This is a genomic window from Agrobacterium sp. 22-226-1 (assembly GCF_053522345.1).
The window spans coordinates 1-56,986 of record NZ_JBNWCP010000004.1 but is presented as its reverse complement, the minus strand read 5'-3'; the positions used below and the strand labels follow the sequence as shown (position 1 = coordinate 56,986).

At 59.4% G+C, this 56,986-nt stretch carries 50 protein-coding genes and 1 tRNA gene (1 of these 51 cut by a window edge); 29 read left to right on the top strand and 22 right to left on the bottom strand.

Translation table 11 applies throughout. The features are described from left to right. A protein-coding gene (gene metH / locus ACQZ5K_RS08310) for a methionine synthase (RefSeq protein ID WP_448740106.1) crosses the window boundary here: on the bottom strand, positions 1-3,618 show its 5' portion. Its footprint begins 156 nt before the window's first position; the window shows 3,618 of its 3,774 coding nt (coding positions 1-3,618); the start codon lies at positions 3,616-3,618; its stop codon lies beyond the left edge, outside the window. Positions 3,619-3,810: 192 nt separating this feature from the next. On the opposite strand from metH, the gene ACQZ5K_RS08305 reads away from it, so the two are divergent. Beyond that, positions 3,811-5,058 carry an AGE family epimerase/isomerase gene (locus ACQZ5K_RS08305; protein ID WP_448740105.1) on the top strand — a complete coding sequence of 416 codons (1,248 nt, stop codon included), beginning with the start codon at positions 3,811-3,813 and terminating at the stop codon, positions 5,056-5,058. A gap of 146 nt (positions 5,059-5,204) precedes the next feature. On the opposite strand, the gene ACQZ5K_RS08300 is transcribed toward ACQZ5K_RS08305, so the two are convergent. Then, positions 5,205-5,765 carry a dual specificity protein phosphatase family protein gene (locus tag ACQZ5K_RS08300; protein ID WP_003522823.1) on the bottom strand — a complete coding sequence of 187 codons (561 nt, stop codon included), beginning with the start codon at positions 5,763-5,765 and terminating at the stop codon, positions 5,205-5,207. A 211-nt stretch (positions 5,766-5,976) separates the two neighbouring features. Then, entirely contained in the window at positions 5,977-6,429 is a 453-nt protein-coding gene (locus ACQZ5K_RS08295; RefSeq protein ID WP_003522824.1) for a hypothetical protein, read from the bottom strand. A gap of 444 nt (positions 6,430-6,873) precedes the next feature. Here ACQZ5K_RS08295 and ACQZ5K_RS08290 point away from each other — a divergent pair, with 444 nt between their 5' ends. Both ACQZ5K_RS08290 and ACQZ5K_RS08285 read left to right on the top strand, forming a co-directional pair. Further along, positions 6,874-7,506 (top strand): outer membrane protein, encoded by a 633-nt coding sequence (locus tag ACQZ5K_RS08290; RefSeq protein WP_003522825.1) that lies wholly within the window; start codon positions 6,874-6,876, stop codon positions 7,504-7,506. Positions 7,507-7,717: 211 nt separating this feature from the next. After that, on the top strand, positions 7,718-8,089 hold the full coding sequence (locus ACQZ5K_RS08285) for a hypothetical protein (RefSeq protein WP_035261012.1): 372 nt from the start codon (positions 7,718-7,720) through the stop codon (positions 8,087-8,089). Positions 8,090-8,262: 173 nt separating this feature from the next. Here the strand turns inward: ACQZ5K_RS08285 and ACQZ5K_RS08280 are convergent. Next, positions 8,263-8,338, bottom strand: a tRNA-Ile gene (locus tag ACQZ5K_RS08280). A 180-nt stretch (positions 8,339-8,518) separates the two neighbouring features. Between ACQZ5K_RS08280 and ACQZ5K_RS08275 the strand changes: the two genes are divergently transcribed. Continuing rightward, the gene (locus ACQZ5K_RS08275; RefSeq protein ID WP_196379172.1) at positions 8,519-9,262 is read left to right on the top strand and encodes an SIMPL domain-containing protein; all 744 of its coding nucleotides are present in this window, start codon (positions 8,519-8,521) and stop codon (positions 9,260-9,262) included. Between the two features lie 158 nt (positions 9,263-9,420). Here the strand turns inward: ACQZ5K_RS08275 and ACQZ5K_RS08270 are convergent, their stop codons facing one another. Both ACQZ5K_RS08270 and ACQZ5K_RS08265 read right to left on the bottom strand, forming a co-directional pair. Further along, positions 9,421-9,756 carry a hypothetical protein gene (locus ACQZ5K_RS08270; protein ID WP_065655756.1) on the bottom strand — a complete coding sequence of 112 codons (336 nt, stop codon included), beginning with the start codon at positions 9,754-9,756 and terminating at the stop codon, positions 9,421-9,423. Between the two features lie 150 nt (positions 9,757-9,906). Continuing rightward, complete coding sequence (locus ACQZ5K_RS08265; RefSeq protein WP_003522829.1) at positions 9,907-10,329, bottom strand: secondary thiamine-phosphate synthase enzyme YjbQ; 423 nt, start codon at positions 10,327-10,329, stop codon at positions 9,907-9,909. Between the two features lie 253 nt (positions 10,330-10,582). On the opposite strand from ACQZ5K_RS08265, the gene ACQZ5K_RS08260 reads away from it, so the two are divergent. Further along, a complete protein-coding gene (locus ACQZ5K_RS08260; RefSeq protein ID WP_448740104.1) occupies positions 10,583-13,135 on the top strand; it encodes an HWE histidine kinase domain-containing protein in 2,553 nt (850 codons plus the stop codon). 43 nt (positions 13,136-13,178) lie between these two features. Here the strand turns inward: ACQZ5K_RS08260 and ACQZ5K_RS08255 are convergent, their stop codons facing one another. The 3 genes from ACQZ5K_RS08255 to dnaG all read right to left on the bottom strand — a co-directional run bounded on the left by ACQZ5K_RS08255 (position 13,179) and on the right by dnaG (position 18,732). After that, entirely contained in the window at positions 13,179-14,096 is a 918-nt protein-coding gene (locus ACQZ5K_RS08255; protein ID WP_448740103.1) for a DUF930 domain-containing protein, read from the bottom strand. 196 nt (positions 14,097-14,292) lie between these two features. After that, complete coding sequence (gene rpoD, locus ACQZ5K_RS08250) at positions 14,293-16,347, bottom strand: RNA polymerase sigma factor RpoD (RefSeq protein WP_035260974.1); 2,055 nt, start codon at positions 16,345-16,347, stop codon at positions 14,293-14,295. Between the two features lie 393 nt (positions 16,348-16,740). Continuing rightward, on the bottom strand, positions 16,741-18,732 hold the full coding sequence (gene dnaG / locus ACQZ5K_RS08245; RefSeq protein ID WP_448740102.1) for a DNA primase: 1,992 nt from the start codon (positions 18,730-18,732) through the stop codon (positions 16,741-16,743). 174 nt (positions 18,733-18,906) lie between these two features. On the opposite strand from dnaG, the gene ACQZ5K_RS08240 reads away from it, so the two are divergent. Then, entirely contained in the window at positions 18,907-19,200 is a 294-nt protein-coding gene (locus ACQZ5K_RS08240; protein ID WP_080707245.1) for a BrnT family toxin, read from the top strand. Then, positions 19,163-19,492 (top strand): BrnA antitoxin family protein, encoded by a 330-nt coding sequence (locus ACQZ5K_RS08235; protein WP_035260970.1) that lies wholly within the window; start codon positions 19,163-19,165, stop codon positions 19,490-19,492. Before ACQZ5K_RS08240 ends, ACQZ5K_RS08235 begins: the two co-directional genes overlap by 38 nt. 282 nt (positions 19,493-19,774) lie before the next feature. Here ACQZ5K_RS08235 and ACQZ5K_RS08230 read toward each other — a convergent pair whose 3' ends face one another. Beyond that, positions 19,775-20,227 carry a GatB/YqeY domain-containing protein gene (locus ACQZ5K_RS08230; protein ID WP_004430448.1) on the bottom strand — a complete coding sequence of 151 codons (453 nt, stop codon included), beginning with the start codon at positions 20,225-20,227 and terminating at the stop codon, positions 19,775-19,777. Between the two features lie 335 nt (positions 20,228-20,562). Between ACQZ5K_RS08230 and carA the strand changes: the two genes are divergently transcribed. Continuing rightward, complete coding sequence (carA, locus tag ACQZ5K_RS08225) at positions 20,563-21,768, top strand: glutamine-hydrolyzing carbamoyl-phosphate synthase small subunit (protein WP_448740101.1); 1,206 nt, start codon at positions 20,563-20,565, stop codon at positions 21,766-21,768. Between the two features lie 38 nt (positions 21,769-21,806). Here the strand turns inward: carA and ACQZ5K_RS08220 are convergent, their stop codons facing one another. Then, positions 21,807-23,204 (bottom strand): MATE family efflux transporter, encoded by a 1,398-nt coding sequence (locus tag ACQZ5K_RS08220; protein WP_448740100.1) that lies wholly within the window; start codon positions 23,202-23,204, stop codon positions 21,807-21,809. A gap of 329 nt (positions 23,205-23,533) precedes the next feature. On the opposite strand from ACQZ5K_RS08220, the gene mcpU reads away from it, so the two are divergent. Together mcpU and ACQZ5K_RS08210 are read left to right on the top strand one after the other, a co-directional pair. After that, positions 23,534-25,624, top strand: a complete 2,091-nt coding sequence (gene mcpU, locus ACQZ5K_RS08215) for a methyl-accepting chemotaxis protein McpU (protein ID WP_448740099.1) — start codon at positions 23,534-23,536, stop codon at positions 25,622-25,624. A 123-nt stretch (positions 25,625-25,747) separates the two neighbouring features. After that, a complete protein-coding gene (locus ACQZ5K_RS08210) occupies positions 25,748-26,227 on the top strand; it encodes a DUF2938 domain-containing protein (protein ID WP_448740098.1) in 480 nt (159 codons plus the stop codon). Positions 26,228-26,267: 40 nt separating this feature from the next. On the opposite strand, the gene ypfJ is transcribed toward ACQZ5K_RS08210, so the two are convergent. After that, on the bottom strand, positions 26,268-27,200 hold the full coding sequence (gene ypfJ / locus ACQZ5K_RS08205; protein WP_137003815.1) for a KPN_02809 family neutral zinc metallopeptidase: 933 nt from the start codon (positions 27,198-27,200) through the stop codon (positions 26,268-26,270). A 98-nt stretch (positions 27,201-27,298) separates the two neighbouring features. Further along, positions 27,299-27,787, bottom strand: coding sequence for a DUF2306 domain-containing protein (locus ACQZ5K_RS08200; RefSeq protein WP_448740097.1), 489 nt, complete (start codon positions 27,785-27,787; stop codon positions 27,299-27,301). A gap of 47 nt (positions 27,788-27,834) precedes the next feature. Between ACQZ5K_RS08200 and ACQZ5K_RS08195 the strand changes: the two genes are divergently transcribed. The 3 genes from ACQZ5K_RS08195 (at position 27,835) to ACQZ5K_RS08185 (ending at position 32,836) form a co-directional block, all read left to right on the top strand. Further along, positions 27,835-28,701, top strand: coding sequence for a LytTR family DNA-binding domain-containing protein (locus tag ACQZ5K_RS08195; RefSeq protein ID WP_448740096.1), 867 nt, complete (start codon positions 27,835-27,837; stop codon positions 28,699-28,701). Between the two features lie 157 nt (positions 28,702-28,858). After that, complete coding sequence (gene carB, locus ACQZ5K_RS08190) at positions 28,859-32,347, top strand: carbamoyl-phosphate synthase large subunit (protein WP_448740095.1); 3,489 nt, start codon at positions 28,859-28,861, stop codon at positions 32,345-32,347. Between the two features lie 300 nt (positions 32,348-32,647). Further along, complete coding sequence (locus tag ACQZ5K_RS08185) at positions 32,648-32,836, top strand: type II toxin-antitoxin system antitoxin (protein ID WP_031233516.1); 189 nt, start codon at positions 32,648-32,650, stop codon at positions 32,834-32,836. Positions 32,837-32,914: 78 nt separating this feature from the next. Here ACQZ5K_RS08185 and ACQZ5K_RS08180 read toward each other — a convergent pair whose 3' ends face one another. The 3 genes from ACQZ5K_RS08180 to ACQZ5K_RS08170 all read right to left on the bottom strand — a co-directional run bounded on the left by ACQZ5K_RS08180 (position 32,915) and on the right by ACQZ5K_RS08170 (position 36,886). Next, entirely contained in the window at positions 32,915-34,054 is a 1,140-nt protein-coding gene (locus ACQZ5K_RS08180; RefSeq protein ID WP_448740094.1) for a GGDEF domain-containing protein, read from the bottom strand. A 151-nt stretch (positions 34,055-34,205) separates the two neighbouring features. Further along, complete coding sequence (locus tag ACQZ5K_RS08175; RefSeq protein ID WP_448740093.1) at positions 34,206-35,654, bottom strand: UdgX family uracil-DNA binding protein; 1,449 nt, start codon at positions 35,652-35,654, stop codon at positions 34,206-34,208. After that, the gene (locus ACQZ5K_RS08170; protein WP_448740271.1) at positions 35,654-36,886 is read right to left on the bottom strand and encodes a putative DNA modification/repair radical SAM protein; all 1,233 of its coding nucleotides are present in this window, start codon (positions 36,884-36,886) and stop codon (positions 35,654-35,656) included. The genes ACQZ5K_RS08175 and ACQZ5K_RS08170 overlap by 1 nt, the downstream gene beginning before the upstream one ends. Before the next feature lie 221 nt (positions 36,887-37,107). Between ACQZ5K_RS08170 and greA the strand changes: the two genes are divergently transcribed. Next, positions 37,108-37,584, top strand: a complete 477-nt coding sequence (greA, locus tag ACQZ5K_RS08165) for a transcription elongation factor GreA (protein ID WP_003522847.1) — start codon at positions 37,108-37,110, stop codon at positions 37,582-37,584. 89 nt (positions 37,585-37,673) lie between these two features. Beyond that, positions 37,674-38,729 carry a glycosyltransferase family 4 protein gene (locus ACQZ5K_RS08160; protein WP_448740092.1) on the top strand — a complete coding sequence of 352 codons (1,056 nt, stop codon included), beginning with the start codon at positions 37,674-37,676 and terminating at the stop codon, positions 38,727-38,729. 31 nt (positions 38,730-38,760) lie between these two features. Here the strand turns inward: ACQZ5K_RS08160 and ACQZ5K_RS08155 are convergent, their stop codons facing one another. Beyond that, positions 38,761-39,228: an Lrp/AsnC family transcriptional regulator gene (locus ACQZ5K_RS08155; RefSeq protein WP_020811379.1), complete on the bottom strand. Its 468-nt coding sequence runs from the start codon at positions 39,226-39,228 to the stop codon at positions 38,761-38,763. Positions 39,229-39,494: 266 nt separating this feature from the next. Between ACQZ5K_RS08155 and trxB the strand changes: the two genes are divergently transcribed. The 4 genes from trxB (at position 39,495) to ACQZ5K_RS08135 (ending at position 43,533) form a co-directional block, all read left to right on the top strand. Then, entirely contained in the window at positions 39,495-40,469 is a 975-nt protein-coding gene (trxB, locus tag ACQZ5K_RS08150) for a thioredoxin-disulfide reductase (RefSeq protein WP_448740091.1), read from the top strand. A 24-nt stretch (positions 40,470-40,493) separates the two neighbouring features. Beyond that, the gene (locus ACQZ5K_RS08145; protein WP_020011327.1) at positions 40,494-41,390 is read left to right on the top strand and encodes a LysR family transcriptional regulator VtlR; all 897 of its coding nucleotides are present in this window, start codon (positions 40,494-40,496) and stop codon (positions 41,388-41,390) included. Between the two features lie 612 nt (positions 41,391-42,002). Beyond that, positions 42,003-42,293, top strand: a complete 291-nt coding sequence (locus tag ACQZ5K_RS08140; protein ID WP_003522852.1) for an ArsR/SmtB family transcription factor — start codon at positions 42,003-42,005, stop codon at positions 42,291-42,293. Between the two features lie 127 nt (positions 42,294-42,420). Beyond that, on the top strand, positions 42,421-43,533 hold the full coding sequence (locus ACQZ5K_RS08135) for an alkene reductase (protein WP_003522853.1): 1,113 nt from the start codon (positions 42,421-42,423) through the stop codon (positions 43,531-43,533). 53 nt (positions 43,534-43,586) lie between these two features. On the opposite strand, the gene ACQZ5K_RS08130 is transcribed toward ACQZ5K_RS08135, so the two are convergent. Continuing rightward, complete coding sequence (locus ACQZ5K_RS08130) at positions 43,587-43,976, bottom strand: DUF6220 domain-containing protein (RefSeq protein WP_448740090.1); 390 nt, start codon at positions 43,974-43,976, stop codon at positions 43,587-43,589. Next, positions 43,976-45,013, bottom strand: coding sequence for an NAD-dependent epimerase/dehydratase family protein (locus tag ACQZ5K_RS08125; protein WP_448740089.1), 1,038 nt, complete (start codon positions 45,011-45,013; stop codon positions 43,976-43,978). Before ACQZ5K_RS08125 ends, ACQZ5K_RS08130 begins: the two co-directional genes overlap by 1 nt. Before the next feature lie 89 nt (positions 45,014-45,102). On the opposite strand from ACQZ5K_RS08125, the gene ACQZ5K_RS08120 reads away from it, so the two are divergent. Beyond that, on the top strand, positions 45,103-46,047 hold the full coding sequence (locus tag ACQZ5K_RS08120; protein ID WP_003522856.1) for a LysR family transcriptional regulator: 945 nt from the start codon (positions 45,103-45,105) through the stop codon (positions 46,045-46,047). 109 nt (positions 46,048-46,156) lie between these two features. Here the strand turns inward: ACQZ5K_RS08120 and ACQZ5K_RS08115 are convergent, their stop codons facing one another. After that, positions 46,157-46,423 (bottom strand): DUF2188 domain-containing protein, encoded by a 267-nt coding sequence (locus ACQZ5K_RS08115; protein WP_003522857.1) that lies wholly within the window; start codon positions 46,421-46,423, stop codon positions 46,157-46,159. 194 nt (positions 46,424-46,617) lie between these two features. Here ACQZ5K_RS08115 and ACQZ5K_RS08110 point away from each other — a divergent pair, with 194 nt between their 5' ends. Continuing rightward, positions 46,618-47,724: a calcium:proton antiporter gene (locus ACQZ5K_RS08110; RefSeq protein WP_448740088.1), complete on the top strand. Its 1,107-nt coding sequence runs from the start codon at positions 46,618-46,620 to the stop codon at positions 47,722-47,724. A gap of 58 nt (positions 47,725-47,782) precedes the next feature. On the opposite strand, the gene ACQZ5K_RS08105 is transcribed toward ACQZ5K_RS08110, so the two are convergent. Further along, complete coding sequence (locus ACQZ5K_RS08105; RefSeq protein ID WP_003522859.1) at positions 47,783-48,985, bottom strand: pyridoxal phosphate-dependent aminotransferase; 1,203 nt, start codon at positions 48,983-48,985, stop codon at positions 47,783-47,785. 209 nt (positions 48,986-49,194) lie between these two features. Here ACQZ5K_RS08105 and ACQZ5K_RS08100 point away from each other — a divergent pair, with 209 nt between their 5' ends. The 4 genes from ACQZ5K_RS08100 (at position 49,195) to ACQZ5K_RS08085 (ending at position 52,293) form a co-directional block, all read left to right on the top strand. After that, positions 49,195-50,121, top strand: coding sequence for an EAL domain-containing protein (locus ACQZ5K_RS08100; protein WP_003522860.1), 927 nt, complete (start codon positions 49,195-49,197; stop codon positions 50,119-50,121). Between the two features lie 146 nt (positions 50,122-50,267). Continuing rightward, a complete protein-coding gene (locus tag ACQZ5K_RS08095; protein ID WP_448740087.1) occupies positions 50,268-50,579 on the top strand; it encodes a hypothetical protein in 312 nt (103 codons plus the stop codon). A 151-nt stretch (positions 50,580-50,730) separates the two neighbouring features. Then, positions 50,731-51,633, top strand: a complete 903-nt coding sequence (locus ACQZ5K_RS08090; protein WP_448740086.1) for a DMT family transporter — start codon at positions 50,731-50,733, stop codon at positions 51,631-51,633. A gap of 444 nt (positions 51,634-52,077) precedes the next feature. Further along, positions 52,078-52,293 carry a cold-shock protein gene (locus tag ACQZ5K_RS08085; protein WP_003494703.1) on the top strand — a complete coding sequence of 72 codons (216 nt, stop codon included), beginning with the start codon at positions 52,078-52,080 and terminating at the stop codon, positions 52,291-52,293. A gap of 145 nt (positions 52,294-52,438) precedes the next feature. Here ACQZ5K_RS08085 and ACQZ5K_RS08080 read toward each other — a convergent pair whose 3' ends face one another. Then, entirely contained in the window at positions 52,439-53,083 is a 645-nt protein-coding gene (locus ACQZ5K_RS08080) for an MBL fold metallo-hydrolase (RefSeq protein WP_003522863.1), read from the bottom strand. A 231-nt stretch (positions 53,084-53,314) separates the two neighbouring features. Here ACQZ5K_RS08080 and ACQZ5K_RS08075 point away from each other — a divergent pair, with 231 nt between their 5' ends. The 4 genes from ACQZ5K_RS08075 (at position 53,315) to ACQZ5K_RS08060 (ending at position 56,789) form a co-directional block, all read left to right on the top strand. Beyond that, positions 53,315-53,914 carry a DUF1236 domain-containing protein gene (locus ACQZ5K_RS08075; protein ID WP_003522864.1) on the top strand — a complete coding sequence of 200 codons (600 nt, stop codon included), beginning with the start codon at positions 53,315-53,317 and terminating at the stop codon, positions 53,912-53,914. A gap of 241 nt (positions 53,915-54,155) precedes the next feature. After that, entirely contained in the window at positions 54,156-54,662 is a 507-nt protein-coding gene (locus tag ACQZ5K_RS08070) for a MarR family winged helix-turn-helix transcriptional regulator (RefSeq protein ID WP_031234081.1), read from the top strand. A 2-nt stretch (positions 54,663-54,664) separates the two neighbouring features. Beyond that, positions 54,665-55,378 carry a response regulator gene (locus tag ACQZ5K_RS08065; RefSeq protein ID WP_448740085.1) on the top strand — a complete coding sequence of 238 codons (714 nt, stop codon included), beginning with the start codon at positions 54,665-54,667 and terminating at the stop codon, positions 55,376-55,378. A 31-nt stretch (positions 55,379-55,409) separates the two neighbouring features. Continuing rightward, the gene (locus ACQZ5K_RS08060; protein WP_003522867.1) at positions 55,410-56,789 is read left to right on the top strand and encodes an ATP-binding protein; all 1,380 of its coding nucleotides are present in this window, start codon (positions 55,410-55,412) and stop codon (positions 56,787-56,789) included. The last annotated feature ends 197 nt before the right edge of the window (positions 56,790-56,986 follow it).

Genomic DNA, 56,986 nt, shown 5'->3' with positions numbered 1-56,986 from the left:
CTCGGGATGGCCGATATAGATGCCCGAGACGGAGGAGCCAGGCCACATGGCATAGCTTTCCGTCAGTTCCACGCCCGCCGCATTGGTGGCGTCGAGCAGGGCGAACAGCGTCTTCTTTTCAGTATGATCGGGCTGGGCCGGATAGCCGGGCGCCGGGCGAATACCGGCATAGGCTTCGCCAATCAGCTCATCGCCGTTGAAGTTTTCCTGCGGTGCATAACCCCAGAACTCCTTGCGTACCCGCTCATGCATGCGCTCGGCAAAGGCTTCCGCGAAACGGTCGGCCAGCGCCTTGACGAGGATGGACGAATAATCGTCATTCGCCCGCTCGAACCGCTCGGCAATCGCCACTTCCTCGATGCCCGCCGTCACCACGAAACCACCGACATAATCGGCAACGCCGCTATCGACGGGCGCGACGAAATCCGACAGCGCCACATTCGGGCGTCCGTCGCGCTTTGAAAGCTGCTGGCGCAGCGTGAAGAAGGTCGCAAGCTCTTCCTTACGGTTTTCATCGGTGAACAGCCGGATATCGTCACCCACGGCGTTGGCCGGCCAGAAGCCGATCACCGCCCGCGGCCGGAACCAGTTTTCCTCGATTATCTTCTTCAGCATCGCCTGCGCATCGCTGTAGAGCTGCCGCGCCGCCTCACCCTGCTTTTCGTCATCGAGAATGGCCGGGAAACGACCCTTCAATTCCCAGGTCTGGAAGAACGGCGTCCAGTCGATGTAACGGGAAAGCTCTTCAAGATCGTAGGTCTCGAACACCCTGGTGCCGAAGAATTGCGGCTTGACGGCGCTATAGGCCGACCAGTCGATCTTGTGCGCATTCTCGCGGGCGCGGGAAAGCGGCAGGCGCTGCTTTTCGCGCTCATTGCGGGCGTGCGCCTCCGCCACCTTGGCATATTCGCTGCGAATACCGTCGATATAAGCGGGCTTCTGCTCGGCAGAGAGAAGCGCCGACACGACGCCCACCGCGCGCGAGGCGTCGGTTACATAGATTGCCTGCCCCGCCTCGTAACGCGGATGGATTTTCACCGCCGTATGCACACGGCTCGTCGTCGCGCCGCCGATCAGGAGCGGAATGTCGAAACCCTGCCGCTCCATTTCGGCCGCCACATGCACCATCTCGTCCAGCGACGGGGTGATGAGGCCGGAAAGGCCGATCACATCCACCTTTTCGGCAATCGCCGTTTCGAGGATTTTCGTCGTCGGCACCATGACGCCGAGATCGATGATCTCGTAATTGTTACAGGCCAGAACGACGCCGACGATGTTCTTGCCGATATCGTGCACATCGCCCTTCACGGTGGCCATCAGCACCTTGCCGGCGGCACTGCGCTCGGAGCCGCCATTCAGGCGCTTTTCCTCTTCCATGTAAGGAAGCAGCACGGCAACCGCCTGCTTCATCACGCGGGCGGATTTCACCACCTGCGGCAGGAACATCTTGCCGGAACCGAAGAGGTCGCCGACCACATTCATGCCGGCCATCAGCGGCCCTTCGATGACGTGCAACGGGCGCTCCGCCTTCTGGCGCGCCTCTTCGGTATCGGCCTCGATATAGTCGGTAATGCCGTTGACCAGCGCATGTTCCAGCCGCTTCTCGACGGGCAGTTCGCGCCAGGAAAGATCCTGAACCTTGGTATCCTTTGCACCCGTGCCACGGAAGCGCTCCGCGACCTCCAGCAAACGCTCGGTCGCGTCGTCGCGGCGGTTCAGCACCACGTCCTCGCAGGCCTCACGCAGTTCCGGATCGATATTGTCGTAAACCGCAAGCTGCCCGGCATTGACGATGCCCATATCCATGCCGACCTGAATGGCATGGTAGAGGAACACGGCATGCATCGCCTCACGCACCGGCTCATTGCCGCGGAAGGAGAAGGACAGGTTGGAGACGCCGCCGGAAATATGCGTCAGCGGCATGGTTTCGCGGATGGTTTTGGTGGCCTGAATGAAATCCACGCCGTAATTATTGTGCTCCTCGATACCCGTCGCGACGGCAAAGACGTTGGGGTCGAAGATGATGTCTTCCGGCGACAGGCCCGCCTTTTCGGTCAAGAGCTTGTAGGCGCGCGAGCAGATCTCGACCTTGCGCTCATAGGTATCGGCCTGCCCGACCTCATCGAAGGCCATGACCACGACCGCCGCACCGTAATTATGGACGAGCCGCGCCTGCTGTAGAAACTTCTCCTCGCCTTCCTTCAGCGAAATCGAATTGACGATCGATTTGCCCTGAACGCATTTCAGGCCGGCCTCGATGATCTCGAACTTGGATGAGTCGATCATCACAGGCACGCGGGCAATATCCGGCTCGGCGGCGATGAGGTTCAGAAACTCCACCATCGCCTTTTCGGAATCGATCAGGCCCTCATCCATGTTGATGTCGATGATCTGCGCACCGTTTTCCACCTGGTCGCGGGCGACAGCCAGCGCCGCCGTATAGTCACCGGCGGTGATGAGCTTGCGGAAGCGGGCCGAGCCGGTGACGTTGGTGCGTTCGCCGACATTGACGAAAGGAATGTCCTTGGTCAGCACGAAAGGCTCGAGGCCCGAAAGCGACATGAAGGGCTTATGCTCGGGAATTTCGCGCGGCTTGTAGCCTTTGACAGCCTCCGCAATCGCCCGGATATGCTCCGGCGTCGAACCGCAGCAGCCGCCGACAATGTTGACGAGACCGTCGCGAACGAAGCCCTCGACCTGACGCGCCATCATCTCAGGTGTTTCGTCGTACTGACCGAATTCATTCGGCAGGCCGGCATTCGGATAGGCGCAGACGAAGGTATCGGCCACATCCGAAAGCTCCTGCAGATGCGGACGCATGGCGTCGGCACCCAGCGCGCAGTTCAGGCCGATGGTGAAGGGATTGGCGTGGCGCACCGAATTCCAGAACGCCGAAGGCGTCTGGCCGGAAAGCGTGCGGCCGGAAAGGTCGGTGATCGTGCCGGAGATCATTACCGGCAGGCGGATGCCCTTGGCCTCGAAACGCTCCTCGCAGGCGAAGATCGCCGCCTTGGCGTTCAGCGTATCGAAGATCGTCTCGATCAGGATGATATCGGCACCACCGTCGATCAAACCGTCGATCTGTTCGCCATAGGCGATACGCAGATCGTCGAAGCTGACGGCGCGAAAACCGGGATTGTTGACGTCAGGCGAAATCGAGGCCGTGCGGTTGGTCGGGCCGATGGCGCCCGCCACGAAACGGCGGCGGCCATCTTCCCGCTCGGCGCGCTGGGCGGCGCGGCGGACAATCGCGGCACCCTCGCGGTTGAGATCGTAGACGGCATTTTCCATCTCGTAATCGGCCTGCGCGATGCGTGTGGACGAAAACGTGTTGGTTTCGAGAATATCCGCACCCGCCATGGCGTAGCGATAGTGGATGTCTTCGATGGCATCAGGCTGGGTCAGGATCAGAAGGTCGTTATTGCCCTTCTGGTGACAGGCGCAGCCGATAAAACGATCGCCACGAAAATGGTCTTCGTCAAAACCCAGACCCTGGATCTGCGTGCCCATGGCGCCATCGAGAATGAGGATGCGTTCGCTGGCGGCATCGCGCAACGCCTTGAAAATTTCCGCGCCGTCACGCTTTGCCCCTTCGGGGCCGAACAGATCGTCAAACACGGGCACACTCCTCATTTCGATTTGCAAGATCGCAAGCCGTCAAGTCACATAAAGATATGTTTATGTCAATATATCTTCAAGAGACAGGCATGGCTTTGCGCAGTTGCAGCACGTTACGAAATATCGCTGACAGATGACAGGTTTATACGGCAAGGATATAAGCCGAAGCAGCAAACCGCATGGAGGACGAGAATGCCCGAGGACGATCACAACAGCCGCAACTGGAACACCCTGCCCTGGCATCGCCAATGGCTGGTAAAACAGGCCGAGGGACTTTTCGATTTCTTCCAGTATCGTGCCCTCAACCCTGCCGGCGGCTTCTTCGATCTCGATGCCAAAGGCGCGCCGTTGCAGCCAAACGACCCCGTGCGCGGCATCCACGCATCCGCCCGCATGGTGCATTGCTTCTCCATCGGCCACTTGCTTGGCCGTCCGGGCTGCGGCGATATCGTCGATCACGGCATGACCTATCTCTGGAACAGGCACCGCGATGGCGAGCATGGCGGTTATTTCTGGCAGGTGAACGATGCCGGCCCAGTGGACGCCACCAAGCAGGGTTACGGCCATGCCTTCGTGCTTCTCGCCGCCTCTTCCGCCAAGTCCGTCGGCCACCCGCTGGCCGACCGGATGCTGGCCGATATTACCGAGGTTCTGGAAACGCGCTTCTGGGAAGAAAAACACGGCGCCATCGCCGAGGAATTCCATCGCGACTGGTCGCCCATCGAGAATTACCGCGGCCAGAACTCCAACATGCACCTGACCGAAGCGCTGATGGCCGCCTATGAGGTTACCGGCGACAATAGCTACCTCAGCAAGGCGGAGCGCATCGCCGATCTCGTCATTCGCCGCCGCGCCGGCGCGCTGGACTTCCGCGTGCCGGAGCATTTCGACGAGAACTGGACGCTCGACAAGGAGTATCGCGGCAACGAAATGTTCCGCCCTTCCGGCTCCACCCCCGGCCACTGGCTGGAATGGGCGCGCCTCATCCTGCAATTATGGGTGCTGGGCGAGCGCCGCCATGACTGGATGCCGGTGGCCGCGAAATCGCTGTTCGTGCAATCCATGGCGCTCGGCTGGGACCGGGAAAAGGGCGGCTTCTTTTATACGCTCGACTGGAACGACAATCCCGACAAGCGGGCCAAGCTGTGGTGGCCCATGTCCGAGGCGGCGGGCGCTGCCCACTTCCTCAACGAGAACCTGCCGGCGGACAACTTCTATGAAGACAGCTATCGCCGCATCTGGAGCACCATCGCCAACAATTTCATCGACCATGCCAATGGCGGCTGGCATGAGGAGCTGACGGAAGATCTGGTTCCCGCCCACACGCTGTTCCCCGGCAAGGGCGATATCTACCACGCGCTTCAGGCCTGCCTCATCCCGCTTTTCCCGGCGACGGGAAGCCTGACGAAGGTGATCAGGGAAAGCGACGGGGATTATTGAGGCGCGTTGCGCAACCGTCCGTCATGCCGGCCTTGAGCCGGCATCCAGCCACGGCGCGTCTGCGCCGTGAAAGAGTCTTTCGCGATCAATGACTTGATCGCACTGGACCCCGGATCAAGTCCGGGGTGACGATGTATGGCAACGTCTCAAAACCCGATGGTTTCCTCGAAATCGTCCCAGGACTGGTACATTTCATAACGCCCGATACCGGGGATCGGCACATGCCCGTAATAGGGCGAAAGCTGAAATTCTGCGGCCGCCTCGCTCTTGCCGGCCACGGCGGCCACATAGATGGCGGAGGCGAGCCCGGTGCGGTTCGCGCCATGTTCGCAATGGATGAGGATCGGTTTTTCCGCATTGCGCAGCACGGCCGCCAGCGTTTCCGAATCTTCCACCGAGACCTTTTCGCTTGAACTCAGCGGATAATCGACAAGCCGGATGCCGTTGTTCTTGGCCGCAAGGCTTTCGGCATCGTACCAGCCTTCACGCTTTTCATCGCGCAGGTTGATGATCGTCTTGATGCCGTAAGCCTTGGCATAGGCCGCGATGTCCTTGCCGCTCGGCTGCGCCGAACGATAAAGCTCTCCGGGAATGACTTCGTGAAAATTTCCGGTGAGCTGGCCGATGCCCATATGCGCACCCGCCAGAACCGGCAGGGCGACAAGACCGATGGCGGTTATTTTCAGAAACTTCAGAACAATACGCAACACATCAACCCGCGACATTCATCGAATGGAGGGGGAAATGGCATCGCAAATGGACGAAAACAAGTCAGCGACTGGCCCAGCCGGTTCCGTTGCGGACGATGGGAATTCACCCATCCGCCCGAAACCGTTGTGATGCAGGGATTTTCCGGCCGCCGCTCACCGGCGCGAAAATTTTCAAAATGCCGTGATAACGGGCAGCCGCACGAACCGCTCAGTCGAATTCCGCAGAAATGACAGTGACACGCCATTCCAGCCGTTGCGGCTCCACCCTTTCATTGTTGCGCATCCGGAACGCCCGGCAGGCCGAGAAAGTCTCCCCGGCCTCGATCCGTCTTTCGCTCACCTGATAGGGATCAAAGGAAACGGAGGCACGGAAGGCCGGTTCGAACCCTTCGAGCGTATAGGTCAGCCGCTGTACGGCGACATTATTGTCGTTGCGGAAGCTGACGCGGATCGGCAGTGCCGCATCCGGGCAGGCCGCATCGAATCCGGCGCTGGCGACGATATGGTCGAGCCGCTGGTTGCCGCGCCACCAGTCATAAATCACAAAGGCGGCGGTGGCCGTCCAGATCAACAACAGGCAGATGACGACGGATTTGAGATGCCGCGGAAATGCAATGAGGGTGAGAAGAAGAATGGCGCTGAGAACGGCTCCGACAATCACGTCGCCCCTCCTCCGCTAAAATAAAGCCTCATGCGATCTCATCCTCCCATGCCCTTTCCGCCCGCAACGATCCCCCTCGCCGGGAAGTCGCAACGGTGTAGTCTCAACCGCAGCTCATGCCGCCGGCGATGCGGCGAAAAGCATCGGCACCGCCATAGTCTACCACAACTCTATGGTCGCGCCCTGCGCTGTCAAGACAACCAAGCGTGACGTCGGCCGGGCGCCCTGCCGGACTTTTGACGAAACGGCGAAGGGAACCAAACACGGCCAAAGACGTTCGCCGCATCAGAACAGCATGGCGGGGCGATAAAAAGCCGCGATCCGGGGCAAGACGGCCAGCAACGCCGGGAGGACACGAGCGCCTCTTGGAACCGCCGAACCCCGACCCATATTAAAAGCAGCTAATCTATGCTATGGATGTCAGTCAGCTCAGGGAGAAAAACGATGAAAACGCTGATCGTAACGTCACTCCTGGCCCTGTCGGCCAGCACCGCAATGGCCGCGGATGCCGTCTACGAAACGCCCGCACCTCCGGTCGCGCAGGAAACCCTGCCCGTCTTCACCTGGTCTGGCCCCTATCTTGGTATTCAAGGCGGCGCGGGCTGGGCGAATGGCGATTTTTCGGCAGGCGGCCCGGTCGCCTCGGATAATTTCGACGGCGGCATTCTGGGCGCCTTCGTGGGTTACAATTACCAGTTCGACAATAATCTGGTCCTCGGCATCGAAGGCGATGTCGATTATAACTGGAACGACAATGACTATGCGGGCACCGAAATCGGCACCGACTGGCAGGGCTCCGTTCGCGGCCGCGTCGGTTATGCCTTCGACCATGCCCTGCTCTATGCCACCGCCGGCTGGACCGCGACACGCGGCTTCATCGAAACGCCCGGCGCGGGCAAGGACAGCACCACCTTCAACGGCTACACCGTTGGCGCGGGTCTGGACTATGCCTTCACCGACAATGTGTTCGGCAGGCTGGAATATCGCTACAACGACTATAGCGACAAGGACATCTTCGGCATCAACACCGATGTCGACCAGCACACTGTGAAGGTCGGTCTCGGCGTGAAGTTCTGATCGCGACCAATCGATTTCGACAAAAAGCCCGGCCAACCGCCGGGCTTTTCCGTTACTGAAAGTCTGAACCGGCTTGAATTCTTACATTCTGAAATCAGAAAAATATGAACTGTGCTGAAATGGAATATTCACAGGCCGTTCACCCGTCCCGTGCCATGATCCGGGCATAATGAGCCTCTATCTCCCGAAGCAGGCTTATGGAGTAGCCCCGATGAAAAAGATAATTCTTTCCACTATTGCCGCGCTGGTCGCCACCGGCAGCATTTTTGCATCCTATGGCACCGCTGCCGCGCAGGACTATCCCTATCGCCCCCGCTATGACCGTGGCTACGACCGCGGCGGCCCACCCCCGCCGCCCTACCGCGAACACCGCCGCCACAATGATGGCGCAGCGATTGCCGGCGGCCTCGCCGCAGGCGTCATCGGCGGCCTGATCGGCGGCGCCATCGCCAACAGCAATAACGGCCCGCGCTACTACGAACCGCCACCGCCGCCCCGCCCGCGCTGCTGGTTCGAAGACCGCCGCGTTCCCAATTCCTATGACGGCGGCTGGCATACGGAAAGTATGCGAGTCTGCAACTGACATTAAAGCTTTCTCGATCCGGCTTGCCCCATCGGCAGGCCGGATCGACACCGATGCATTCATTCCGCAGCCGGGCTGTGCCATCGGCACAGCAGAGATCACGCCTCAGACGTGACAGAAGCGCGCTCGCGAAGAGTCGCAAAACATCCCAAGCAATTGATCTTGAAAGAAAATGGTGGGCCCGGAGGGACTCGAACCCCCAACCAAGCGGTTATGAGCCGCCGGCTCTAACCATTGAGCTACAGGCCCTTTTCGGAAAAACCAGTCCGAAACACCGGTTTCGCAATGGCTCGAATCCGGTGGGTCACGCTCTAACGTAATTTTTTGAGCCCGACAAGCCAATGATGCTTTCTCAAAGCAGTGCCGCCGTATTAGCTACACAATCTAAGGCAATACCCTTCAAAGGGACTCAATCAACGAGGAAACACCATGAAGACAAAAACGGCCCGCCTTTTCGCACTCACCGCAATGACCGCAGCAGCCATGATGCCGCTCGCCGCCCAGGTGTCTGCGCAGGAGGCTACCCCGCGCGAAGCCACCATCAGTGTTTCCGGTGAAGGCCAGTCGGCCATTGCCCCCGACATGGCGATCCTGTCCTTCAGCGTCGTCAAGCAGGCGGAGACCGCGGCTGCGGCGCTTACCGAAAACTCCAAGGCGCTTGCCGATGTTCTGAAGGCGCTGAAAGAGGCCGCCATCGAGGACCGCGACCTGCAGACCAGCAATTTCTCGGTGCAGCCGCTCTACAAGCACTATGAACCCAAGGATGGCGTCTATGTCGCGCCCGAGATCACCGGCTATCAGGTATCAAACGGCCTGACCGTGCGGGTGCGCGACCTGAAGAAGCTCGGCACGATCCTCGATACCTCCGTCAAGCTCGGCATCAACCAGGGCGGCGACATCACCTTCACCAATGACAAGCCCGAAGCGACGGTGACCGAGGCCCGCAAGCTGGCCGTTGCCGATGCGCTGGCCAAGGCGAAGACGCTGACGGAAGCGGCAGGCGTAAAGCTTGGCCGGGTCATTCAGATCAGCGAAAACTCGCAGCGCCCGATGCCGATACCGGCGGGCATGATGCGCGCTTCGATGGCGAAGGAAGCCGACAGCGTTCCGATCGCTTCGGGTGAGAACAGCTACAGCGTGGTGGTCAACGTCACCTTCGCTCTCGAGCAATAAGATCGACGGCGGGCGGCGCTTCGGCGCCGCTCCTTGCGTTCAGCCACTCACATAACCCGAAATAAAATGCCCCTCGCCTGCCTTTCCGGACAAGCGAGGGGCATTTTTGATCCATCTACCGTACGGGGATATCGGCAGATCGATAAGGATCGCTGCTGTTAGCGGCGGATGACGGGGCAGCCGCGCTCATTGGCGAAAACGACGCGGTCGCGGCCGTAACGGTTGAAGCCAGCCACCACGACACGGCGCGGCGATACATCAACCACGCGGGCGCGGCGAAGGCCCATGCGGCTCGCTTTTTCTTCCGCCAGCCAGGGCGAGCAGCCACGACGCGGGCGATCCGGACGCCCCCAGCCGGGGCGATGGCCATAGCCATCCTGAACCTGAACTCTGAACTGAACATCCGAGCCTGCGGAAGCCGCCGGCGCAGTAAAGGAAATTCCACCGAGGGCGATGAGGGCAGCCAGGCCGGCTTTTGCGAAGGTGCTGAACATGAACTCACTCCGTTGTTTCTTTGCCGACAGGGGAACATCCCCCGGCGATTGACGAGACCCTAGACTCGCCCGCCTGAATATCAGCAGAACCGAATGTTCAGCAGGCGTTCAGGGAGGTTAACGCGGAACGCCTCGATCCGGATCCGGATATCACGGCGAGATATGCAGCACGATTTCGCGCCGATGCGGCTCATCGCGGTGTTCGAAAAGATAAAGGCCCTGCCAGGTGCCGAGCACGAGCCTGCCATCGCTGATCGGCACGCCGATGGAAACCGTGGTGAGCGCCGATTTGATATGGGCGGGCATATCGTCGGGGCCTTCGAGCGTGTGGATGATCCAGCGCATGGAAGGATCGTCGGAAGGCGGCACGAGACGGGAGAAAAACACCGTGAGATCGCGCCGCACATCGGGATCGGCATTTTCCTGGATAAGCAGCGAGCAGGATGTGTGCCGGACGAAGATCGTCAGCAGGCCTTCTTCCACGCCGGCGTGGCTGACGAATGCCTTGGCCTCGGATGTGAATTCATAAAGACCCTGCCCCCGGGTGGCGACGATGATTTTTCTCTGCGGCACATTTTTTCCTTCAACGGGCTGGAACAAAATCGGCGCTGCCAACGTTTCAGCATGTCAAATTGTATCCGATGACGTAAGGGATACGACAATTGCGTGACGACGGCCTATAAAAGCAGAACGGAAAACCGGCGTCACAGTTGCAAAAAACGGGGAAGGGTCGGCACTATCAGGATGAATTATTCAAGCTTACCCGTTCCTCGACGAACAGAATCTTCCCCGTACAAGACAGGCACAGGGTGCGAAAGACTGATTCATGGCCCCCAGTGACTATCATGTCGACCTGACCAATTGCGACCGCGAACCCATCCACATCCCAGGCTATATTCAACCGCATGGCTGCCTCATCGCCTGCGACAACGCCATGCGCATGGTGCTGCGGCATTCTGAAAACTGCCGCGAACTGCTGGGCGTCCAAGGCGATATCAATGGCAGAACGGCCGAGGAGGTGCTCGGCAAAAAACTCGTCCACGATCTTCGCAATGCGCTCACCGTCACCGGCAGAACCACGCGTCCCGCCATGCTGCCCGCCATGGAAATGAGCGACGGCCGCAGTTTCGATATTTCCCTGCACCGCTACAAATCCACCACGATCATCGAATTCGAGCCCTCCCGCAGTGAAACGCAGCCGCTCGGCACCGCGCGCAAGATGGTGGACCGCATCCGCGAGGCGGACAGCGTCGAAAGCCTGATCTCCAGAACGACGCGGCTGATAAAGGCGACGCTCGGTTACGACCGGGTGATGATCTATCGTTTCGAGGAAGACGGCGCCGGCAAGGTCGTGTCGGAAGCGAAGCAGCCGGAACTGGAAAGCTTTCTCGGTCAATATTTCCCCGCCAGCGACATACCCCAGCAGGCCCGCGCGCTCTATCTCAAGAACACATTGCGCATCATCTCAGATGCCAGCGGCGCCCGGGTTTCCGTGCTGCCGGCGCTCGACGCATCGGGCGAACCTCTCGATATGTCCTTTGCCCATCTGCGCAGCGTCTCGCCCATCCATTGCGAATATCTTCGCAACATGGGGGTCGGTGCTTCCATGTCCATTTCGGTAATTGTCGACGGCGCGCTGTGGGGCCTGATCGCCTGTCATCACTATTCCCCGCGCGTGCTGACCATGCCGGTCCGGATCGCCGCGGAAATGTTCGGAGAGTTTTTCTCCATGCACCTGCAGGTCCTGAAACAGAAACGCCGGCTCGATACCGTCAACCATGCCCATGCCGCGCTTGACCGCTTCCTTCGGCTTGCCGCCCATCACGCCAATATCGAGGAACTGCTGATCGACAGCTTTCAGGATTTTGCCGATCTGATGCCCTGCGATGGCGTAGGCCTATGGGTGGGAAACAACTGGCACGGCCAGGGTGCAACGCCGCCGCATGACGCCATTCCAAGGCTGGCGCGCTTTGTTGCCTCGGCTTCAGAAGGCAGGGTCTGGGCGACGCACGCGCTGTCGCAGGCCATACCGGAGGCGGAAATCTATGCCGGCACGGCAGCCGGAATGCTCGCCATCCCGTTGTCGCAGGTGAAAAACGACTACCTGCTGTTTTTCCGCAAGGAGATCGTGCAGAACCTGAACTGGGCAGGCAATCCGGAAAAATCCTATGAAACCGGTCCGATGGGGGATCGTCTCACCCCGCGCAAAAGCTTTGCAATCTGGAAAGAGACGGTCCGCCTGCAGGCGCAGCCCTGGTCGGAAGACGACCGGGAAATCGCCGAAGCGGCGAGGATTGCGCTGGTCGAGGTCGCATTCCATCACAGCGAGCTGATGGCGGGCGAAAGGGAACGCGCGGAAGTGCGCCAGCGCATGCTGAACGAGGAGCTCAACCACCGCGTGAAGAATGTTCTGGCCATCATCAAATCGCTGGTCGGCAATCCCTCGCAGGAGGGCAAGACCCTGCAGGAATATGTGACCGCGCTGAAGGGCCGCATTCAGGCATTGTCCTTTGCCCATGACCAGATCATTCGCGGTGAAGGCGGCGGCGCGCTTCGCGATCTTCTGGATGCCGAACTGTCGCCGCACCGCTCGCCGGAAACCGTCGTGAAACTGACCGGCCCGCAGGTGACGCTCGATTCGCGCGCTTTCTCCGTCATGGCTCTTGTTCTGCATGAGCTGGCGACGAACGCCGCCAAATACGGTGCGCTTTCGCAAAATGGCGGGCAATTGCATGTGCGCTGGACCATCGACGAGAACCGCGATTGCGAGATTGAGTGGCGCGAAATCCTGCCCACCAAACTGCCCCCGCCATCGCGCGCGGGCTTCGGCACGGCGCTCATCAGCCGCAGCATCCCATACGATCTCGGCGGACGCAGCACGATACGCTATTTGCCCGATGGGCTGGAGGCGGAAATTTTCCTGCCCTCCCGTCACGTCTCGTCGGCCACGGTTGCCGCGAGCATGCAAACCGAGGATGAAACCGCGCCGCAGCCCAGACGCTATAACCGGGAGGAGCCGTTGAAAGTATTACTCGTCGAAGACCAGATGCTGATCGCCATGGATGTCGAGAACATGCTGGAAGACAACGGCATCAAGGCAATCGAAACGGCAACCTCGTCGGCAATGGCCATTGAAAAGCTGAAGACCTATGTGCCGGATGTCGCCATTCTCGACATCAATCTCGGCTCCGATACATCGATCCCCGTCGCCCGGGAACTCCACCGCCGCGGCGTCCCCTTCCTCTTCGCCACCGGTTATGCGGATGGCAGCATGGTGCCGGATGAATTCGGCAATGTGCCGGTGATCAGGAAGCCCTATGATGAGGATGCGCTGATGGCAGGGATTGGGCTGCTGGTGGGGGATGCGGAGCGGGTTTAGGAAACTTATGTGAACGAAGCTTCCTGATTGGGAAAACCCGCCCTCACTGAAATCTCGTAAAGCCCCGCTTTTTCGCGTCTTCCGGGCTGACCTCATTTCCGATTTTAAACCGGAATTCCGTCACCGTGTAATTTTCCAGATCGACTTCGCACTGGAACGAGACGTCATGCCAGCCATTGCCCGTGTTGAACGCGCCGCCGGAAGCATCGATCGAATTACCGGAAATCCTGCCGCCCGTGTCCGAATAGGGGATCATGCCCCTGGCGGCAAATCCCGCGCCCTGAATCTGGGCCAGGGCTTCGGTGCTGCAAAGCTGAACGACGCGGCGACGCGGTGGCAGATCGCCAAACATCTGGCGTCTCTGGGCCGGAGACAGCATGGCCGAAGACAGGAGGTTTTTGGCCGCCGGAAGTTTCGCGGGTTTCTTTTCCGTCACTTCCGCCGGCTTTTCCTCAACCGGCTTGGCCTGCGGCACAGGCGGCTGATCGGGCTGCGCTTCTTCCTTCACGGGTGAAACCGCGATCTCCCCCTGTGCGGCGGAAGCCTGAAGATCGCTGTTGGCGGCAGGAGCTGCGGGCTTTTCCTCAGCCGTTTTTTCAGGCTGGCTTGCAGGCTCCTCGGAAGGCTCGGTCTTTTCCGCTTCCTCCGTCTTGCCCGGCTTGTCCTCGGGGTCCGCCTGCGTTTCCTCAGGCCTCATGGCGATGGCCGGCAACGTCGCCTGCGGTGGCGGCAAAGGTTTTGCCTCTTCCGCTGGAGGAGCGGGCGGCGGTGGGGGTTGCGGCTTTTCCTCTTTCACCTTCTCTTCACCCGGTGGTGGAGCCTCTTCCACCTTTTTCTCCTCGGGCGGCGGCACCAGATCGACGCTGATGCTTTCAGGCTCTTGCGGCTCGGCTATCCGCTCGGGCAGTTCGAAAAGGAAAATCGCGACAACGGCAAGGTGCAGCAGCACGGAGACGGGCACAGCCCATCCTTTCCCACGCCATCTGCCTGCCGAAACCTGTTGCATCTCATCGAACCAAATCGAACCGGAGCATTTCCAATAAAAGCGGAATGCCTGTTTTCACACATAAGGCTTGTCGCAGAGTTCGCCAGTGCGGGAAACAAAAAACCCGGCCAGCGCTGACTGACCGGGTTCAATTTTAAAGGAAACAAACAGCTTAGCTGTCGAGGAAGCTCCGGAGCTTTCTCGACCGGCTCGGATGCTTCAGCTTGCGCAAGGCCTTCGCCTCGATCTGGCGGATACGTTCGCGCGTGACCGAGAACTGCTGGCCGACTTCTTCCAGCGTATGGTCGGTGTTCATGCCGATGCCGAAACGCATGCGCAGAACGCGTTCTTCACGCGGCGTCAGCGAAGCCAGAACGCGGGTTGTCGTCTCGCGCAGGTTCGCCTGAATGGCGGCGTCGATAGGCAGCAGCGCATTCTTGTCCTCGATGAAGTCACCCAGATGCGAATCCTCTTCGTCACCCACGGGGGTTTCGAGCGAAATCGGCTCCTTGGCGATCTTCAGAACCTTGCGCACCTTCTCAAGCGGCATGGCCAGCTTTTCGGCCAGTTCTTCCGGGGTCGGCTCGCGGCCGATCTCGTGCAGCATCTGGCGCGAGGTGCGAACGATCTTGTTGATCGTTTCGATCATGTGCACCGGAATACGGATCGTGCGGGCCTGGTCGGCAATCGAACGGGTGATCGCCTGCCTGATCCACCAGGTCGCATAGGTCGAGAACTTGTAACCGCGACGATATTCGAACTTGTCGACCGCCTTCATCAGGCCGATATTGCCTTCCTGAATGAGATCGAGGAACTGAAGACCACGGTTAGTGTATTTCTTCGCAATCGAGATCACCAGACGCAGGTTGGCCTCGACCATCTCCTTCTTGGCGATACGCGCTTCGCGCTCGCCCTTCTGCACCATGGAAACGATGCGGCGGAATTCGGCGATGGAAATGCCGGTTTCCGTGGAGAGGTTCTGGATTTCCTGACGGATTTCCCGGATCGTGTTGCTTTCCTCGCGGGCGAATTCCTTCCAGCCGCGAGCGGCCAGATTGGCAATCGACTTCATCCAGTTCGGATCGAGTTCCGCACCGTGATACTGCTCAAGGAAGCTGTCGCGCTTGACGCCATAGGATTCGGCAAGGCGCAACAGCCGGCCTTCATTCTGCATCAGGCGCTTGGAAATGTCGTAGAGCTGCTCGACAAGGCTGTCGATACGGTTCTGGTTCAGCGACAGCGACTTGACGGCCGTGATCAGCTGATCCTTCAGTTCCTTGTAACGACGCTCCTGACCGGAAGACAGGGTGCCGGTGCAGGCCAGACGCGCTTCCACCTGCTGATCCTGAAGCTTGCGCAGCTTCTTGTAGGTGTCGGCAATGGTGTCGAGCGTTTCCATGACCTGCGGGCGCAGTTCGGCTTCCATCGCGGCAAGCGAAAGATTGGACTCGTCGTCGTCCTCTTCTTCCTCTTCCGGCGGAAGGCCGTCGCCGCCAACATCCGTCACATCCTCGTCGCCGGTCGGCGCGCGCAGCTTGCGGGTCTTTTCCTTCTCTTCGGCGGCCTTGCGGTCCGCTTCGATCTTTTCCGGGCTCTGGAACTGGGGAGCCGCCTTGGCTTCCGGACCGGAATAGGTCGTTTCGAGATCGATGATCTCGCGCAGCAGCGTCGTGCCTTCGTTGAGCTCGTCGCGCCAGATGATCAGCGCCTGGAACGTCAGCGGGCTTTCGCACAGGCCCGAAATCATCGTTTCGCGGCCAGCCTCGATGCGCTTGGCGATGGCGATTTCGCCTTCGCGCGACAGAAGCTCCACGGAACCCATTTCGCGCAGATACATGCGCACCGGGTCGTCGGTACGGTCGGTCGGTTCTTTCTTCTTGGCGGTCGCAAGCGCGGTGCCGCTGGAAGGGGCAAGTTCCCCACCCTCGGAATCGTCGCTATCGGAATCGCTGTCGTCGTCGCTGCTGGCGGCTTCCTCGGCGTCCTCGTCCTCGATCACGTTGATGCCCATGTCGGACAGCATCGCCATCGTGTCCTCGATCTGCTCGGAGGTCACCTCTTCAGACGGCAGGACGGAATTCAGCTCGTCCATCGTCACATAGCCGCGCTTCTTGGCGGCCTTGATCATTTTCTTGACCGCGTCATCCGAAAGGTCGAGAAGCGGGCCGTCCGTCGCACCGTCGCGTTCGTTTTCTGCTTCTTCGTTTTCTTTGACTTTGGTTGCCATCTATCTCGTCGCTTTCCCTGACGCTAACACCTGTTCCGCCGCATCGCCGTCCGCCCCTTGAGCATCCGGCGCATTGCCGCGAATCACTGTCAGACACCTAACGGAGTGATCTTTAATTGCCGATTAACCACGGCAGCCCCAGGCAGAATGCAAAGACAGTGCACCCGGAAATGCTTGCTCATGCAATTTCTATCCGCCAAGGCTCATTCCACCTTACTTTTCCTGAAATGGTGATTCCCGCTATTTCCCGCCCCGTCAAGCCTTTGAGGGCGAGACAGCCAAGGAAATTCTTAAAAAGAGCCGCATTTTGCGGGTTATCACCAGACTATCCCCTATTTAGGACGCCTGCCGCAAAAGGCAACCCCAAACACCTTTCAATTCTGCCGACCGCCCTCAGCCATGGCCGACGGCCGGCCCCTTCACCCGGCCGGACATGACCCCGAAACCTTCGATAATCGCCTCCTGATTTTCCATACGGCCGATTTCAAGCTGCACCTCGGCCAGTGCCCGCACCAGAAGCGTGCCGTCGCCCGTTGCCTCAGAAATTTCCCGTTCGAGTTCTCGTTCCAGTTCTTTTTTCTGTTGAAGTAGAGATTTCGTTCTTTTGTGTAGCGAGAGTGCCTGCACGTAACCTTCTCGTGCATCTTCGGGGGCCGCCTGCTTTGTCGCGGTCCACAGGTACGAATAGCGGACTTGCTGGTCCATTACACCCAAAAGTGCGCCGAACCCCTTTTGAGACAAGCATTCGAGAAGTCCCGCCCGCGATATATCAGCAGCGCTTTCAGCCGCATAGGTCAGAACTACAGACCACAACCGCTGCAGATCACGGTTTTCGTAGTCAATGCTGGCGATTTCATCATATTCTTCCAGCAACAATTCTGGATGGTTTACGATAGTAAAAGCAAGAACACTTTCCCGAAGAGATGGCTTACTTTGATGTCCTTTAACGACACCAGAGCGCGCGAGCCGGTCGTAATTATTGCTCTCAGGCGCGGCCATCGCCCCGCCTCGCCCCGGCGCATTGCGCTGGAAGCCACGTCCCGTCGGCTGCGCACCATTGCGGCGGAAATTGCCGTTCTGAGCCCCACCCTGCTGAAAACGCGGCTGGAAAAAGCCGTTCAGCCTGTCGCGCATATCCTGCTGGTAAAAACGGCGCACCGTCTCGTCGCCGATAACGGCCACGATCTGCCGCAACCGGCTTTCAAGCTGCGCGCGTTTTTCCGGCGTATCGAAAGTGACGCCGGAGGTCTCGCGGCTCCAGATCATCGCGGCCAGCGGCTTGGCTTCAGACAGCACCCGGTCGAAAGGTGCGCGCCCCTCCAGCCGCACGAGATCGTCCGGATCCTTGCCATCGGGCAGAAGCGCGAAGCTGACGGAACGATCCGGCTTGATATGCGGCAGGGCAAGATCGGCCGCACGGTTGGCGGCGCGAATGCCGGCGCCATCGCCATCGAAGCAGAGGATCGGCTGCGGCGACATTTTCCAGAGGAGATCGAGCTGGCTTTCGGTCAGCGCCGTGCCGAGCGGGGCGACGGCATTTTCCACACCCGCCTGATAGAGCGCGATGACATCCATATAACCTTCGACGGCGATGACCGAACCTCCGGCCGCCTGCGAGGCGCGCCGGGCGCGGGCGAAATTGTAGAGAACATTGCCCTTGTGAAAGAGCTCTGTTTCGTTGGAGTTCAGATATTTCGCCACCGCATCCGCGGCCATGGCGCGGCCGCCGAAAGCGATCACCTTTTCCCGCGAAGACAGGATCGGGAACATGATGCGGTCGCGGAAGCGGTCGTAGGAGACCGGCACATTCTCATGCACCACCAGCCCGCAGGCCTCCATCTGTTCCTTCGTCACGCCCTTGCTCGCCAGATGCTCTTTCAGCGCATTGCGGCTATCGGGCGCATAACCCAGCCGGAAAGTCTCGATGGTGCGCCCGGTCAACCCGCGATCGCGCAGGTAAGCCCGCGCCCGCGCACCGAGCGCCGTCTGCAACTGGTCCTGAAAGAACAGCGTCGCCATTTCCATGACGTCCTGAAGCGAGGTGCGCTCGCGCTCGCGCTTTTCCGCCTGCGGATCGGGCTGCGGCATGGAAATGCCGGCCATATCGGCAATCTGCTGCACGGCCTCCGGAAAACTCAGGCCCTCAAGCTCGGTCAGAAAGCGGAAGTGATCGCCGGAAACGCCGCAACCGAAGCAATGATACCGCCCCTTGCGGTCCTCACAATGGAAGCTCGGGCTTTTCTCGCCATGGAACGGGCAGCAGGCCCAATAATCCCCGCGCGACGTGTTGGTCTTCTTCTTGTCCCAGGACACACGTCGGCCGATCACATCGGAGATGTGCACGCGGTCGCGTATCTCATCAAGGAAAGAGTTGGAAAAGCGCATGGGTTACCTATTCGAGGCCAGTCTTTCATATAAGCGCAGAAAAGCCGCAATACAAAACGGGCAGGTAAATAATACCCACTATTCACAGGCGGCGTTGACATTAATGTATATACAGACGAATATACACAAACGGTGCATGAGCGCTTTTGAACTGGAACCGGTTTCAGGCTGCTCATGGACATTGTGACGAAAGATTTCATTTCCTTTGAATGGGATGAAAACAAGCGGCAGATTAATATTCAGAAGCACGGCATCGACTTTCCACGGGCAGCGCGGGCGCTTTCGCAACCCCATCTGGAAAGTCGCTCCGATCAAAACGGGGAAAGTCGTATTCTGGCGATATGCCCGGATACAGGCGATCTCATCGCCATCATTTATACGATGCGGGGCGAGGTTTGCCGGATCATATCAGCAAGGGCGACGAGGAAAAATGAGCGAAGAACGTATCGTCAGATATTCTCCGGATGAAATCCGCAAAAAGATCGCCAAGGGCGAAGATCGAACCGACTGGGCGCGCGTCGACGCCATGACCGACGAGGACATCGAACGCGCCACACGTGACGACCCGGACTGGGCGGGCTTTGAGGATATCGACTGGTCGAAGGCCGATGTGGTTTTCCCCACAGCCAAACAATCCATTTCCATCCGTGTCGATCAGGACGTCGTGGACTTTTTCAAGTCCACCGGCAAAGGATATCAGACACGTATGAACGCCGTTCTGCGCCATTATGTGCATGAACAGAAAAAACGGCAGGGCTGAAGACAGCAAATCGCCATTGCGCCCGCTTCGGGCGAATTTATGGCACCGCAGCATCACCAAAAATTATGTTTTTGTAATTTGAGCCGGCCAAAGCGGCGATGTAAAAACATAAACGAAGGCAGCAATTGACCTCCGTATAATCTGCCGACGCCCGCAGGCACGTCCCCCGAAAAAAGCCTGTGAAGGACCGCATTTTGATCCGCCGGAATGCGTTTTCGTCGACAGAAAAAAGGCAGGGCAGCCCACATCTGCCCTGCCTTTACTTTTTAAGGATGCCCGAACTTACTTCAGCAAATCCTTGACGACACCGGAGGCCTTCGCGAAGTCGATCTGGCCCGGATAACGCTCCTTCAGCGCATTCATGCACTTGCCCATGTCCCGCAGGCCGGACGCGCCGGTCTCGGTGATGACGGCCTGGCAGAGTTCGCGCACCTTTTCGGCCGGGATTTCTTCCGGCATGAACTCCTTGATGATGACGATTTCCTCGCGCTCCTGAGCGGCAAGCTCGGGACGGCCGGCACCTTCGTAGATGGTGGCGGATTCTTCCCGCTGCTTTACCATCTTGGTCAGGATCTGCATGATATCTTCATCGCTGACGGGGTCCTTGCCCACGCCGCGATTGGCGATATCGCGATCCTTGATGGCCGTCTGGATAAGACGCACGGTCGATGTACGTCGGGCGTCACGAGCCTTCAGCGCATCTTTCAAAGTATTAGCGAACACGTCGCGCAGCATTTTTCTTCTCCTTGGGAAAGCGCTTTCCGCAGCTTCTCGATACGGAAACTTTCCACCTCATTTTGCGAAACGACATAAACGAGCAGACACGCTCAAGCAAATCAAATGCATAAGACCTTGAAAATACGGTGGTTTAATTCCGCGTAAATCTTGGCCCTGCGGTTGACCGCTTGGGCTGCTTTCGTTATTTTCCGGCACCTGCACGAGATTTTAACGAAGGGTCGGAACGCGAGCTTTATCGCGCGCCCCTTTATGTCACGAAGCCTGCGACAAAAATGGCCCCTTACCCCCTGCCTTTCAAGAGGCGGGGTGCGAAGGGGCAGAAACGGAACGAGATGACCGAGACAGCGCCCTGGACTACCCGCAAACCGACCGCAATGCTTGTTCTTGCCGATGGCACGGTGATTGAAGGAACGGGCATCGGCGCAACCGGCAAGGTTCAGGCCGAAGTCTGCTTCAACACGGCGCTGACGGGTTACGAGGAAATCCTGACCGATCCTTCCTATCTCGGTCAGATCGTCACCTTCACCTTCCCGCATATCGGCAATGTCGGCACCAATGAGGAAGACATTGAAGACCTGACGCCCGCCGCCCGTCGCGGCGCCGTCGGCGTCATCTTCAAGGCCGATATCACCGATCCGTCGAACTTCCGCGCCGCCAAGCATCTCGATGCCTGGTTGAAGGCCCGCGGCGTCATCGGCCTTTGCGGCATCGACACCCGTGCGCTCACCGCATGGATCCGCGAAAATGGCGCGCCGAACGCGGTCATCGCCCATGACCCGAACGGCGTCTTCGACATCGAAGCGCTGAAGGCGGAAGCCAAGGCCTGGAGCGGCCTCGTCGGCCTCGATCTCGCCATCGAAGCCACCTCCGGCCAGTCCTCCACCTGGACGGAAACGCCGTGGGTCTGGAACAAGGGTTATGGCACGCTCGGCGAAGCCGATGCCAAATACCACGTCGTCTGCGTCGATTTCGGCGTCAAGCGCAACATCCTGCGCCTCTTTGCCGGTCTGGATTGCAAGGTCACGGTCGTTCCGGCCCAGACGTCGGCCGAAGACATTCTGGCGCTGAAGCCGGATGGCGTGTTCCTCTCCAACGGTCCGGGAGACCCGGCCGCGACGGGCGAATATGCCGTGCCGGTTATCCAGAACCTCATCAAGAGCGAGCTGCCGATCTTCGGCATCTGCCTCGGCCACCAGATGCTCGGTCTCGCCGTCGGTGCAAAGACCGAAAAGATGCACCAGGGCCACCACGGCGCCAACCATCCGGTCAAGGACTTCACCACCGGCAAGGTGGAAATCGTCTCCATGAACCACGGCTTTGCAGTCGACACCAAGTCGCTGCCGGAGGGCGTCGAAGAAACTCACATCTCGCTGTTCGATGGCACCAATTGCGGCCTGCGCATCGTCGGCAAGCCGGTCTTCTCGGTCCAGCACCACCCGGAAGCATCGCCCGGCCCGCAGGACAGCCACTATCTCTTCCGCCGCTTCGTCAACCTGCTGCGCGAAAGACAAGACGAGGCAGCGCTCGCCGAGCGCTGATACTTCGTAAAATCAGGAAAGATTATACGGCCCGCTTTTCAGCGGGCCGTTTGCATTTCACGCTTCACCAGAAGGACGAAGCGGATGGTGAGCAGAACCGCCGCCGTCGAAAGGCCGATCACGAAGCCGAACCAGACGCCGCGCCCGCCAAAGCCGAGCGGAAAGGCCATGGTCCAGGCAAGCGCCAGCCCAATTGGCCAATAGGAAATCAGCGCCAGCATCGCCGGAATACGCGCATCCTTCAATCCGCGCAGCAGGCCCGCCGTCACGGCCTGAATGCCGTCGACAAGCTGGAATATACCGGCGATCACCACCAGGCTGCTGGCATAGGCAAGCACTTCCGCCGCCTCGGGCAATTTCGCATCCAGGAACGATTTCGCCAGAAATTCCGGCACGGCCGCAAACAGGATGCCGCCGCAAATGGCAATACCGCAGGCAATCGCATAGACCATGATGGAAGCACGGATGAGGTTCTTGAAGTCTCCCTGACCGCGGGCGATGCCCACCCGCACGGTCGCCGCCTGCGACAGGCCGAGCGGAATCATGAAGGCGATGGAGGCGAGCTGCAGGGCAATGCCGTGCGCCGCAAGCTGCACGGTGCCGATCTGCCCCATCAGGATCGAAGCGGCGGCGAACAGCGTCACTTCGGCAAGGATGGTGATGCTGATCGGCAGACCGAGGCGCAGCACTTCGAAGAGCGCATGCCAGTCCGGCCGCCAGAAACGCACGAACAGCTCGTATTTCCTGGTTTCCTCCCGCGTCTGCACATAGGCGACGATGAAGATGAAGCTGAAGGCATTGACGATGACGGCAACGACGGCAGCACCGTTCATGCCCATGGCGGGCAATCCGAAATGACCGAACACCAGCGCATAGGCAAGCACACCGTTCATCACCAGCATGATGATGGTGACATAAAGAATGATGCCGGCGCGCCCGATGGCGCTGACGAGCCCGCGCAGGACATAAAACAGCAGCGCCGGCAAAAGGCCGAACTTGGCGATGGCGAGATAATGGCCTGTCAGCGCCGCAACATTGGGGTTCTGCCCGAGAGAAATGAGAATGCGCTCGGCGTTGAAGAAGATCGGCAATGCAAGCAGCCAATAGGCGATTGCCACCCACATGCCCATGCGCAGCGAGCGGCGCGCGGATGTCGCATCCCCCTGCCCGTAGGCCTGCGCCACCATCGGCACCACGGCCACGGAAAAGCCGGAGCCGAAAATGAAGACGACGAAGAAGAACTGCCCGGCCAGCACCATGGCCGCCAGCTTTTCAGCACCAAGCTGTCCGACGATGACCATATCCGTTGTATGGATGCCAAGCTGTGCGAGCTGCGCACCGATGAGCGGAATTCCCAGCGCAAGCGTAGCCTGAAAATGCGAAAACCACGACCCCGATCCGGACGGAACGGTTTCTGCAACAACCGACGAAGACATTGTAATTCACCTGAACTTTGGCCGTTGCCCGCGAATTGCGCAACGGCAGCACGGTGATGAATAAAATATTCCCTTCCTGCACGCAACCTTTGCGGATGAGTGATCAAAATTTACGCAAACGAGCGGCGCCGCTCCGGCCTCGGCGCAAACGACATGACATAAGACAAATTTAGCTGAATTTTACCATTCCGCTTTATTTATTAGAACATCACGTAATTCTTTTAAATCACAAGCTGCATGATGCAGAATATTCCCGCCTTTCTGGCATGTCTTTCCCACCATTTCACAAGATGAGCCAAACGGTACATCCTGTTCCAAGGACGTGTAGCTTGCCCAAAAAAACCAACCTCATGACACGCATCCTCTTTGTGGCGTCTTCGCTTGTCGTCGCCGCCTTTGCCGGTTTTTCTTTCTACATCGACAGCCTTCAGCACCGCGTCACGACGGAAGCGGTGGCGGAAAACATCGATTCTTCCGGCAAGCAGGCCGCGCAAAGCATCGCCAACTGGCTGAATGGCCGCATCATGCTGACGGAAACAGTGGCAAAAACGCTTGCCAAGCTTCCGGACGAAGAGGCGAAGCTGCGGTTTCTGGAAAACGACGTTCTGACCGCGCAGTTCATGTCGACCTATTTCGGCAATGCCGAAACGGGAAGCTTCACCACCTTCCCCAAAACACCGCTGCCGGAAGGATATGACCCGCGCAAGCGCCCATGGTATCTGGACGCGGTCAAGGCCGGCAAGACGGTTCTAACCGAACCCTATAACGACGCCTCGACCGGCGGGCTCATCATCACCGCCGCCATTCCCGTCTCCATCGATGGCAAGCTGGCCGGCGTGACGGGCAGCGACTTCTCGCTCAATTCGCTGGTCAACATGATCAAGTCGGTGGATGCCGGCACGGACGGATATGCGTTCCTCGTCAGCAAGGACGGCAAGATCCTTATTCACCCCGATCCAAAATTCGTCGACAAGCCGCTGACCGATCTCTTCAAGGTCAATACGCCGGCGATTTCCTCGGCGATTTCGCAGACCGAAATCGACGGCAAGGGCAAGATCACCAGCTTCATTCCGGTCGCCGGCCTGCCCTCGGTTGACTGGTATCTGGGCTTCGTCGTCGATTCCGGCGTTGCCTATAGCGCGATCGGCCAGTTCCGCCTGGCGGCGACCATCGCCACAATTCTCGCCGCCGCGATCATGATCGGTCTCTTGGCCACCGTGCTGTCCCGCTTCATCGTTCGCCCGGTGACGCAGATGACCTCGGCCATGGAAGGCCTCGCATCCGGCAATCTCGAGGTCGCGATCCCCGGTCAGGAGCGCACCGACCAGATCGGCTCCATGGCCGCGGCCGTCGCCGTTTTCCGGTCGAACGCCATGGAACGCCTGCGCCTCGAAGGCGATGCCGAAGAAAACCGCACGCTTTCCGAACGGGAGCGCAGCGAGCGCGAAAGACTGGCGGCAAAGGACGCCGCCGACATCCAGTTCGCGGTCGATTCGCTCGCCCGTGGACTGGCGCATCTTTCCGATGGCGACCTCAATTACCGCATCGACACGCCCTTCGTGACCCGCATCGACCGTCTGCGCGATGATTTCAACAATTCCGTTGCCAAGCTGAACGCCGCGCTCAGCACCGTCGGCCAGAACGCCCGCGCCATCGACGCCGGCGCCGGCGAAATCCGTCAGTCCGCCGACGATCTGGCGCGACGCACCGAGCAGCAGGCGGCCTCCGTGGAAGAGACCGCGGCGGCGCTTGAGGAAATCACAACCACCGTCAAGGATTCCGCCCGCCGTGCGGAAGAAGTGGGCCATCTGGTCGACCGCGCCCGCAACAATGCCGAACAGTCCGGCGTCATCGTCGAAGATGCGGTTCGCGCCATGGAAGGCATCGAAAAATCGTCGTCCGAGATCAGTAACATCATCGGCGTGATCGACGAGATCGCCTTCCAGACCAATCTTCTGGCGCTGAATGCCGGCGTGGAAGCCGCCCGCGCCGGTGAGGCTGGCAAGGGTTTTGCCGTCGTCGCACAGGAAGTGCGCGAGCTTGCCCAGCGCTCCGCCAATGCGGCGAAAGAGATCAAGACGCTGATCAACGCTTCGACATCGCAGGTGCAGTCCGGCGTCGATCTCGTCGGCAACGCCGGCAAGGCGCTGGAAACCATCGTCCGCGAAGTACGGGAGATCAATCGCCACATCGACGCCATCGTGACGTCGTCGCGCGAACAGTCCACCGGCCTTCAGGAAATCAACACCGCCATCAACACCATCGATCAGGGCACGCAGCAGAATGCCGCCATGGTCGAGGAACAGACGGCCGCAAGCCACGGGCTCGCCTCTGAAGCGGCGGCGCTCAACGAGCTGCTCGCGCAGTTCCAGCTCGCCACGGCCACCCGGCGGCAGGCAGAATATGGGCGCGCCGCATGATGGCAAAAACAGAAATGGCCGGAGCGATCCGGCCATTTTTCTTGTCCCTCCCGGCAATAGCCGGTTTCCGCCACCGGCGCGATCCGCTAGAGCTTGATCGATCATGATCATGCGGAGGGATCTATGCTGGAACTGATTTGGCGCGGCATTGCCATGGGCATTGGCGGCACCGTGTTTATGGATATATGGGCAATCGTGCTGCACCGGTTCTTCGGCCAGTCCGCGCCAAACTGGGCGCCGGTCGGCCGCTGGTTCTGGCACGTGCCGAAAGGTACGATATTTCACGATAGCATCGCCACGGCTGAACCCTATGAACATGAACTGGCGCTCGGCTGGATTTCACATTACGCCGTCGGCATTCTTTATGGCGTCATTCTCGCGCTGGTGGTTCCGGCCGCGTGGTTTGCCGATCCCTCCTTCATTGAGCCGTGGATCGTCGGCATCATAACGGTCGGCGCGGGCTGGTTCCTGTTGCAGCCGGGGCTCGGCATCGGCTGGGCAGCGTCGAAGACCCCCAACCCGAACAAGGTCCGCTTTCTCAACCTTGTGGCCCATACGGTTTTCGCCCTCGGCATGTATGCCGTGGCGCTTTTGATGCGCTAAATGAAAAGGGGGCTGAAAAGCCCCCGCTCCTGTCCGGTTCTCAGATATTCGCCGAGAACGTATCGCAATCTTCGACACGGCCGCTCTGGAAACCGCGCTTGAACCATTCCGCGCGCTGTGCCGAGGTGCCGTGGTTGAAACTGTCAGGCACCACATAGCCCTGGGTCTGCTTCTGCAGCGTATCGTCGCCGATCTGGTGGGCGGCGTTCAGCGCCTCCTCGAGGTCACCGGTTTCGAGAATGCCCTTCTGCTCGGTGAACTTGCCCCAGATGCCGGCATAGCAATCCGCCTGAAGCTCGACGCGCACCGACATCTTGTTGGCATCCACCTGGCTCATCGACTGGCGGCGGCGGTTGAACTCCGGCAGAACGCCGGTCAGGTTCTGAATGTGGTGGCCCACCTCATGCGCAATCACATAAGCCTGCGCGAAATCACCGGCCGCGCCGAAACGCTGGTCGAGTTCCTTGAAGAAGCTGGTGTCGAGATAGACCTTGCGGTCGCCCGGGCAATAGAACGGGCCGCTGGCGGCGGAAGCATAACCGCAGGCGGAAGACACCTGACCGGAGAACAGAACCAGCGTCGGCTTCTGATAGGTCTCGCCGGCCGACTGGAAAATGCCGCTCCACGTATCTTCCGTCTCGGCCAGCACCGTGCGCACGAAAGCCGTCGTCTCGTCCGATGACTGGCCTTGCGGACGCGTGCCCGCCTGCTGGCCGCCGGATTGCTGCGTCGTACCGCCGCCATCCAGCGAAATATCGCCGCCCGAAAGCAGCGTCAGCGGGTTGATGCCAAGCACCCAGCTTATCAGCAGGATGACCAGAATGCCGCCAATACCGATACCGCCGCCGCGCCGCCCGATAGGCACACGCATTCCGCCACGGGAAAAAGGATCGCTACCGCCTGGCCCCGACCCCGCCGACATGCCACGCCGGTCCTCGATATTGTCCGACTGGCGGCGTCCTCTCCATTCCATGCTATTCTCCCGGCGGATATCGCCTTAACAAGCTGCCTTATAACGGCACTATAATACATCTTGTTCCGGAAGGAAGCAGAGGTGGCAAACGGAGAGCCTCATGCGGCTCTGCGTCTTTGTTTCAGCACGGTCAGAAACAGGACGACAAACAGGAGAGCGCCAGCGGAAAGGACCAAAAATCCGGCTCTGCCATCACCAAAAGCAACCTCATGCATGATGCGGCCGGGAACGAAGGTGAAACCTCCGGCAATCACGATGCCGCCGAGATAAACGCTCTGCATGATCCGCATATGGCGTCTGATATCGCCGCGGCGCGCGAAATAGATCGATTGAAGACAGCCATATATCGTGAAGGCGGAAAGCAGGTGGATCGGGCTGAAACCGTAAAACATCCTCAATTCATGGATGAAGAACGTCGAAACGGAAGTCGAAACCATCAGCATAACCCAGATCTTGCCGAGCAGCCGGTGAATGGCGGTTCCCTTAGGGCGCAGGAAGATGAAGGCGCCGAGAATCGCTGCGGGCACGACGGTGGCGACATGGAATTGCACGGCAAGCGGTGCGTCTAACAGAGGCTGGAATGACATGGGTGCTGTTTCGGCTCGGTTGAAATCACCGGCAATTTCGGCGAAACATGCGGACAGGAAAAACGGATTGGCGCCATCAGCAGGAAAACTTCGTGGATCACCCGTATCTGCAATCCACGCTTCGTGAAATGCACGCCGTTCTGCAATCGCGCAGGCTGTGGCTGACATTCCTTGCGGTGCTGGCGATCTTCATCGTGACCGGGCCCTTCGGAACGAGCGAAACCATGAGCTTCGCTGACCGGTTGCTCTATTGGACAATCGTTCAGGCGGGTGCCTGGATGCTCGCGATCTCCTTTTCGATGATCGCCAATACGACCCTATCAGGCCACATCGACAACATGCTGGCACGCATGATGATCGGCTCGCTGACCGCAGCACTGCCGATCGGGCTGCTGCTCACCATCACCAATCAGATTTTCTACGGCAAGGAGACGGGTTTAATACCGGTTTTGAAGAGCAGCCTCTCATCCCTGTCCCTCTGCGCGATCTTTTGCCTGTTGAGTTACCTCACAACCCGCCAGTCCTTCGAAAAAGCGGCGGAGGCTGAAACGGGCACAAATGCAAATGCAGACCGAGAGGTCAAAGGCATCATCCCCTTGCTGGAACGATTGCCGCCGCAAAAACGCGGAGAATTGTTGCGACTATCGGTTCAGGATCATTACACACAAATCGTCACCACGCGCGGGCAGCAGCTGGTTCTGCTGCGTTTTGCCGATGCGCTGAAAGAACTCGGCCATACGGCGGGTCTGCAGGTGCATCGTTCCCACTGGATTGCCGATGCCGACTTTATTTCCCTGCGCAAGCAGACGGGCCGTCTGCACATCATAACAAAAGATGGCACGGAAATTCCCGTCAGCCGCTCTTACAGCGCGGCGGTGCAGGCCCATTTCGCCACGCTTGTCCCTGCCCGTTAAGAGTTTCTGTCGATTCCGGAATTTATGGGGTTCCGTTCTCAAAAACATTTGCCTATAAGCCGCTTCTAGCCTGAAAACATTTGAATTGCGCCCCCCGGCCGGTGATCCTTCACCCTGGCCGGTGTTTTGCGCAACCGAAAAGCGGAACGAGAGAGCCATGCCGAAGCGCCAAGATATAAAGTCCATCCTCATCATCGGCGCGGGACCGATCGTCATCGGTCAGGCATGTGAATTCGACTATTCCGGCACCCAGGCCTGCAAGGCGCTGAAGGAAGAGGGTTACCGGGTCATTCTGGTCAACTCCAACCCGGCCACCATCATGACCGATCCGGGTCTCGCGGACGCCACTTACGTCGAGCCGATCACCCCTGAGGTCGTGGCCAAGATCATCGCCAAGGAGCGCCCGGATGCGCTTCTGCCGACCATGGGCGGTCAGACCGCGCTCAACACCGCGCTCTCTCTCAAGCGCATGGGCGTTCTCGACCGTTACAATGTGGAAATGATCGGCGCAAAGCCGGAAGCCATCGACATGGCCGAAGACCGCGCCCTCTTCCGCGAAGCCATGGCCCGCATCGGCCTTGAAACCCCGCGTTCCATGCTGGCCAACGCCACCGAAATCAAGGACGCCGACCGCAAGAAGCACGAGGCAGCGCGCACCGAGCTGAAGGGCAAGCTTTCCGGTCCCGATCTCGACAAGGCGCTGGACGATCTCGAAAACCAGTGGAACCTCGGCGAAACCGACCGCAAGCAGCGCTACATGGCCCATGCCATGGCAATCGCCGCGCAGGCCATCGATCATGTCGGCCTGCCAGCCATCATCCGCCCCTCCTTCACGCTTGGCGGCACCGGCGGCGGCATTGCCTATAACCGCTCGGAATTCTTCGACATCGTCTCCGGCGGCCTCGACGCCTCGCCAACCACCGAAGTTCTGGTCGAAGAATCGGTTCTCGGCTGGAAAGAATATGAGATGGAAGTCGTCCGCGACAAGGCGGACAATTGCATCATCATCTGCTCCATCGAAAACATCGATCCGATGGGTGTCCACACGGGTGACTCGATCACCGTCGCGCCGGCGCTGACGCTGACCGACAAGGAATACCAGATCATGCGCAACGCCTCGATTGCGGTGCTGCGCGAGATCGGCGTCGAAACCGGCGGCTCGAACGTTCAGTTCGCCGTCAACCCGAAGGACGGACGCCTCGTCGTCATCGAAATGAACCCGCGCGTCTCGCGCTCCTCCGCTCTCGCCTCCAAGGCAACCGGCTTCCCCATCGCCAAGATCGCCGCCAAGCTCGCCATCGGCTACACGCTGGATGAGCTTGAGAACGACATCACCGGCGGCGCGACACCTGCTTCGTTCGAGCCCTCCATCGACTACGTCGTCACCAAGATCCCGCGTTTCGCCTTCGAGAAATTCCCGGGCGCTTCGCCGATCCTCACCACCGCGATGAAGTCGGTCGGCGAAGTCATGGCCATCGGCCGCACCTTCGCGGAATCGCTGCAGAAGGCGCTGCGCGGCATGGAAACCGGCCTCACCGGTCTCGATGAAATCGAAATCCCCGGCTATGAGGAAGGCGAAGGTTCCAAGAACGCTATCCGCGCCGCCATCGGCACGCCGACGCCGGATCGCCTCCGCATGGTCGCCCAGGCGCTGCGCATGGGCATGAGCGAAGAGGAAGTCCACGAAAACTCGAAGATCGATCCGTGGTTCATCGCCCAGTTCAAGGCCATCGTAGACATGGAAGCCCGCATCCGCGAGCATGGCCTGCCGCAGGACGCCGAAAACCTGCGCATGCTGAAGGCCATGGGCTTCTCCGACGCCCGCCTCGCCAGCCTGACGTCCAAGCGCCCGAAGGAAGTGGCCGAGCTGCGCAACAGCCTGAACGTTCGTCCGGTCTTCAAGCGCATCGACACCTGCGCGGCCGAATTCGCGTCGCCCACCGCTTACATGTATTCAACCTATGAAATTCCCTTCGTCGGCGCAGCCCGCTCGGAAGCGCAGGTTTCGGATCGCAAGAAGGTCGTCATCCTCGGCGGCGGCCCCAACCGCATCGGCCAGGGCATCGAGTTCGATTATTGCTGCTGCCACGCCGCCTTCGCGCTGAAGGATGCCGGCTTCGAAGCCATCATGATCAACTGCAACCCGGAAACCGTTTCCACCGACTACGACACCTCCGACCGCCTCTATTTCGAGCCGCTGACGGCCGAAGACGTGATCGAGATCATGCGCGCCGAACAGGAAAAGGGCGAGCTGGTCGGCGTCATCGTGCAGTTCGGCGGGCAGACGCCGCTGAAGCTCGCCGAAGCGCTGGAAAAGAACGGTATCCCGATCCTCGGCACGGCGCCTGACATGATCGACCTTGCCGAAGACCGCGACCGCTTCCAGAAGCTGCTGATGAAGCTCGATCTTGCCCAGCCGAACAACGGCATTGCCTATTCGGTCGAGCAGGCCCGCCTCGTCGCTTCGGAAATCGGCTTCCCGCTGGTCGTTCGCCCGTCTTACGTTCTGGGTGGCCGCGCCATGCAGATCATCCATTCGGAAGGCCAGCTCCAGACCTATCTGCTCGACACGGTTCCGGGCCTCGTACCCGAGGACATCAAGCAGCGTTACCCGAACGACAAGACCGGCCAGATCAACACCCTGCTCGGCAAGAACCCGCTGCTGTTCGACAGCTACCTGACCAATGCCGTGGAAGTGGACGTCGATGCGCTGTGTGACGGCGAAAGCGTCTTCGTGTCAGGCATCATGGAGCACATCGAAGAAGCCGGCATCCATTCGGGCGACTCGGCCTGCTCGCTGCCGGTCCGTTCGCTGTCGAAGGAGATCGTCGACGAGCTGGAACGCCAGACGACGGCGCTTGCCAAGGCGCTCAATGTCGGCGGCCTCATGAACGTGCAATATGCCATCAAGGATGGCACGATCTACGTTCTCGAGGTCAATCCGCGCGCCTCGCGCACCGTGCCTTTCGTGGCGAAGACCATCGGCGCGCCGATCGCCAAGATCGCCGCCCGCGTCATGGCCGGCGAGAAGCTCGATCCGGCGATTGCCGCTTACGGCGCAAAGCCCGATCCGCGCAACCTGAAGCACATTGCCGTCAAGGAAGCCGTCTTCCCCTTCGCCCGCTTCCCCGGCGTTGACATTCTGCTTGGACCGGAAATGCGCTCGACCGGTGAAGTCATCGGCCTCGACACGGATTTCGCGCTCGCCTTCGCCAAGAGCCAGCTCGGCGCAGGTGTCGACCTGCCGCGCTCGGGCGCGGTCTTCGTCTCGGTCCGTGACGAGGACAAGGAAGGCGTTCTGCCAGCCATCCGCATTCTCGTGGAAAGCGGCTTCAGAGTGCTGGCGACCGGCGGCACCCAGCGTTTCCTTGCCGAAAAGGGCATCAACGCCGAAAAGATCAACAAGGTGCAGGAAGGCCGTCCGCATATCGAAGACGCCATCCGCAACCGTCAGGTCCAGCTCGTCATCAACACCACCGACAGCAACAAGGCGATTTCTGACTCGAAGTCACTGCGCCGCGCGACGCTGATGCAGAAGGTGCCTTACTACACGACGATGGCCGGCGCGGAAGCGGCAGCGCTTGCCATCAAGGCGCTGAAGGCCGGCAATCTGGAAGTGAAGCCGCTGCAGAGCTACTTCCAGTAAGCTGCGGGAACCGCAGGTTCCAGCGTTGAATGAAAACAAGACGCCGCGGGTCATCATGCCCGCGGCGTTTTGCATTGCGTAATCCTGCTGCAATTCATTGCCGGTATCAAAACATCAGGTTCGAACGAGGCCCATGATGTCCCTATTCCGCAATGACGGATCGCCCGCAGCCATTCGCCGCGCCGTTGCCAAAGCTCCGGTCAAACGCTCCATGAAGATACTGAGGCGCCCCACCATCGGGTCCCGGCGATGGGAACACCTGGCCCCGACAGGCCAAAGCACCGCCTTGAGGGACTGACCATGGCTGGACGTCCACCGGGACCGGAGCGGGTGGCTTTTCCGCTGCGGATCGAACCCGCAATATTGAACATGATCCGGCACACCGCGAGCGGTGAATTGCGCAGCGTCAATGCCCAGATCGAGGTTCTTCTGAAAGAGGCCCTGTCCCGCCGCGCCACGGCGGATGAAGCGGACAAGCCACCCTTTTAGACCGAAGGGCAACAACGACACTATACGACTCCATAATGCGGTGCAGCCCTACCGAAGATCGACGGCCCGCAGCCCCGCCTATGCCGCCTGCGCCTCCCGAACGCAATTGCGCCCTTCCATCTTCGCGCGGTAAAGTGCGCGATCCGCCATTTCCGCAAGCGTCTGGAGATCGCAGCGCATCTCGCCAGTGGCGGCAACGCCGATGCTGATGGTGACGCCGACACGCAGGCCGCCGCAATCGACCTCGGTTACCGCAATCGCATCGCGAATGCGCTCGCCGATCATGCAAGCCTTGCGAACGCCGGCGCCCGGCAGGTAGATGATGAATTCCTCTCCGCCGTAACGCGCCAGCACGTCCCCGCCGCGGATGCTGCCGCCGATGCGCTTCGCCACTTCCTGCAGCACACTATCGCCGACGGCGTGGCCGAAACGATCGTTGATCGACTTGAAGTGATCGATATCCAGCAGCATGGCCCCATCGGCCGGATCGGGCGTCGCAGGCATGGTCTGGAAAAAGAAACGCCGGTTCTTGACGCCCGTCAGCGGGTCGGTATTCGCAAGAACCAGCAGTTTTCGTTCCGACCGCTCGGCCACGAGCATCATCACGAACAGGGCAATGGCGAAGTTCAGCATGATGATGAAGAAGAACGCATTGACCAGATTGATGGTGGCAAAATCGGGGAAAAGCACGCTTTTCACCACCGATAGCGAAATGAGACCGGAGACGCCGGTGATGCCACCCAGCGCCAGGCGGGACAGCAGCGGCTCTCTGCGCCATCTGGCAAAAAGTACCGATGCCCCGGCGAGATAGGCAAGCGATGCGCAGCCATTGAAGAGCGCCGCGCGATACGCATTATTGTCCGCCACCTGCTGCGCGACCACCATCGCCAGTACGGAAATGAGGCAGACAATGGATACGGTCCGTCGGTCGACGGAACGCCCATCGCTCAATGCCTTCAAGCCGAGCCAGATCAACGCGTAACCCACAATACCGAAAACGACACTGCCGAGCCGCCACAGGGCCGGCGACAATATTCCCCATTCGCCGTAACCGGCAAGCGTGGAGCCAATCGCCATCGAGGCGAAACCCGCCGCAAGGGGGACGGGACCGCGCAAGCCGCGATTGGTCATTTTCAGATAGATAAAACTCAAAAGCCCAACGATATAAGAACACTTTTGCATCAGTATGACTGTCGCAAGGTCGAGTTCACCCAACATGATTTGCCCATACGGTAAATAAATTCGGAGAACTTAATTATAATATTAAGTATAAAATTTCAATAAAAATAACTGATAAATAATCAGTAAATGATACTACTGCAAGTTAAGGCTCGAATATTGAATAAATCTCAAGCGCGTGAATGGAAATTTATTCGAACATCCTAATAAAACTAATGTCCTTTTTGAACCGCATCGTTTCCGCCTCTTTCACCTGCCCATCGGCAAGGCGCAGGAGATAGGACGGATGCACGGTGACAAAAAGCGTTCGGCCTTCCTCCATCGGCAGAGGACGGCTCCGAATCTCCGAGAGCTTTTCCTTGCCGCCGGTCAGCGCATAAAGCGCCGTTGCGCCCATGGCAACGATCAGCTTCGGCCGGACGAGCGCGATTTCCTGATTGAGCCACCAGCGGCATTGCTCCACTTCGCCCGCGTTCGGCCGCTGATGGATGCGCCGTTTGCCGCGCGTTTCATATTTGAAGTGTTTGACAGCATTGGTGACATAAAGCTTTTTGCGCTCGATACCGACATCGGCAAGAGTCCGGTCGAAAAGCTGGCCGGCCGGACCGACAAAAGGCTTGCCGGCGAGATCTTCATGATCGCCCGGCTGTTCGCCAACGATCATGATTTCCGCATCCTCCGGCCCCGAACCGAAAACCGTTTGCGTGGCGCTGCAATGCAGGGGGCAGCGGGTGCAATGGCCAGCCTCCCGCGCCAGCGACGCGAGCGTGCCGTCCGGCACGGGTTGCGGCATCTCCCGTGCAGCGGCCGCAGCCTGCAGACGATGGTGAAAAGGCTGCGGCTGGCTTGCCGCCCTGGCGGCCATCTCCAGCACCCGCGCCTCCGCGCCGAGGATGAGGTCGGGAATGAGATCGGCTTCCGGCAGGTTCTTCCAGTATTTCTTCGGCATCTCCGCCGTCATGGCTTTGATCTTGAGGCGCGCCGGATTGAATATATTGGCATAATAGGTCCGCCAGAGTTCATCCGTCTCGTCCGTCAGATCAGGCTTCGCCGCCGCCTCCCGTGAGGTTTGCAGCTCGCTTCCATCCCATCGGGCGGACCCTTTCGGCGTGGCGATCAGCCAGTCCATATCGGTAAACCGTCGCTGGAAAAACGCTGCCGTTCGCTCGACGATGAAATGATCCGGCTCGAACCAGGCCACGAACCGCCGTCGCCCGCCCTGCCCCTGCGGCAAGGGCAACTCCTTGAAACGGACGAAGGCCGTCATCTTGTGACAATCCCGGCGCACCGATTTCTCGAGCAAGCGGGCCTCTGCAACATCCGGATCGGACTTGAACTGCAACAGGGCGCGATCCCGCTTCAGCCGCCACAACAACCGGTAAAGCAACGCAAACCGGCGGGGATCGCCATGGCAGATGACGGCCTGCGCCAGCGCTACGAACGAGGCCGGAACGGAAACCTGCCCATTGCCGGCATCGACCGTCGGCAAGGGCTCGCCGGCGAAATCCAGCAGCCCTGCCCCGTCATCCCGCAACCGCCAGTCAATCGTCTCCGGCGGAATATCGGCGGCAAGGGCCGCACGCGCGGCATCGCGCCACTCGCCGAAATCGCCCCGACCTTCCAGAACCGGGCCATACATCACAACAGCGATAATTGTTCGGGCTGCGGTGCAAACATCGCCCGCAAATCCGGCCTCTCGGTCAGCTTGCCCGGCGTCCAGCCCTCGGCGACGATGAAAGCCTTCACCTTTTTCAGGGAAACGCCGAAACGCGCGATATCCTCCAGCCGCAGCCGCCGGAACCGCCGTGACGAGAGAACGGAGGCCACCGTCTTGGTGCCGAAACCGGGCACGCGCAGCAGCATTTCCCGATCCGCCGCATTGACGTCCACCGGGAAACGGTCGCGATGTTTCAGCGCCCAGGCGAGTTTCGGGTCGATATCGAGATCGAGCATGCCATCGCCCCCGATTGCCGTTATCTCGCCGATATCGAAGCCATAAAAGCGGTACAGCCAGTCGGCCTGATAAAGCCGGTGTTCCCGCATCAGCGGCGGCTTGATGAGCGGCAGGTTTTTCGACGAATCGGGAATGGGGCTGAAGGCCGAATAATAGACGCGCCGCAAACCGTAGCTGCCATAAAGCCGGGCGCTGGTGGAGAGAATGGTGCTATCGTCAGCGCCATCCGCCCCCACGATCATCTGCGTGCTCTGCCCGGCCGGCGCAAAGCGCCTGGTCTTGCGTGTCCGGACGGTCGGCTCCCCGGCCTCCTCGATCTTCAGGCGGATATCGGCCATGGAGCGGCGAATATTGACGGGCTGCTTTTCCGGCGCGAAACGGCCAATGCCGCTATCGGTCGGCAATTCGATATTGATCGAGAGACGATCCGCGTAAAGCCCTGCCTCCTCGATGAGCCTGGGCGATGCTTCGGGAATGGATTTCAGATGAATATACCCGCGAAAACCATGGGTAACCCGCAACTCCCGCGCCACGCGCACCATCTCCTCCATCGTATGATCGGAGGAACGGATGATGCCGGAGGACAGGAACAGCCCTTCGATATAGTTGCGTCGGTAAAACTCCAGCGTCAGCCAAACCACCTCTTCCGGCGTGAACCGCGCCCGCTCGACATTGCTGGAGGAGCGGTTGATGCAATAGGCGCAATCATAGATGCAGAAATTGGTGAGCAGGATTTTCAAAAGCGAAATGCAGCGCCCGTCCGGCGCATAGGCATGGCAGATGCCCGACCCTTCCGTGGAGCCCAGACCGCCCGATGCTGCGGAGTTGCGTTTTGTCGTGCCGCTCGATGCACAGGAGGCATCGTATTTCGCCGCGTCGGAGAGAATGGCCAGCCGTTGCCTGATCGACTTCTTCATGGCGATGTTCACTATATGTTCCACAGGCGAATGTCAATGACATAGGCTAAGTAATTGATTACGCAATAAAATATGCACACCTCAAATTTGCTGGCATTTCGCTGTCGTCTTCTGATATAGTCGGCTCAGTTATGATTTTGGCATGGTTCCGGAGTTCCCCTCCGGAACCTGTTTCTTTTTGTGTCTGCAAGTAACGCGACCGGAATGCGAAGGATAAAAAAATGGTAGAAAAAGTACCGATGACTCAGGGTGGATTCGTCAAGCTGCAGGAGGAGCTGCGCTGGCGCCAGCAGGAGGAACGCCCCCGTATCATCGAGGCGATTGCGGAAGCGCGCGCCCATGGCGACCTTTCGGAAAACGCCGAGTACCATGCTGCCAAGGAAGCACAGAGCCACAATGAAGGCCGCATCACCGAACTCGAAGACCTGACCGCACGTGCGGAAGTCATCGATCTCTCCAAGATGTCGGGCTCGAAGATCAAGTTCGGCGCCACCGTGAAGCTGGTGGACGAGGATAGCGACGAGGAAAAGACCTATCAGATCGTCGGCGACCAGGAAGCCGATGTAAAGGCCGGCCGCATCTCCATTTCCTCGCCCATCGCCCGCGCGCTCATCGGCAAGGAAGTCGGCGACAGCATCGAAGTCAATGCTCCGGGCGGCGCCAAGGGCTACGAGATTCTCGCGGTTCAGTGGGGCTGATGCTCTCACGCGCAATGCGCCCCATGCGGGCGCATTGCTTTTTTGACGTCTTCAATCCCCCGAATTAGTCGCAAAGACGGAAGCCCATCTTGTCCCACGTCAGTCTGAAAGATGTGCAGGTGCTTGCGCCGAACTTCAAACGCAGGCTCTCCGGCGTCACCTCCACCATCGTTCAGCTGATACCGGTGCAGAACCGGCTGGGACAGAAGGTGGCCGTCATTGGACCGGGTTTGCCGCCGCATCTGCCGCATGTGCGCTTTCGCGATCTGTGGCGGCTCTGGCAAAACGGCCCGCAGGGCGGCCCGCGCATCTGGCATGCCCGTCGCAACCTCGAAATGTTGCCGGGTCTTTTCATGCGTGACGTACTGCGCATGAAGGTGAAGCTGCTGTTCACCTCGGCCGCGCAGAGGCGACATTCCGCCTATACACGGTTTCTGATTTCGAAGATGGACGCCGTGGTCGCGACCAGCACCCGCTCGGGCTCGTTTCTGGAAGTACCCCATCGCGTTGTCATGCATGGCGTCGATACCGACCTGTTCCATCCGGCAACCGGCCCGGAAGACACAATCGCGGCAACCGGCCTGCCGGGACAATATCTCATCGGCTGTTTTGGACGGGTGCGCCACCAGAAGGGCACCGATCTCTTCGTGCGCGCCATGATCGAGCTTTTGCCCGCCCATCCGCAATGGACAGCCATTGTTTCCGGCCGGGTAACGGCGGAACACAAGGCTTTTGCCGAGGCACTCGAGGCCGATGTCAAGGCCGCCGGCCTTTCGGACCGCATCGTGTTTCAGGGTGAGGTGGACGACATCAAGCCCTGGTACCGCCGGCTGACGCTCTATGTCGCCCCATCGCGCAACGAAGGTTTCGGCTTGACGCCGCTCGAGGCCATGGCATCGGAAACGGCCGTCGTCACCAGCACCGCCGGCGCCTATGAGGAAATGATCGTCAAGGGCGAGACAGGCTCAGTCGTCGAGGCGGGTGACTATGCATTGCTGAGGGATGCGATAAGGACCTATCTTGCCGATCCGGCTCTGGCCGAGAGCCATGCGAAGGCCGGGCTTTCGCATGTACGCAGCACATTTCCGCTTGAGAAAGAGGCCACGAGTCTCGGCGAAGTCTATGAGGCTTTGCGGCGCGGGTAACGCGTCTTAAGGCAGGAACAAAACCTGCCGCTCAGATTTCCACAAGACCTACGCGCTTGACCTGCCGGATGGTGAGCATGGTGCGCACCGTATCGACATTTTCGTCCGCCGTCAGAACCTCGATAACGAAATCCTGAAACTCGGTCAGGTTCTTCGCCACGCAATGCAGCAGGAAATCGCTTTCACCCGATACCATCCAGGCCTGCCGCACCAGCGACCAGCCAGCGGTTGCCGCCGCAAAAGCCTTCAGATTGCTGTCCGACTGGCGCTTGAGGCCGACCATGCAGAAGGCGACGAGATCGAAACCGAGCTTCGGCGCGTTCAACATGGCGTGATAACCCTCGATCACGCCCGCCTCTTCCAGCTTGCGGACGCGCCGGAGGCAGGGCGGCGCGGAAATACCGACCCTTTCGGCCAGTTCCACATTGGTCATACGCCCGTCGCGCTGCAATTCGCGCAGGATTTTCAGATCGATGGCATCGAGTTCGACGCTGGTCACGGAGGAGTACCTCGTTAAGCTGTGGAACTTCCTTGTACTATTCGGCGCGGGATTCGCAACATTATGCCACCGCCCGGTCACAAAATTGCGCGCGCATCCACAACTGCCTTGTTGGTAACGCAAGGCTGCCCTTGAATAAAGACACTAGACAACCTTAAATACCGGGCAACGAAGGGGTTGTGGCCTGTCCGCCGTCGTGCGGCTCCAGGGCCCGGTGCCGAAAGGCGCTGCCAGGGAAAGGCCCCGCTATTGAAAGGAACGCTTCCATGTCTGCCCGCCACACGAAGGTATTGATCATCGGCTCCGGTCCCGCCGGTTATACCGCAGCGATCTACGCGGCCCGCGCAATGCTCAAACCCGTGCTGATCGCCGGCATGGAACAGGGCGGCCAGCTGATGATCACCACCGATGTCGAGAACTATCCGGGCTTTGCCGATCCGATCCAGGGTCCGTGGCTGATGGACCAGATGCTGAAGCAGGCAACGCATGTGGGCGCGGAAATCGTCAGCGACCTCGTCACCGAAGTTGAAACCAATGTACGGCCTTTCGTGGTCAAGACCGATTCCGGTCAGGTCTGGACCGCCGACACGCTGATCATCGCCACCGGCGCCAAGGCCAAGTGGCTCGGCATTGAGAGCGAGCAGCATTTCCAGGGCTTCGGCGTTTCCGCCTGCGCCACCTGCGACGGTTTCTTTTATCGCAACAAGGATGTGATCGTGGTCGGCGGCGGCAACTCCGCCGTGGAAGAAGCGCTGTACCTCGCCCATATCGCCAAATCGGTCACCGTCGTGCACCGTCGCGATAGCTTCCGCTCGGAAAAAATCCTGCAGGAACGGCTGTTCGCCAAGGAAAACGTCAATATTCTCTGGAACACGGAAATCGCCGAAATTACCGGTGTACCCGCAAAGCCGCCTATGCCGCCTTCCGTTTCCGGCGTGAAGCTGCGTGACACCAAGACCGGTGCGATCAGCGAATTCCCCATCGACGGCGTCTTTGTCGCCATCGGCCATGCGCCGGCGGTCGAGCTGTTCAAGGGCAAGGTGAAGCTGAAAGACAACGGCTACATGTGGACCGCCCCCGATTCCACGGCGACCGACGTGGAAGGCATTTTCGCGGCCGGCGACGTCACCGACGACATCTACCGTCAGGCGATCACCGCCGCCGGCATGGGCTGCATGGCCGCGCTGGAAGCGGAACGTTATCTCACCGCGCATCAACCGCTTGCTGTCGCAGCGGAATAACCGAAAGGCAGGGTAGGCATGGCAATGCCATTGGACTGGGATAAACTGCGCATTTTTCATGCGGCTGCCGAAGCGGGGTCTTTCACCCATGCTGCCGACAAGCTGCATTTGTCCCAGTCGGCCATCAGCCGTCAGGTCAGCGCGCTGGAGCAGGATGTCGGCGTCAAGCTGTTCCATCGCCACGCTCGCGGCCTCATCCTCACCGAACAGGGCGAGTTGCTGTATCGCACCGCCCATGACGTGCTGCTGAAGCTTGAAACCGTCAAGATGCAGCTCACCGAAACGACGGAGAAGCCGAGCGGCAAGCTGCGTGTGACGACCACCGTCGGTCTCGGCCAGGGCTGGCTGACGGACAAGGTGCAGGAATTCCTGCAGCTCTATCCGGAAATGTCGATCCAGCTCATCCTCGACAATGAGGAGCTGGACGTGAATATGCGTCACGCCGATTGCGCCATCCGCCTGCGCCAGCCGCAGCAGTCAGACCTCATCCAGCGTAAGCTGTTCACGGTGCACATGCACGTCTATGCCGCGCCGTCCTATATCAACCGCCATGGTGAGCCGCAGTCGATCGAGGATCTAGACAATCACCGCATCATCTCTTTCGGCGAACCGGCGCCCAACTATCTGCTGGACGTCAACTGGCTGGAAAATGCGGGACGCTCTTCCGACAATACGCGCACGCCGCATCTGCAGATCAACAGCCAGACCTCGATCAAGCGCGCCTGCCTGCTGGGAATCGGCATCGCCTGCTTGCCGGATTATATCGTCGGCCGCGATCCGGGCCTTATCCAGCTATCGCTCGCCGCAGATATTCCGTCCTTCGATACCTATTTCTGCTATCCCGATGAGATGAAAAACGCTGCCAAGTTGAAAGCCTTCCGCGACTTCATCGTCGCAAAGGCGCGCAACTGGAACTTCTGACGTTAAAATAATCGGCACTCGGTTAAAGTGTTTAAATTTCAATAACTTATCTGACATGATACCTAGGCGACGCACCTGCGCCGCCCGGGAGCATTGCACATAAAATATACCGGAAATATCGAGGGCTGCGTGGTGCGCATGCCTGACCTGCACAAAAAAGAGTTGTTTCGTGCACAAAAAAGCACCATATCGCTCTCAGCTGATGCACACGGTGGCTTTTCCTCCCAGTTCCACCGCATCAGCTGTTCCCCTCTGGAGGTTTTTGACCTTCACACTTAAAGGGCCCTGGATCCATCCGGCGGCCCTCTTTTTTTACCCGCAAGAATTTTCTCCGAATTGGCGAAATATCGCATGATGCAACCTTGTTTTGCATTATTCCCACACCCATATTTTAGTCAGCTGTCACGCTCGCCCAAGGCACGCGACAGCTGTTCCCCTCTGGAGGTTTTGACCTTCAAACTTATCAGGCCGCGGAGATATCCAGCGGCCTTCTTTTTTGGAAATGCCCGCCCGCCCCCTTGATCCTCACAGACGATCCTCACAGAGACGTGACTTGTATATCGATGATGACCGATATAAATATCGGACATGTCAGATATTGAAGAAGCACCGATGAACCCGGAGGAAATCCTCAAAGCCCTTTCGCACCCCGCAAGGCTGAAATTCCTGGAATGGCTGAAGTCTCCGGAAAGTCACTTCTGCCAGGAGCATCCCCTCAGCATGGGTGTATGCGCCAACCAGTTTCAGATCAGCGGCCTGTCGCAATCCACCGTCTCGTCGCATCTGGCGGTGTTGCAGGCAGCCGGCCTGATAAGGTCGAAAAAGGTCGGGCAATGGGTGTTTTTCGAACGCAACGAGGAAACCATCGACGCCTTCCGCAATTATCTGCAAGCCAATCTCTGAGCCTCCCAAGCTTTGAGCCTCGGGGTGTCGGACCGGAAACCGCAAGACGGTTTTCATTCCGGCACCCAGACAGAAAGACAGCGCGTCCCCCGCGCAATTTCGCCAACCGACCAGAAAGTGAAGTCGCATGACCAGTCTTTTCGAACCGGCACAGGCCGGCGATATCGCACTCGCCAACCGTATCGTCATGGCTCCCCTCACCCGCAACCGTTCGCCGGGCGCCATTCCCAACAATCTCAACGCCACCTATTACGAGCAGCGCGCCACGGCCGGGCTAATCGTCACCGAGGGCACGCCGATTTCCCAGCAGGGTCAGGGTTACGCTGACGTTCCCGGTCTCTACAAGCGGGAAGCAATCGCGGGCTGGAAACAGGTTACCGACGGCGTGCATTCGGCCGGTGGCAAGATTGTCGCACAGATCTGGCATGTGGGCCGCATTTCCCACACCTCGCTGCAGCCGCATGGCGGCCAGCCGGTCGCGCCTTCCGCCATTCCGGCCAAGTCGAAGACCTATATCATCAATGATGACGGCACCGGCGCCTTTGCCGAAACCTCCGAGCCCCGTGCGCTCACCATCGACGATATCGGCCTCATCCTCGAGGATTACCGCAGCGGCGCCCGGGCAGCACTGGAGGCCGGTTTCGACGGCGTCGAAATCCATGCCGCCAATGGCTACCTGATCGAGCAGTTCCTGAAATCCAGCACCAACCAGCGCACGGATGATTATGGCGGCTCTATCGAAAACCGCGCCCGCTTCCTGCTCGAAGTTGTCGATGCGGTGGCGGAAGAGATCGGCGCAGGCCGTACCGGCATCCGCCTCTCGCCCGTCACGCCCGCCAACGACATTTTCGAAGCCGATCCGCAGCCGCTTTATAATTACGTGGCGGAACAGCTGGGCAAGCGCAATCTCGCCTTCATCCATGTCGTCGAAGGCGCAACCGGCGGCCCGCGCGATTTCAAGCAGGGCGACAAGCCTTTCGACTATGCCGCCTTCAAGGCCGCTTATCGCAATGCCGGCGGCAAGGGTCTGTGGATCGCCAATAATGGCTACGACCGTGAGAGCGCCATCGAGGCGGTTGAAAGCGGTAAAGTCGACGCCGTGGCTTTCGGCAAGGCCTTCATCGCCAATCCGGATCTGGTGCGCCGCCTGAAAAACGACGCGCCGCTCAACGAACCGAACCAGCCGACCTTCTATGGCGGCGGAGCCGAAGGTTACACTGACTATCCGGCGCTTGCCTGATAAGGGATAAAGCAAAGACGCCGTACTGCCCGAAAGCAGTGCGGCGTTTTCTTTCAGCGCAGGCTTCGCGCCTGCCGCGCGGCAAAATCGGAAAACGCACCCATGACGAAGGCGTTGGGCACATGCAGCGCCTGCAGGAAGCCATTGCCCGTTTCCCGGCCGATGCTCATCAGGGCCACCTGAAGACAGTAAAGACCAAGCAGGACCAGCGTGCGGGTAAGGTTCGGCCGCAGATCGTCATATAGAGAAGCGAGAACCGCCAGCGACAGGATCGGAACGGCGATGAGGAAGCCGAGCCCCCTGTGCAGCGAAAGCAGCGATCCATCGTAATAGATCGACAGCCCGGCCACCAGCACCTGCGCGAAGATCAGCACCGGCACGCTTGCCGAAATCACGGCAAACACGCGACGCCGGGCCGACATCCCATTCGCAACCGTGGCCATCACACCCTGCCCCCGGCATCGGCCGGATGCGGAAGGCTCGACGGCTGCGGCCTCTGTTCAAGGCAGCCGAGGCTCGCCAGTGTCGTCGCTACCGCAATGTCGATCGGTGTTCTGGGTTCCGTTCCGAGGAAATCCGTCAGCCTGCGATTGCTCATCCGGATCGGCATATGCCAGAGATATTGCATTTCCAGCACTTCGCGGAACAGGGGAACGAAGGGAGCGGCCAATTTGATGCCCGACCAGGATAGCTGCCGCCTCTTGACCGGATGACCGACAACCCGCTCGATGGCTTCAACCAGTTGCAACCCGTCGAAATCCCAGAAACCTTCCATGTGATAGACGGCGAAAGCCGGAAGCTCGCCTGCGCGGTCCAGCAGCCGGCCAATGGTCTCGGCGACATCCGCCAGATAGGCCCATTGATGCCCGGCATAGGGCGCGGCGGGATTCTGGACACTCCGGACCGGTTTTCCGGGCTTCACCAGCATTTGCGAAAACCAGTTGTTTCTCGCGTCAGGCCCAAAGAAATCCCCGGCGCGGACGATCAGCACCGGCACGCCGCGCATCGACGCCATTTTCAGCCGCCGCTCCATCTCCACACGCAATGCGCCCTTGCGGGTGAACGGCTTTTGCGGGCTGTCTTCCGTCAGAAGCGGAAAGGCGTCCGGGCCGAAATTATAGACGCTGCCCGGAAAGACGATCCGCGCCCCGCAGGCCTCGGCGGCGGCAATGCTATTGTCGAGCATCGGCAGCACCTGGCTTTCCCAGTTGCGATATCCGGGAGGATTGACCGCATGGACGATGAGGCTCGCGCCTTTTGCCGCATCCATCACATCCTGCCGGTTCATGGCGTCCCCGGTCACACGTTCGACGCCATCCGTAGCGCCCGTTGACGTCCGCTGGCGCGTCATCGCCCTCACCCGCCATCCCCGTTGCTGCAGCATTCTGGAGACCTGACTGCCGACACCGCCATTCACCCCCAAAATCAGGGCCAGAGACCGTTCATTCCGCGCTGTATTTGCGTTGTTTTCATATATCATCGCCGTACTCCTTGATGTGGGCTGGAGTATCGCCCCGTTCCGCGATATACGAAATTATCGAAATGAGTGGAGCAGCTATACAAAATCTTATGACCAGAAACCGTGACATCAGCTGGGATTTCTATCGCACCTTCCTCAGCGTGCTGAGCGACGGTTCGCTGTCCGCCGCCGCCCGCGAGCTTGGCATCACCCAGCCGACGGCAGGACGTCACATCGGCGCGCTGGAAGAGGCCGTCGGCTTTCCGCTGTTCATCCGCTCGCCGCACGGGTTGATGCCGACGGAAGCAGCCCTTGCGCTCCGCCCCTACGCGGAAAATCTCGCGGCAACAACCGCCGCCCTCATGCGCGCGGCCTCCGGCGAAGTCGGCAAGATCGAAGGCACGGTGCGCATCAGCGCAAGTGATATCATCGGCGTGGAAATGCTGCCGCCGATCATCACGGCCATGCAGGAGGTTCACCCACGGCTTGAAATCGAGCTTTCGCTCTCCGATACGCTGGAAGACCTTTTAAGGCGCGAGGCGGATATCGCCATTCGCATGACCGAACCGCAGCAGGATGCGATCGTGATGCGTTATATCGGCAATTTCCGTCTGGGATTTCATGCGACACGCGACTATCTGGCAAGAGCCGGCACCCCGAAGAGCATGGAAGATCTGAACCATCACCGGATGGTCGGTTTCGACCGCAAGACGCCTTTCATTCGGGCGGCCATCCAGCGGATGCGCTCGCTCGATCCGGACATACCCGATATTGAGGAAATTTCCTTTGAAATCCGCGCCGACAGCAATCTCGCCCAGCTTGCCATGATCCGCGCCAGTGCAGGCATCGGCGTCTGTCAGATCGGTCTGGCGCGCAAGGACCCCCGGCTCGTTCAGGTTCTTCCGAAAATCGACATTCCGCTCCACACCTGGGTCGCGATGCATGAAAATCTCAAGACCTCGCCGCGATGTCGTGCCGTTTTCAGCGCCCTCGTCGAAGGCCTCAAGGGTCATCTTAAAGAAACCGATCCGGGCGCCCCGCCGAAACGGCGCTAATGCCGATCCCGCATCGTTGCCGCGCGGGCCGACATCCGCAATTGCCTGGAAGAGACCGGCGGAATACGCAAAGTGATCCCGGCTTTGCTGGAAATCCACGGATCGCCGATCAAAACGGTCTGGCCTGCTGCGTCGTCTTGTCGACCACCTCGGCTTCCGGCCGGTCGCCGCCCTGGCTATATTCTTCATGCCAGTGGCCGCTCTCATCCTGATAGCTGATTTCCTCGTCATCGCCCCCCACCTGCTGTTCGGCGGCAACGATGCGCGCAGCTTCGACGGCATCCGCATAAGAAGGGAATGTTTCGGAATAAGCACCGTTCATGCGGTAGGCGAAGCCTCCGTCATGTTCGACAATTTCATATACCACTTTGGTCATGCATGGTCCTCCTGTCTCGGTAGGCGACATGGCAACCACAACCGCGTTTCAAGCATTGCACCCGATGGGACACCGCGGCATGAGCAGCATGTCCTGCAACACCACTATCCTACCAAAAGCATTCAAGCGCAAATCCTGCTTGATCTGGGGGACGATACGTCACAGCCTGAGCCGATCAGGGGGAAGGGAAATCGATGGCGGGTTCTATTCTGAAACAGGAGCGCATGCTGCTGCTGGCGATACCGGCGGCAATCGTCGCTTATCTGGCCGAACATGCAATATTCGAAGCCGGAAAAACGGCGGCGCTTATCGCCGCCGTTGCGCTGATCGGGCTCATCGTCCTCGTCTCGATGCGGGTCGCCCATCACGCCGAAATCCTTGCCACCAAGGTCGGCGACCCTTACGGCACCATGATCCTGACGTTGTCGGCCGTCGCGGTGGAAGTGCTGATCCTCGCCATCATCATGAGCGAATCCAGTTCGCCCACTCTGGTGCGGGATACGATCTATTCCGCCGTGATGATCGACATCAACGGCATTCTCGGTCTCGCGGCGCTGCTCGGCGGTCTTCGCCACGGCGAGCAGCCTTATAACGACGATTCCGGCAAGACCTATGGCGTGATGATCCTCACCGCCATGGGTATTTCGATGATCGTGCCGGAATTCATCCCCAATGAAAGCTGGCATGTGTACTCCGCCTTCACCATCGTCGCGATGATCGCGCTTTACGCCCTGTTCCTCAAAATGCAGGTCGGCCCGCACAGCTATTTCTTCAGCTATGCCTATCCCCGCAAGGCACATCCGGCCGGGCAGGCATCGGACGGCCATGCGGAAGAGGAGGACGAAGGCAGCGTAACGGTATCCATAGGCCTCATCATCGCCGGCGTGGTGCTGATCGGTGTGCTGGCGGAATTCATGTCGGCCTTCTTAAGCGAAAGCCTCGAGGGCACCAGCGCGCCGCCGGCGCTGATGGCGGTGGTGGTGGCGACGATCTCGGCATCGCCGGAAATCCTCACCGCGCTCCGCTCCGCCCTGCGCAATCGCATGCAGGCCGTGGTCAATATCGCCATGGGCGCATCGCTGTCGACGGTCATCCTCACCGTGCCCGTCATGGAGGGTATCGCGCTCTATACCGGCCAGCCTTTCATCATGGCAATGACGCCGGTTCAGACCGTCATGGTCTTCATCACCCTCATCGCCGCGGCCATCAATCTCAATGACGGCGAAACCAACGCGATTGAAGGAATGACGCATTTCATTCTCTTCGCCACCTTCATCATGCTGCTGTTTCTGGGGCTTTGACCAAAACGAAAAAAGCCCGGCATCGCTGCCAGGCTTTTTCAATCAATATCACAACCGATCAGCGGCAATCGGCGCAGAAGCGCTGGATGCGCTTGCAGGCTTCTTCCAGCAGCGCTTCCGACGTGGCGTAGGAAATGCGGAAGTTCGGGCCTAGGCCGAAAGCCGATCCCTGCACGACGGCGACGCCTTCGGCTTCCAGAAGCTCGGAAACGAAATCCGTATCCGTCTCGATGACCTTGCCCGACGGCGCGGTCTTGCCGATCAGGCCGGCGCAGGACGGATAGACGTAGAATGCGCCTTCCGGAGCCGGGCAGCTGATGCCCTTGGCCTGGTTGAGCATGGAAACGACGAGATCGCGACGGCCTTCGAAGATTTTCTTGTTGGCCGGAATGAAATCCTGCGTGCCGTTCAAGGCTTCGACAGCGGCCCATTGCGCAATCGAGCTTGCGCCCGAGGTCTGCTGGCCCTGGATCATGTCCATGGCCTTGATCAGCGGCAGCGGGCCGGCAGCGTAACCGATACGCCAGCCGGTCATCGCATAGGCCTTGGAGACGCCGTTCATCGTCAGCGTGCGGTCATAGAGCGAAGGCTCGACTTCGACCGGCGTGACGAATTTGAAATCGCCGTAGGTCAGGTGCTCATACATGTCGTCCGTCAGTACCCAGACATGCGGATGCTTGACGAGCACGTCGGTCAGCGCCTTCAGCTCGTCATGCGAATAGGCGGCGCCCGACGGGTTGGACGGCGAGTTGAACACGAACCACTTGGTCTTCGGCGTGATCGCCTTTTCCAGCGCTTCCGGCTTCAGCTTGAAATTGTCTTCCAGCGTGGCGTCGACGAAGACCGGCGTACCGCCGCAGATCGCCACCATTTCCGGATAGCTGACCCAGTAGGGCGCCGGAATTATGACTTCATCGCCCGGGTTCAGCGTGGCCATGAAGGCGTTGAAAAGGATCTGCTTGCCGCCCGTGCCGACAATCGTCTGCTCCGGCTTGTAGTCCAGACCGTTTTCACGCTTGAACTTGTCGGCAATCGCCTTGCGCAGTTCCGGAATACCCGAAACCGGCGTGTATTTCGTTTCGCCGCGCTTGATGGCGTCGATGGCCGCTTCCTTGATATTTTCGGGCGTATCGAAATCCGGCTCGCCGGCGCCAAGGCTGATCACATCGCGGCCCTTCGCTTTCAGCTCACGGGCTTTCTGGGTAACGGCGATGGTGGCGGATGGCTTTACGCGGGAGAGAATGTCGGCAAGGAAGGCCATTTTTAATCGGTCCTATTGGGGTTGACATCGGCAGAGGTTGGAAAACTTGTCATCTGCGGCATTTTCTATGTCGAAAGACAGGCCTTCTTTCAAGGTCAAAAGCCGGCTTATGTGCTGCATCGCAGAATTTAAACCTTCCTTAACCCGGAAGTAACGCTTGATACGCTACATTCGCGAGCCTAGAGGTCGTGTCTCTATCTGGTTGAAAAATGGCGCTCAAAAGCATCTTTTCCAGTCTTGTCCGCGAGGTCGATGGCACATGGTCCACGGCCTATAGCACCTTCAACCTGAAATCGGCCCTGCAGCCCATTTTCCGCCGCACGGCGAGCGGTATTCTCGACATCGATTCCTTCGAGGGTCTGGTGCGTCCCCATCGCAATGGCGAACCGGTGACGCCGGGCGAATTTTTCTCGCTGGTCGCGCCGGAAGATATCGAAAATATCGACAGCATCCTGCGCACGATCCACATTCTCAACACCGGCAGGCTCAACCGGTCCCGCGCCCGCATCTTCGTCAACTTCCATCCGGGCCTGTTCCAGACCCCGGCCAAGATGCGCCAGGAAGTGGAGCGCATGCGTCTTGCCGCCCACGAAGCCGGCATGACGGCGGATCGCATCGTCTGCGAAATCTCCGAGAAAAAAGCCTCCGACACGCAGATGGTCGCCGACTTCGCCTACCACATGCACGATATCGGCTTTCGCGTGGCGCTCGATGACTATGGCGCCGGCGATTCCGACATCGACCGGGTGAAGCTCATCAAGCCGGACTATGTGAAATTCGAAGCCGGCTGGGTGCGCGATTTCATGCAGAATTCGGCGGGCGCCGCCCTTCTGCGCGTCATCGTCAGCCAGTTTCGCGCCGATGGCATAGAGCCGGTCTTCGAAGGGCTGGAAGCCGCGTGGCAGGTCGATCTGTGCGAGGAACTCGGCGTCCTGTTGATGCAGGGTTACGTGCTGGCAAAGCCCGAACTTGCCCCGACCAGTTTCGACACACGTTTCCCGGAACTCGGCAGTGAATATTTCGCCCGGTCAAGGGCGGAAAGAGGCCCTGCGCCACCGGCATTTTTCCGGGAAGAACGCCCCGCCGATCCGCACCCGCTGCGCCAGACCCGGACCTTCGGAAAACGCGGCCTCTGACGCCAAATCCGCCCAAACGGCTCTCCTGACCGGCTTTGCCACAATATTGCCGCAATAAATGCCGCGGAACGCCAGAATTCGGTCTCCAAGCCGTCCATTTCGAAGCCTCTTTTATCCTTTAAGAACAGGGACAAGAGGCGACAGCCATGTTTACCAACGATCGGACTTCCGTTGAAAGGTTAAGGGCGCAGAGAACGCTGTTTTCCCTCTGGATGGCCGTTGCGGCTTTTCTTGTCATCGTCACCATGGCCGCCGGCATCGCAACCTCGGCCAATGCGTCTGCCCAGGCGGTCGATACCCTGCATACTTCCGCCATTCCGCAGGTGGCGGCGACGACGAAAGCGGGCCCCCACATCCTGCTGATCGTCCTTTCGGCCGCGGCTTTCATCGGCCTCGGCATTGGCGGCCTGACGCTCACCCGGCGCAGCCTGAAGGACGAGGCCCGCCGCTACAAATAAGCGGCCCTTCCCTCGACTTGCGGCATCGGCAGGTTGCTGCTAAAACACCCGGAAACAGTCATCCGCATTGCGGATCGATATTTCAAAAATCCCCGAATTACCACGGCCGCGACTGAATGATCTTCCGGCCCTGTCGTGCTGGTGCCAACTAATGACGCGTATTCAGGCCAATATGCTGCTTCTGCTCGCCGCAGCAATCTGGGGAGGCGGCTTCGTTGCGCAATCCTCCGCCATGGCCTCTATCGGCCCGTTCTGGTTCGTCGGCCTGCGTTTCGCCATCGCCGCCATCGCCGTGCTGCCCTTCGCGCTCATGGAAACACGGTCGCTGAAATCGCCGCCGCGCCGGCGCGAAATCGGCAGCTTCATCCTCGTGGGTCTGGCCCTGTTCGGCGGCGCCACCACGCAGCAGGTCGGGCTCCTGACCACGACCGTCACCAATTCCAGCTTCCTGACCGGGCTCTACGTCATCTTCGTACCCGCGATCGCCGTCGTGCTTTACCGCCGTCATCCCCACTGGATCGTCTGGCCATGCGCGCTGATGATGCTGGGCGGCATATTCCTGCTCTCCGGCGGCGCTTTCGAGGCGCTGACCACGGGCGATATTCTCAGCATCATCTGCGCCTTCTTCTGGGCGATCCAGATCACGCTGGCCGGACGCTTCGTTTCCGAAAGCGGAAGGCCGCTGGCGCTTTCCTGCACCCAGTTCGCCGTTTGCTCCCTTCTTAGTTGCATGATCGGTGTCGTGTTCGAACCGATCAGCATGGCCTCCATCGAGGCGTCGCTGGCGGAAATCCTCTATGTCGGCCTCGTCTCCTCCGGCCTCGCCTTCGTGCTGCAGGTCATCGGCCAGCGTTACACCACCGCCCCGCAGGCCGCGATATTCCTGTCCTCGGAAGCGCTTTTCGGCGCTTTGCTGGCTTCGGTGTTCCTGAAGGAAACCATTTCAAGCGCCGGCTATATCGGCTGCCTGATCATATTCGTCGCGATCCTCATCGTGGAACTGGTGCCGGAACTGACGCGCAAACGGCAAAAATCCATGGCTGGAGCGGCCTGACGCAAAAAGAACTTATTTTTCTCTTTCCGCCATAAATTCAAATAGGGCATTCAAATTTTGCCGTGAAATCCTTCGGCAAACGGCAATTATTTCATCAACTGTCACTTCTGCGGAAAAAATATGCGATTGCACGATGTTATTCTACCGCAGGTTTTTTATCTGACAAAAAGCCCGTGAAAACTTTTGCTTGCCAATTTTCGATAAACGCATCACTCTACCGCGGTTCGGGCAATTTGCGAGCATGGGAAGGCCTATAATTTTGCGCACTGGGGACGCTATAAACCTCGGGCGGTGGGACGAAAAACGTTGGATGAGAACGCCATTACTTCCCGCTGCGAAGGTCCATTTTCTCAATAGTCAAAAACTGCCTGCCAACGCCCACGCGGGGCAAAACTGTAATGCTGCCTGTAGCTGAACGCGGGCAGAGCGAAAAGGACCTGATGCATGGCCGAAACTGGCACCGTAAAATTCTTCAATACAGACAAAGGCTTCGGCTTCATCAAGCCAGACAATGGTGGCGCTGATATCTTTGTTCACATCTCTGCCGTACAGGCTTCTGGCCTGTCCGGACTTTCAGAAAATCAGAAAGTGAGCTTCGACACGGAACCGGATCGTCGCGGCAAGGGGCCGAAGGCAGTCAATCTGCAGATTGCTGGCTGACCCTAAAACGGCTTTCTTTTCTAGTTGAAGCCCGGCAGGAATGCCGGGTTTTTTTGTGCGGTCCCGCAGGACTTAGAGCATTTTCAGGAAAAGTGGAATCCGGTTTTCCGTCTGGAAATGCGAAAAAACTCTAATGAGCCAGCGCTCAGAGCCCCTTGAGATAGGGGTTGGTGAGCCGTTCTTCGCCCAGCCGTCCACCCGGACCATGGCCGCAGATGAAACCGACATCGTCACCCAGCGGCAAAAGCTTGTCGCGAATGGACGCCATCAATTGCTCATGGTTTCCGCCCGGCAGGTCCGTGCGCCCCACCGATCCCGAAAACAGCACGTCGCCGACATGGGCGAAGTTCTGGTCGCGGTTGTAATATATGACGTGGCCGGGCGCATGGCCCGGGCAATGATAGACTTCGAAGACGTGATCCCCGAAGGATACCCTGTCGCCGTCCTTCAGCCATTTATCGGGCGCGACGTTCCGAAGACCGCTAATCCCGTATTTTTCGGCCTGCGCCTCAACCCTTTCGAGCAAGGGACGGTCGTCCTCATGCGGCCCGATGACCGGCAGCGACAGCTTTTCACGCAGTTCATCGGCACCGCCGGCATGATCGAGATGCCCGTGCGTCAGCCAGATTTCCTTCAGCGTGATGCCATTTTCAGACACGACCTGGAGAATGACGTCCACATCCCCACCGGGATCGACGACGACGCCCTCCTTGGTGTCCTGATCGAACAGGATGGTGCAATTCTGCTCGAATGGCGTGACCGGAATAATGCCCGCCTGCAATTTTCCCATATCCTGTGTCTCCTGTCTGAAAGCTCCCGCCTCCTATAGCCCGCGACCGGGTGCGGCACAATGGCGGCGGAAAAGACGCCGGCTTTCAGCGGCTGGATCAGTCTAAAAACCACTATGGAAACAGGAAGATAGCAATAAATCTTCGGCGGATGGCGGGAATTACCGGCAAAAAATGTGGAACGCCCCGATGGTTGCGACGTTCTAGCTCCAGTCTTGAAAGGAGTGAGACACATGGACAAGACGCTTAAAATGCTCATGGCTGGCGGCGCCTTCGCCTTGATGGCCGGTTTCGCGAACGCCGCCATGGTCGCCACCACCGCATCGGATATTTCCGTTCGCTCAGGCCCCGGTGAAGACTATCCCGAAGTGGGACTGGCCACCCGCGGCAGCAATGCGGTTCTGGATGGCTGCATGGAAGGCAGCAGCTGGTGCCGGATCGAAGTCAACGGCCTGCGCGGCTGGGCGCATGCCGATTATCTGAATGTCATGTATGAGGGCTCGCCGGTCATTCTCGAACAGCGCCGCTCGGAACTCAGCGTGCCGGTCGTGACCTATGAAAAGACCTCGAGCGTACAGGCCGAACCCAATCCCGGCGATCCGAACCTCGGCCGCGTCGGCGAGGTCGATCCGCCGCAATCGGTGATGACCTATATTGACGAACATCCCGCAGACACCGTCACCTATGATGGCGACATAGCCGTCGGTAGTGTGTTGCCGTCGGATACACGTCTCGTTGAAATTCCGGACTATCAATATCGTTATGTCCGGGTGAACGACGTGCCGGTTCTGGTCGAACCTTCGACGCGACGGATCGTCTACGTCTATCAGTAAACGCACGGCGGACTTCAAGAGACGGATGAAGAGCGCGGAGTTTCCGCGCTCTTTTCTATTTCCGGTAAAGGCCGCTCAGGATTCCAGTTGCACCCGCACCCGCGCCATATTATCCACCGCAACAGAAAATGATCGCGGCATTCTCCCGAGCGGACGCATTTTCGGCTATGTTTACAGAATATTGGCGCATCGACGCCTGTCAGCCTATGATCAGACAGCCGCAGAATATGAAGGAACCGCAGTGCCACCGCAATCGCTCAAAACCGCCGCCGCCAGGCAGACACCGGCACTCCCGAAGGTTGACGACGGCAAGATCGACTTCGACACGATCGAGGCGCTGTTTTTCGCCTATCGCGATTTCGTCTCCGATCCCGATGTCATTCTGTCGAAACTGGAATATGGGCGGGCGCATCACCGGGTGGTCTATTTCGTCAGCCGGCAGCCAGGCATGACGGTAGCGGATCTGCTCGATACGCTGCAGATTACCAAGCAGAGCCTTGCCCGTGTGCTGAAGCAATTGATCGACGACGGTTACATTCGCCAGATGGCAGGCCCGGAAGACCGCCGCCAGCGCAGGCTTTACCCCACGCTCACGGGTCGCGAACTGGCGCTGGCGCTGAGCGAGCCGCAATCGCGCCGCATCGACCGCGCGTTGGAAGGTCTCGGGCCGGACGCCCGCGCCTGCGTGCGCAAATTCCTGGCGCAGATGCGCAGCCCGACGACGACCACCACCGTGGAGGACGAGTGACAATGGCGACAGCACCGACAAAACGTCCACCGGCGGATGACGATGCGGCCCACCTGCTGATCGTCGACGACGATGCCCGCATTCGCGATCTCCTGCAGCGCTTTCTGGGCGACAAGGGCTATCGCATCTCCGTGGCGGCCGATGCGACCGAAGCCCGGCGCAAAATGGTGGGCATCCGTTTCGATCTGCTCATCCTCGACGTGATGATGCCCGGCGAAAACGGGCTTTCGCTGACCCGCTCGCTGAACGAGGACAAATCCGTGCCGGTCATTCTTCTGACCGCCCGCTCGGAAGCGGATTCGCGCATCGCCGGGCTGGAAGCGGGTGCGGACGATTATCTCGCCAAACCCTTCGACCCGCGCGAGCTCGTCCTTCGCATCAACAATATCCTGCGGCGCAATACCTCGCCCGATACCCCCAAGATCGAACAGATCATGTTCGGCCCCTACAGCTTCTCCATCCCCAAAAAGGAATTGCGGCGCGGCCCCGAAACGATCCGCCTGACGGATCGCGAGCAGGAGATCATGCTGCTTTTTGCGCTGCGCGCAGGCGATACCATTCCCCGCCACGAGCTGGTGGAAGCGGAATCGGAAGTGGGCGAAAGAACCATCGACGTGCAGATCAACCGTCTTCGCCGAAAGATCGAGGACGACCCTGCCAATCCTGTCTATCTGCAAACGGTGCGCGGCATCGGTTACCGCCTGAGCGTGGACTGACGAGCACCCAACGAAGGGCGAACGCACGGCCATGGCGAGCCTCGATTTTCTCAGCACGGTCAGAAACAGCGGCGCGGCCAAGGCCTGGCGCATGTCAGGCAGATGGCTGCGCCACTGGCTGCCAACCGGCCTCTACACCCGCTCGCTGCTCATCATCATCCTGCCGATGATCCTGCTTCAGGCCGTGGTCGCGGCCGTTTTCATGGAACGCCACTGGCAGCTCGTGACGGAACGCCTCTCCTCCGCCGTGACGCGCGATATCGCCGCGATCATCGAGCTGCTGCAGACGGACCCGGAGGAAGACGACTATCAGCGCGTCATCCGCATCGCCCGCGACAAGCTGGATCTCAGCGTCTATATCGAACCGAAGACAGACCTGCCGGCCCCAAGACCGGAGCCGCTGTTTTCGATCCTCGACAGGATTCTGGCGGATCAGTTAACGCAGCAGATCGGCCGACCGTTCTGGATCGATACCTATGGCAACGGCTCGCTGGTGGAAATCCGCATCCAGCTCGAAGACAAGACCCTGCGCGTCTTCACCCGCCGCAGTTCGGCCTATGCATCCAACACGCATATCTTCCTTGTCTGGATGGTCGGGGCATCGCTGGTGCTGATCGCCATCTCCATCCTCTTCCTGCGCGGGCAGATCAAACCCATCGAAGCGCTCGCCAAGGCGGCGGAAAACTTCGGCAAGGGCCAGAAGATCAGCGGCTATTCCCCGCGCGGTGCGGACGAGGTGCGGCGCGCCGGCCTCGCCTTCATCCTGATGCGCGAGCGTATCGAGCGGCAGATGGAGCAGCGCACCGCCATGCTGAACGGCGTCAGCCACGACCTGCGCACCATCCTCACCCGCTTCAAGCTGCAACTGGCGCTCGCGGGCGACAATCCCGACCTCGAGGGGCTCGACAAGGATGTCGAGGACATGCAGTCGATGCTGGAGGCCTATCTGACCTTTGCCCGTACCGATGTCGAAGAGGATGTCGGCACGCTGGAGCTTCCGGCCCTTCTCGAAAAAATCGGCCATGATTTCGAGCTGCACGGCAAGAAATTCAGCTACGAGCTTTATAATATCGAGCGGATCATCGCGCGGCCGAACGCGCTGTCCCGGCTCGTCGCCAATCTGGCCGAAAATGCACGGCGTTACGCCGGCAATCTCCACATCGATATCCGCAAGGCGCCGCGTTCCATCATCATGACCTTTGACGATGACGGGCCGGGCATTCCGGAAAACTCACGCGAGGATGTGTTCAAGCCGTTCTTCCGGCTGGACGAGGCGCGCAACCTCAATGCTTCGGGCACCGGTCTTGGCCTTTCCATCGTGCGCGATATCGCCCGCAGCCACGGCGGCGATGTGACGCTCGATGAAAGCCCGATGGGTGGATTGCGGGTAATCGTCAAAATTCCGGCTTAGAGTTTTTTCGCTTTTCTTCGAATCGCGAAAACACTCTAACTCCTTGTTTCGGCGCATTTCCGGACGGAAAACCGGGCTCCACTTTTCCTGGAAATGCACTAGGTCCAATCGACATTCAGGATTCAATTAAGCTCTGATATGTGATTCATAGAACTCTGGATTTTGTCATCTGGAGTTTTCGTCATGCCGAAACCGAA

What these genes read in the sequence shown, in the direction of transcription:
- ACQZ5K_RS08060 (WP_003522867.1), top strand. Translation starts at nt 55,410, where the DNA reads ATGGCGAGCCTCGATTTTCTCAGCACGGTCAGAAACAGCGGCGCGGCC.
- ACQZ5K_RS08130 (WP_448740090.1), bottom strand. Translation starts at nt 43,976, where the DNA reads ATGGCCACGGTTGCGAATGGGATGTCGGCCCGGCGTCGCGTGTTTGCC.
- ACQZ5K_RS08230 (WP_004430448.1), bottom strand. Translation starts at nt 20,227, where the DNA reads ATGCTGCGCGACGTGTTCGCTAATACTTTGAAAGATGCGCTGAAGGCT.
- greA (WP_003522847.1), top strand. Translation starts at nt 37,108, where the DNA reads ATGGTAGAAAAAGTACCGATGACTCAGGGTGGATTCGTCAAGCTGCAG.
- ACQZ5K_RS08270 (WP_065655756.1), bottom strand. Translation starts at nt 9,756, where the DNA reads ATGTTCAGCACCTTCGCAAAAGCCGGCCTGGCTGCCCTCATCGCCCTC.
- ACQZ5K_RS08275 (WP_196379172.1), top strand. Translation starts at nt 8,519, where the DNA reads ATGAAGACAAAAACGGCCCGCCTTTTCGCACTCACCGCAATGACCGCA.
- ACQZ5K_RS08105 (WP_003522859.1), bottom strand. Translation starts at nt 48,985, where the DNA reads ATGGCCTTCCTTGCCGACATTCTCTCCCGCGTAAAGCCATCCGCCACC.
- carB (WP_448740095.1), top strand. Translation starts at nt 28,859, where the DNA reads ATGCCGAAGCGCCAAGATATAAAGTCCATCCTCATCATCGGCGCGGGA.
- ACQZ5K_RS08195 (WP_448740096.1), top strand. Translation starts at nt 27,835, where the DNA reads ATGCGGACAGGAAAAACGGATTGGCGCCATCAGCAGGAAAACTTCGTG.
- ACQZ5K_RS08145 (WP_020011327.1), top strand. Translation starts at nt 40,494, where the DNA reads ATGCCATTGGACTGGGATAAACTGCGCATTTTTCATGCGGCTGCCGAA.
- ACQZ5K_RS08120 (WP_003522856.1), top strand. Translation starts at nt 45,103, where the DNA reads ATGACCAGAAACCGTGACATCAGCTGGGATTTCTATCGCACCTTCCTC.
- ACQZ5K_RS08175 (WP_448740093.1), bottom strand. Translation starts at nt 35,654, where the DNA reads ATGTATGGCCCGGTTCTGGAAGGTCGGGGCGATTTCGGCGAGTGGCGC.
- ACQZ5K_RS08065 (WP_448740085.1), top strand. Translation starts at nt 54,665, where the DNA reads ATGGCGACAGCACCGACAAAACGTCCACCGGCGGATGACGATGCGGCC.
- trxB (WP_448740091.1), top strand. Translation starts at nt 39,495, where the DNA reads ATGTCTGCCCGCCACACGAAGGTATTGATCATCGGCTCCGGTCCCGCC.
- ypfJ (WP_137003815.1), bottom strand. Translation starts at nt 27,200, where the DNA reads ATGGAATGGAGAGGACGCCGCCAGTCGGACAATATCGAGGACCGGCGT.
- ACQZ5K_RS08085 (WP_003494703.1), top strand. Translation starts at nt 52,078, where the DNA reads ATGGCCGAAACTGGCACCGTAAAATTCTTCAATACAGACAAAGGCTTC.
- dnaG (WP_448740102.1), bottom strand. Translation starts at nt 18,732, where the DNA reads ATGCGCTTTTCCAACTCTTTCCTTGATGAGATACGCGACCGCGTGCAC.
- rpoD (WP_035260974.1), bottom strand. Translation starts at nt 16,347, where the DNA reads ATGGCAACCAAAGTCAAAGAAAACGAAGAAGCAGAAAACGAACGCGAC.
- ACQZ5K_RS08125 (WP_448740089.1), bottom strand. Translation starts at nt 45,013, where the DNA reads ATGATATATGAAAACAACGCAAATACAGCGCGGAATGAACGGTCTCTG.
- ACQZ5K_RS08235 (WP_035260970.1), top strand. Translation starts at nt 19,163, where the DNA reads ATGAGCGAAGAACGTATCGTCAGATATTCTCCGGATGAAATCCGCAAA.
- ACQZ5K_RS08140 (WP_003522852.1), top strand. Translation starts at nt 42,003, where the DNA reads ATGAACCCGGAGGAAATCCTCAAAGCCCTTTCGCACCCCGCAAGGCTG.
- ACQZ5K_RS08305 (WP_448740105.1), top strand. Translation starts at nt 3,811, where the DNA reads ATGCCCGAGGACGATCACAACAGCCGCAACTGGAACACCCTGCCCTGG.
- ACQZ5K_RS08100 (WP_003522860.1), top strand. Translation starts at nt 49,195, where the DNA reads ATGGCGCTCAAAAGCATCTTTTCCAGTCTTGTCCGCGAGGTCGATGGC.
- ACQZ5K_RS08210 (WP_448740098.1), top strand. Translation starts at nt 25,748, where the DNA reads ATGCTGGAACTGATTTGGCGCGGCATTGCCATGGGCATTGGCGGCACC.
- ACQZ5K_RS08260 (WP_448740104.1), top strand. Translation starts at nt 10,583, where the DNA reads ATGGCCCCCAGTGACTATCATGTCGACCTGACCAATTGCGACCGCGAA.
- ACQZ5K_RS08170 (WP_448740271.1), bottom strand. Translation starts at nt 36,886, where the DNA reads ATGAAGAAGTCGATCAGGCAACGGCTGGCCATTCTCTCCGACGCGGCG.
- ACQZ5K_RS08290 (WP_003522825.1), top strand. Translation starts at nt 6,874, where the DNA reads ATGAAAACGCTGATCGTAACGTCACTCCTGGCCCTGTCGGCCAGCACC.
- ACQZ5K_RS08220 (WP_448740100.1), bottom strand. Translation starts at nt 23,204, where the DNA reads ATGTCTTCGTCGGTTGTTGCAGAAACCGTTCCGTCCGGATCGGGGTCG.
- ACQZ5K_RS08185 (WP_031233516.1), top strand. Translation starts at nt 32,648, where the DNA reads ATGGCTGGACGTCCACCGGGACCGGAGCGGGTGGCTTTTCCGCTGCGG.
- ACQZ5K_RS08090 (WP_448740086.1), top strand. Translation starts at nt 50,731, where the DNA reads ATGACGCGTATTCAGGCCAATATGCTGCTTCTGCTCGCCGCAGCAATC.
- ACQZ5K_RS08240 (WP_080707245.1), top strand. Translation starts at nt 18,907, where the DNA reads ATGGACATTGTGACGAAAGATTTCATTTCCTTTGAATGGGATGAAAAC.
- ACQZ5K_RS08110 (WP_448740088.1), top strand. Translation starts at nt 46,618, where the DNA reads ATGGCGGGTTCTATTCTGAAACAGGAGCGCATGCTGCTGCTGGCGATA.
- ACQZ5K_RS08135 (WP_003522853.1), top strand. Translation starts at nt 42,421, where the DNA reads ATGACCAGTCTTTTCGAACCGGCACAGGCCGGCGATATCGCACTCGCC.
- ACQZ5K_RS08115 (WP_003522857.1), bottom strand. Translation starts at nt 46,423, where the DNA reads ATGACCAAAGTGGTATATGAAATTGTCGAACATGACGGAGGCTTCGCC.
- ACQZ5K_RS08075 (WP_003522864.1), top strand. Translation starts at nt 53,315, where the DNA reads ATGGACAAGACGCTTAAAATGCTCATGGCTGGCGGCGCCTTCGCCTTG.
- ACQZ5K_RS08095 (WP_448740087.1), top strand. Translation starts at nt 50,268, where the DNA reads ATGTTTACCAACGATCGGACTTCCGTTGAAAGGTTAAGGGCGCAGAGA.
- carA (WP_448740101.1), top strand. Translation starts at nt 20,563, where the DNA reads ATGACCGAGACAGCGCCCTGGACTACCCGCAAACCGACCGCAATGCTT.
- ACQZ5K_RS08285 (WP_035261012.1), top strand. Translation starts at nt 7,718, where the DNA reads ATGAAAAAGATAATTCTTTCCACTATTGCCGCGCTGGTCGCCACCGGC.
- ACQZ5K_RS08080 (WP_003522863.1), bottom strand. Translation starts at nt 53,083, where the DNA reads ATGGGAAAATTGCAGGCGGGCATTATTCCGGTCACGCCATTCGAGCAG.
- ACQZ5K_RS08200 (WP_448740097.1), bottom strand. Translation starts at nt 27,787, where the DNA reads ATGTCATTCCAGCCTCTGTTAGACGCACCGCTTGCCGTGCAATTCCAT.
- ACQZ5K_RS08180 (WP_448740094.1), bottom strand. Translation starts at nt 34,054, where the DNA reads ATGTTGGGTGAACTCGACCTTGCGACAGTCATACTGATGCAAAAGTGT.